We start from the raw sequence: 54,568 nt of genomic DNA on the forward strand, positions 1-54,568 counted from the left end.
TACACGCAACTCCTTTTTGTTTTGTTTAGTGGTATAAACAAAGTTTATCAAATAAGGAGCTTGCGTGCTTTTTTTATTGGTTGGAATTTTGCCAATACCCCAACAAATATTTTAGAGCCCAAAAAAAAAGCTCCAGGATGTGTTCAACCATCCCAGAGCTTCCTTATCATTTTGCTACTAATGTTGGTGCTGTTTCGTCAAGTTGGTTAACTTCTATGCCTTTGTAGTAGTACTTGACGATTTCCTTATAATTCTTGCCTTCCTTAGCCATTCCGTTTGCACCGTATTGACTCATGCCAATTCCATGTCCGAAACCTTTTGTTGTGAAAATTAAATGATCATTCTTTTGCTCAATGGAAAAGTCACTTGATTTTAATTTCAATTTTTCCCGGACTTTGCGACCTGTAAAGGTTTGATCTGCTACTTTCAATTTAGCTACACGGTTACTTTCTGTCCGGGTAATCTCCATTGCAAGTGGATTGTTATTTGGCAATTCAAGCCCAAGTTGTTTTTCCACTTCCTTGATACTGAATATTTTCTGGTCGAGAAATTTTGGTGAGTTTTTATCCCATGGACTTTTTACACTGCGTAAATAGGGAACTTTGTTTTCCCAATAATCCTCGGAATTCTCGGTGTATCCGTTACTTGTTGAAAAGAAAGCTATCTGGATTGGTGTATTATTATAGGTTAGAATTTCTCCTGTGGTTGCTGCGACTGCCTTTTTTATCTTATTTATTTTCCAGCTATAGTCACTTCCCCATTCTTTCCTAAGCTCCTTGTCATTATGATAAACCTGGTCATATATGGTGTCGGTAACATCTGATTTCTTTGAATCACCTTGCTGCATTAGGTGATTAACGATAAATGTTCTTGCAGCAAGCGCTTGTGCTTTTAATGCTTCAATTTCAAACTCCGCTGGCATTTCGGAAGCTACCACACGCGAAACATATGTCTCAAGTGGTACGTTTTCTACAGTATCGGAGTTAGCCCGTGCTACCGCGACAGAAAACGGTGAGTTACCCATTGTAACCTCAACTTGCTCAGGTGTATTATTTTCAACTGGCACATTCTTTTCCCCGTCTTTTGTAACAAACGGAACAACTACTAAAGTTGGAACGACTAGAATGATAGTGATCAAACTTGCGAAAAATAAGATGCTTGGAACTTTCCACGATGTGGTTGTCTTATTGAGGTTTATTGGTTTCTTTCTTTTCTGAAGTAATTGCAGTTTCAATGTTTCACTTTTGCGCTGTTTTTTCTTTTTCCAAGCTTTAGGAAGGTTTTTATTTTTTTTCATTGACTGCCTCCTTACCATTATGATTAGTATTGTGCGTATTGGGTATCATTTCTAGCATTCCTACTATTAAATTTATACAATTAGCAAAAACAATAGAACTAGATAATGAAAAAAAGCCTGTGCAAATTTATGACTGCACAGACTCCTCAACAACTCTACTATTTTTTTGGTTTTCTTTGAGTGACTCATCATACAGGTGGCAGGCCACATAATGATCTTGTTCCACTTCGCGCCATTGCGGAACTTTTGATGAACAGACTTCCATCGCCATTGGGCAGCGTGTGCGGAATACACAGCCGCTCGGCGGATTAATCGGGCTTGGCAATTCGCCTTCTAAGATAACTCGCTCCCTGCTGTCTTCAATGTCCGGATCTGGAATCGGGATAGCTGATAGTAAGGCCTGTGTATATGGATGCAGCGGGTTATCATAGAGTGCATCACTCGCTGTTAGTTCCACCATGTTTCCTAAATACATAACCCCGATGCGATCGGAAATTTGTTTAACCATTGATAAGTCGTGGGCAATGAATAGGAATGTGAGCCCTTTTTCTTCCTGCAGCCTTTTTAACAAGTTGACAACTTGTGCCTGGACGGAAACATCCAATGCTGAAATGGGTTCATCGGCAATCAGGAAATCCGGGTTGAGTGCCAGTGCACGCGCTATGCCAATCCGCTGACGCTGACCACCGCTAAATTCATGCGGATAACGGTTAGCGTGATCACGGTTCAACCCAACCTCTTCCAGCAGCTCATAAACACGGTCAAGCTGTTCGCTTTTATCTTTAAACATGCCATGCACTTCCATTGGTTCGGCAATTACTTCTTTAACTGTTGAGCGCGGGTTAAGTGATGCATATGGATCCTGGAAAATCATTTGCATGTTGCGATAGAATTTGAATCGTTCCTTTTCATCCATTTCATGAACGTTCTCTCCGTTATAAATAACATCGCCATCCGTTTTTTCATAAAGACCCATGATCGTGCGTCCAGTTGTTGATTTCCCGCAGCCGGATTCCCCAACTAGTCCGAACGTTTCTCCTTTGTTGACGTGAAACGTAACATTATTGACAGCCTGGAGGACTTTTCCTTTCCCCATATTAAAATATTTGTGCAGCTCGCTAACTTGTAAAATTTTCTCATCCATTGTTATTTCTCCTCTGCTTTCTGCCAGTACCTTGTGGCAGCACAAAGCTCTTTTTCATATTTAGTCCCTTTAAGAGCGATAATTTCGATGCCCTTTCCTGTTTGCGGGGAATGAAGCATTTTTCCATCGCCATAATAAAATCCGACATGATGCAATTTTCCTTTTCCTTCTTCATATGCAAAAAACATTAGATCCCCTGGTAACAGCTGATCGTATGGGACTTTTTCGCCTGCATCTGCCTGGTCATCGGCATCGCGCGGAATCTGATAACCATTTGCCTTATGCATCGCATAGGCAAATCCCGAACAATCATAGCCAAATGAGCTCATGCCACCCAAAAATAATCAAGACCAACATAGCGTTCCCCATTTTTTACAAGCTTGTCGCCTTCCTGTTTTTCCAGCCCTTTATTTGAAGGAAAAATGGTTACGGATTTTTTTGGCAAAAAGCCGGCTCCGTGCGGTGTATTGACCTTAAACCGGTCACCGCCCACATCAATTACAGGCAAGGTAGTCATGAAACTGAGCTTCAGGACGTTGTTGCCATTTTCAGATTCAAGCCAAACTTTATCATCGACGACAGCTGCCGTCTTTTCGCTTTGCCAATCCTGTTTATTTACTTGGATAAGCTGTCTCATAGGAACCCAGCCAGGATATCCGCGTATATCTTTTTTAGACGGCTGAGTAGGTATGACAACATGTGCCCAGTCATCCTTTGTTTCAGTGATTATAACTGCCTCACCATACAGTAATTGCGTTTGCACACGATTCTCATCACATAGTGCTACATTTGTTTGATAGGTTAAACTATCAATCCACTTATCAATATTAGTTGGGTTTGTGATACCCGGGGTGTCTATCGTACGTGCAGATATTGGTGACGTCCACACTGTAGCCACTTGTACCGCCGTTACCCAAAATTGATCAAACGTTTGATTAATCATTATTTGCTCCCCTTTTTGCTGCTAATTGACCGTTTTACTCGACGATAAATCTATCATTAACTTTATTAATTCCTAAACCTGTTCTGTTTCCAAGTTCAATATCACTTTCATTATAAGTAATGCCGCCTTCTATTAAGTCTTCTGCAAGCATTAATGGTGCATCAAAATCATACCGATTCACATTGGGCTGGCTTGCAGCAAAGTGAGCCGCAGCAGTAATTCCGATTTTTGTTTCAATCATACTGCCAACCATGCATTCAACGCCGTAAATATGAGCAAGTTTAGCGATCCGTACTGCTTCGTGAATGCCACCTGCTTTCATAAGCTTAATGTTAATTAAATCGGCTGCACCCAATTCCAGCACACGCTTTGCATCATAGGCGGAAAAAACACTCTCATCAGCCATTATTGGGGTTTCTGTATTTTCCGTTACGTACTTCAATCCTTCGATATCATAGGCTTTAACCGGTTGCTCAACCAATTCAATATCAAGGCCGAGTTCCTCCATTTTCCCAATCGCACGAACGGCTTCTTTTGCATGCCAGCCTTGGTTAGCATCAAGGCGGATAAGTGCATTCGATCCGATACGTTTTCGAATTGCTTTGATCCGTTCAATATCAGTTGCAATTTTATCCTTGCCTACTTTGACCTTCAATACGGAAAACCCGTTATGGATATATCGCTGTGCATCATCAGCCATTTCTTCAGGACTGTTTACACTGACAGTATAATCGGTTTCAATCGCGTTGGAATAACCACCAAGAAATTCTGACAGCGGCATGCGAGCTTGTTGGGCGATACAATCGTATATCGCCATATCAACAGCTGCTTTAGCACTTGTGTTTCCAACAGCACTCTTATAAAGCTTTTCAAAAACCTGCTCCCGGTTCCGTAATGATTCACCGAGTAATTGTGGTTTAAAAATTTTCGTAATCGCATAATTAATACTGGGCAGGCTATCCCCTGTTATAACATGTGTCGGCGGTGCTTCACCATAGCCAACGACCCCATTATCACAGGTTAATTTAACGACAATAGATTCCGCAACCGTTACAGTTCGTAGCGCTGTCTTAAAAGGTGTATGCAATGGGATTGCTATTTGAAATGTTTCGATGTTTTGTATATTCATAGATTTGACTCCTCCAGTAGCTTACTTCACTCCTGCCTCGACAGTAAGTAATTTCTTAGCTGTCGATAATTCTGCCGATGTGCCGAGTGGTACGGAAAAGTTCGGGAGGCAGTGACCAATTTTAAAGCCAGACATCACCGGACATGTAAGATCGGCAAAATAATCATGAAAAACCTGTTCCAATGAGAGCGAGGGTTTTTCTTTTTTCGGTTCGGCTTTGGCAAAATCCCCCACAATAATTCCCGCTGCATCCGTTAGTTTTCCTGCCAACTTTAACTGGTTCAGCATCGCATCAACCCGATATGGCTCCTCACCAATATCTTCGAGTAACAGCAATTTTCCTCTTGTATCAATCTCGTATGCTGTCCCTAATGTACTAACCAATAGTGAAAGGTTCCCACCAACCAGTGTACCAGTTGCTTCACCCGGGACGAGGACTTGCAATGAGGAGGTATCTTCCGTGTAGAATAGTTTCGCAGGTTTAAATAATTGTTGGAACATACTTCTAGATAACGCATCAAAATCAGGATCCGCAATATCAGATGCAAGCATTGGACCATGAAACGTCACAAGGCCTGTTGCCTGGCGAATCGTTGTATGTAAATAAGTAATGTCGCTATAACCCCAAATGATCTTCGGGTTTTGTTTGACTAGCTCATAATCAATAGCGTTAGCAATTCTCCCTGTACCATATCCGCCTCTTGCAAAAATAATTGCCTTAACACTTTTGTCAGCAATCATATCGTGAAAGTCAGCTAACCGCTGTTCATCCGTTCCCGCCAAATACCCGTGAACTCTATCAATATGTTTTCCCAGTTTGATGTTCAGTCCCATTTTTTCAAAAAAAGGAATAGCTTTTTCTAAGCGTTCCATATCAGTTGGACTTGCTGGTGCAATCACACCAATCGTATCACCATTAGATAAACGTTCTGGAAGAATCATCAGAATACCTCTTTCTATGGGGTAAAATTTAAAGTGGAAAGAAGGATTGGCTCGGCATGAGCCATTCCTCCTTAACACTTAATAGGATGTCGCTCGAGTTTGGGTGCTTGTCGCTCGAGTTCGGTGCTCCGTCGCTCGAGTTTGGCTGCTTCTTGCTCGAGTTAAGCCACTTCTCTCCCGAATTGCGATGCTCTCGCTCGAGTTGAGCTATTTCTCTCCCGAGTTCGGACGCTTCTCGCTCGAGTTAAGCTACTTCTCTCCCGACTTGCGACGCTCTCGCCCGAGTTGAGCTACTTCTCTCCCGACTTTGGACGCTCTCGCCCGAGTTAAGCTACTTCTCTCCCGAATTGCGACGCTCTCGCTCGAGTTAAGCTACTTCTCTCCCGAATTGCGACGCTCTCGCTCGAGTTGCAACTCCGTCGCGCGAGCACAGGACAATCTACTTCTTATCTGCCCATTTAAGTTCTACATAACCTACAGGGTGACGGACAATTCCAGTGACGTCATCTTTATAGATAAACACCTGGTTATAATAGTGAATTGGGAAAATAGGCATTTCTTCTGCTAGAAGTTTTTCTGCTTCATACATTAATTCCCAGCGTTTTTCTTCGTCTGTTTCTGTTTTAGCTTTTGAAATCAACTCATCGTATTTCTCGTTTGACCAGCCAGTACGGTTCATCGTTGAACCGGTTACGAAACTTTCCAGGAAGTTTACCGGATCACCATAGTCAAATATAAATGAGCTACGTGACAACTGGTGTTTCAGTCCTTTTTGATCTTCCAGGAATACGTTCCATTCGGTATTCTCCAGTGTTACTTCAACACCAAGGTTCTCGATGAACATATCCTGTAATGTTGCAGCAATCGCTTTGTGTGACTCACTTGTATTGTATGTTAATGTGACAGGTGGTAACTTGTCATACCCTTCTTCAGCCATACCTTCTTCAAGTAGTTTCTTAGCCTTTTCAGGGTCAAAGTTTACTAAATCGCCGTTTACTTCACGGAAGTCTTGGCCGCTTGGTCCTGTAAATCCAGGTGATACAAAGCCTGTTGCAGCCTTTTCTTTATTTTTCGTTACATAATCAACAATATTCTTCTGGTTGACGGCTAAAGCAAATGCTTTACGGATCTTAGCATTTTGGAACGGTTCTTTTGTAACATTAAAGCGGTAGAAATAAAGTCCAGCTTGTTCTTCGATAACAACATTGTCGTTATCCAACAACTGTTCAGCCATGTCTGACGGAATATTTGTCATATCAAGCTCATCGCTTTCAAACATTTGATACTCGGTATTTGTATCGTTAACCATTGCCCAGTGTACTTTATCTAATTTCACTGTTTCTTTATCCCAATACTGATCGTTTTTCACCATAACCAATTCGCTATCGTGTGCCCATGATTCCAGTTTGAATGGTCCGTTGGCAACAAATGTTTCTGCTTCTGAATACCATTCCGGGCTTTCTTTTGCTACTTCAGCATTAACTGGGAAGAATGCCGGATTCGAAATTACTTGTAAAAAGAAACCGGTTGGTGCTGTTAAAGTTACTTCAAATGTCTTTTCATCTACAGCTTTTACCATGACATCTTCTGCAGATCCTTCACCACTGTTATATGCCTCGCCACCTTCGATAAAGTAGCCCAGGAATGCAGCCGGTGAACCAGTTTCAGGATTCAAAAGCTGTTTCCACGCATAAACAAAATCTTCTGCTGTTACAGGATCTCCATTCGACCAATTAGCGTTCTCACGAAGGTGGAATGTGTATGTTTTTCCGCCATTAGATTTCTCCCAGTCCTCAGCCATTGCTGGTTGTGGCTTGTCATCCTTGCCTAGACGTGTCAGACCTTCCATCAGGTTGTTCAAGACATTCCATGACACAGAATCAAAACCAACTGGTGGATTTAATGAAGTAGGTTCCTCTCCATTGTTCATGTACAATACTTTTTCGTCACTTTCTGCCCCTTCGCTGGTACCTTCTTCTCCATTACTTTCATTGCCTTCATTGCTTGAATCATCACTGCCGGTACTCGTTGTACACGCTGCTAATGCGATAATCGTTAATACAGAAATAAATAATAAAAACCATTTCTTCATAAGTAGTAACTCCCCTTTTGTTTTTATTTTGTTGCTGTACTTGCTAAAAGCTGTTTAGCCCGTTCATCCTGAAGCCAGCAGTCCACCTTGTGTGAGTCGCTGAGTTCTGTCTGAGCCGGGTAAACTTTATCACACACCTCCATTGCAAATGGACATCTTGCTGTAAATGGACATCCGTTTGGGGGTGAGAATAAATCTGGTGGTGTCCCGTCAATCGGGATTAACTTCTCGCCTTGTAAATCAAGACGTGGTACTGATTTTAACAGCCCTTTTGTGTAAGGATGTTCCGGGTTGTAAAAAATCTCTCTTCTGCTGCCAACTTCAATTATTTTTCCAGCATACATAACGGCAATCCGGTCGGCAATTTTGGCAACTACCCCTAGATCATGGGTGATCAGAATAATCGAGACACCCGTTTTCTTCTGAATTCTATCAAACAGCTCGAGAATTTGTGCCTGAATCGTTACGTCAAGTGCTGTTGTTGGTTCGTCTGCTATAAGCAGATCAGGTTCACAAATAAGTGCCATTGCAATAACGATTCGCTGCCGCATGCCACCACTGAATTGGTGGGGATATTGCTTTAATCGTTCTTTTGGATTTGGAATCCCTACTAAGTCCATCATCTCGATTGCTTTTGCCTTGGCATCAGTTCCTGACGTATTATAATGCTGCTGTAACCCTTCTACAAGCTGCGTTCCTATTGTTAACGTTGGGTTCAATGCTGTCATCGGGTCCTGAAAGATCATCGATATATCAAAGCCGCGAATGGAACGCATTTCTTTTTCAGTTAGATTTGTTAAATCCTTCCCATTAAATGTTATCGTCCCGTTTGAAATTTTTCCCGGTGGGTCAGGTATCAGCCGCATGATTGCATTTGATGTAACGCTTTTTCCACAGCCTGATTCTCCAACGATTGCTAGTGTTTCTCCTTTATTTAAGTGAAAATTCACCCCCCGTACAGCTTTGACTGTTCCTCCATATGTAGAGAACGTTACGTGAAGATCGTTTACTTCGAGTATTTTTTCCATCTGTGTCACCTACTTCCTCAGCTTCGGATCAAGTGCATCCTGAAGCCCGTCGCCTAATACGTTAAATGCAAACATTGTAAATGAGATAAAGAACGCTGGGAAAAATAATGTCCACCAGTTACCGGATAATATTGCGCCTAAAGAGTCGTTTGCCATGACACCCCTGCTTGCAAACGGGGTTTGAATCCCTAAACCAAGAAAGCTTAAGAACGCTTCTGCGAAAATTGCGGTTGGAACGGTTAGTGTCATTTGTACAATAATCGGCCCCATCGTATTTGGCAGCAAATTTTTCCGAATAATTCGTTTTGTCTTTGTCCCAAATGATTTTGATGCGAGCACAAATTCATAGTTTTTAATTTGCAGAATTTGCCCCCGAACAATTCGGGCCATGCCAACCCATCCAGTTATCGTCAGTGCAAGGATAATCGTTGTTAGACTTGGTCCTAAAACCACTAACAGCAAAATAACTACTAATAAGTATGGAAGCCCATATAATATCTCGATAATACGCATCATAATGTTATCTGTACGACCGCCTTTATAGCCAGATACTCCGCCATAGATTACCCCGACAAAAAAGTCAATGAGCGCTGCCATTAAGCCGACAAATAATGAGATTCTTGCCCCATACCATGTACGTGTGAATACATCTCTTCCAAGTGAGTCAGTGCCAAACCAATGCGTTCCGTTTGGTGGCTGGAATTGATTCGGCAAATTCTGCTCCCGTACCGAAAATGGTGAGAGCATGGGACCGATTACTGCCATGATTCCTAGTAAAATAAGAAAAATGAGCCCGGCCATTGCTATTTTATTTTTTCGAAGTCGTTTCCAGGCATCCTGCCAGTAGGAGAGTGATGGCCTGGAGACAGTTTCTGCTGCCCCGTGATCTTTTTCCTTCCACTTAAACCAGTCATCTGGTACGTCAGCAGGAGAATAGTTTTTTGGCTCATCTGCTAGATTCATATTATTCTCCTCCCTTTTTGTGCATTTTGATTCTAGGGTCGAGTATTCCATAAGCAATATCTACTAAAAATAGTGTGAAGATAAGGAATGCACTATAGAAAACGGTTGTCCCCATAATTACCGGGTAGTCCCGCTGATTAATACTCTCGATAAAATATTTTCCCATACCAGGGATCGCATAGATTTTTTCAATAACGAATGTTCCCGTCAAAATACCCGCAAGCAAGGTCCCCATTATTGTCACAACAGGCATGAGTGAATTTTTCAACGCATGTTTAACAACGATTTTCCATGGTGACAACCCTTTTGCACGAGCCATTTTAATGTAGTCCTGTGTCAGCACCTCAATCATCGTTGAACGTGTAAGGCGGGCAATAATTGCCATCGGGCCTGTTGCTAAAGCAAGAACAGGCAATATCATATGACGTGGACTTGCCCAGGTCGCAGCTGGCAGTATCCCCAACCACACCGCAAACGATTGAATGAATAATGTCGCCAGCACAAAGTTAGGAATTGAGATCCCGAGAACTGCTATACTCATTGCCAGATAATCAATTATTCCATTGTGGCGTAATGCAGCGAGAATCCCTAAGAGAATTCCGGAAATAACAGCAACTAAAATCGTCACCATACCAAGCTCAAATGACACAGGGAACCCCCGTCCCAAGAGATCATTTACCGTTTCAGTCGGCTGTTTAATCGATGGACCGAAATCCAAGGTAACGATTGATTTTAAATAAAGCATGTATTGTATGTAATATGGCTCATCCAGGTTATAGTGGGCTTTCAGATTCTCCTGAACAACTTCATTCGTGCCTCGTTCTTCGTTTAAAGGTGAGCCTGGAATGGTTATCATCAGGACAAAAGTAAGCGTAACAATAATCCATAACGTCACTGCCATTATGGCAAATCGTTTTAAAATATATCGTAGCATCTGTTTACACTCCTATGAAAAAGTTGTATGCATAGCGAGCTCTGTCATTACCAGCATAGCTTGATACGCTTCCAGAATATCTTTTGCCTGATAGCTAACAATCGTAGTTCCTGAAGCTATTTCTGTTCCCGGCATTAAATTTGCCCACTCAGCCTGACCATGATTATTAAACTCTATTTCCAAGGTTGGATTTTCAGGCGGGGTTAATGGCTTAACGTTATGCCGATTTTCCAACGCCTGGTTCACTTTACCTGTTAATAAATCTCCAGCCTTTTTCGGTGTTAGGCTTTTGACCGATGACCGGGATATAGTCTCTTTTACTGCTGCTGTTGTGATATTCGGAATCAGTTTCTCAGCTTCTTTAGCCGCCTGATCATCACCAGCAACCATCAAAATTGGCACGCCATAATGACCAGCAAGATAGGCATTTAACCCAAGTTCCCCGATTGGCTTATCATCGATATAAAAATTTCGCACCGCATGAACCATGGCATGTGACATCACACCATATTTACCTGCACGAGCATGGTACCCGATAAACATTGCTCCAGCATAGCTGTCATCCAGTCCCTGCATCATGGAATATGGTTTCACTTCTCCGGTTATCAATGATGCATCAGGATGCAGTTCTTCTATTAGTATATTATTCATTTTAGAGTGACTATCATTTATTAGAATGTCATCACAGCCAAATTTGTACGCAGCATCAACGACATAATTCGTCTCATCTGTCATAATCTTACGCCCGCGCTCATAGTTATGTTCTTTATAGTCCACATATGTATAATCCGGAAGACCTGTAATTCCTTCCATATCTACTGAAACATATAACTTCATGATGTAAGCTCCTTTTTTGAGTTCGTAATTTTCTTTCAATTTTACCATAGTAAGACTAAAATACAATGATGAATTTGCAGGAAATTATTGAAGGAAGCATTTTTTCATGAGTAAATATACCTAAGAATTTCCATAGAAAAAAGCAGATGCCGAAAAACGAAACATCTGCTTTCAATTTCATATTCTATTAATTCAATTTATACTTGCTTAAGAAAGCTCAGCAATAATCGATTCCGTTTGTTCATCTACTTGTACAAAGGGGTTAACTACATCACCATTTTCATCAACACGTTCAATATCCGCACCTAATGCAGCTAATTTACCAGCAAAATCAACATAGCCACGATCAAGATGCTTTAATTCTGTTATACGTGTGAATCCTTCTGCACATAGTCCTGCCAATATAAGTGCTGCAGCCGCACGTAAATCAGACGCAGCTACTTCTGCACCCTGCAGATCAGATGGCCCTTCAATAATAACACTGCGACCCTCTATTTTCATTCTGGCATTCATGCGTCGGAATTCCTCCACATGCATAAAACGGTTCTCAAATACTGTCTCCGTGATAACACTTGTGCCATATGCATTAAGCATTAATGACATCATCTGAGACTGCATATCAGTCGGAAATCCTGGATGTGGTAATGTTTTAATGTCAGTAGACTTTAACTTATCAGGTCCAATAACACGAATTCCACTACCTTCCTCCAGAACGGTTACATCCATTTCCTGCAGTTTGGAAATAACTGAACGTAAATGTTCACTCTCAGCATTTTCAATTAATACATTCCCTCCCGTTATAGCTGCCGCGACCATAAATGTACCAGCTTCTACACGGTCTGGAATAATTCCATGCTCCGTACCATAGAGCTTTTCAACACCTTCAATACGGATTGTTTCCGTACCTGCGCCTATAACTTTTGCGCCCATTTTGTTAAGGAAATTAGCTAAATCAACAATTTCTGGTTCTTTCGCACAATTTTCTATAATGGTTTTACCGTCAGCAAGCGCTGCGGCCATAATAATGTTTTCTGTAGCACCAACACTCGGCATATCCAAATAAATCTTTGCACCGTGAAGACGTCCTTCTGTTTCAACTTCCACAAATCCGTTCCCAACGTGTACATTAGCACCCATTGCCTCAAAGCCTTTTAAATGTAAATCTATAGGTCGTGATCCAATTGCACAGCCACCCGGCATAGCAACCTTCGCATGACCATAACGAGCCAGTAATGGCCCAAGAACAAGCACGGATGCACGCATTTTACGTACATATTCGAATGGAGCTTCTGTTTTTAAAGGTTTTGTAGCATCAACATAAATTGAATTATTTTCAAAATGTACATTAGCATTCATATTTCGTAAAACTTCATTAATCGTATACACATCAGCTAGGTTAGGAACGTCGGTGATAACACTTTCACCTTCGCTTGCAAGAATACTCGCAGTAATTACTGGTAACACTGCATTTTTGGCACCTTCCACTTTAACAGTACCATTTAGTTGATTCCCGCCTCTTACTATGATTTTTTCCATATTCTAAATCTCCTTATGTTCCGTTTTCACTATATTAATATTCAGTAATCAGGATAGGTGTTCCTACCGTAAGTTTTGTTTTCCCATTTTCAATCTCTTTAAACGCAAATTGTAAGTTCATAGGCTTATCCATTATAGTGACTTTTTGATCCCATAATGGTGTATACCCATAAACAACTTTCTTTAACAATGAATTTTCTACTGTATCAGTCTGTTCACTTATATTCTGTAAATTCAACTTCTCTTTCGCTCGTTTAACAAAATAAACACTTCCAAGTTTATCACTAAATGTAGTTGTAATACAAGCGAATTTTGTAGAATCTTCACTAAAAAAATCATTTTGTATCGATTCAACTCTAATTAAATAGTCTTTTTTGATAGTTTTATCCCAAGACTTTCCTTCGATTACCACAATAAACTGCGCCTGATACTTATCGTCTTTTGGAATGACAATATTATAGGTTTCGGTAAAGCTCCTATTTTTATGAATGTACCCAAAAGAATATTTTATACTGTTTTCATCCTCTTCGCCAGTGACCTTTTGACTATTTTTCGCTTCAAGCTTTCCTAATAGCATATTTATTTTATCTTTGCTCATTTGTTCTTTCATTGTTACTTCCCAATTCCCAACTTCCATGTTGCTTTCCGTCAACATAGCTGCAAGTGATGTCATTTCTTCCTGTTGATTTGGACTAGCTGCAGCACCAGTTGTTATCAGTAATAATATAATTGACATAAGTACAATTTTCTTCATAAAAAAATCCCCCTTGCAAAACTATATAAATAGTATGAACAGGGGAATTACTTAAAATACCTTGAAAATCTAGTATTTTATCGACATGATATTCAAATAATAGATTTATTGATTTGTATGAATTGTATTGCTGATGTTTTAAAAAAGAAACATTAGATCCTGAGACCATTGCAGGAAGTCCAAAAAGAACCTGCTTACTCCGGCCCCAATCACTATCGTAATAAACATGATCAGAACTCTCGCTTCTGTTTCACGGCCTTTCCTGATTAAAGGATCAAAGTTAACCGTTGTAATGACTCTCCAAGTAATATAAATAAAGATTAAATGCGATATCATACTGATCAATGCTGTTAGTCCAATTGAAGACATATTTTCACACCTTGCTTTTATTGATTTTACTGCTTTACTGCTCGTTAAGCTACTTGTAACTTTGCCATGTATGGCGCTTGATGTCAATTAATTGACTGTTTGAGGGCAATGTATCAGATTGTGACCATTTATTGCATTTCCCGGGAAATATCGACATAATATTTTGGGAAATGGGTTTCTTTTAAATAGTGGCCTTGGGATGGGGCATTTACTTGCCGGGTGTGCAGTATTTTATTTGTTTGTATTGAAATACTGTAATTTGGATTGGCACTCCGAGTTGATATTCTGTAATTTCGGTTGATATATCGTATTCCAGGTTGATATATATCTAATTGAACTGTTAGCGGTGCCTATACAACAAAAAAATCTCTCATAACATTGTTACAAGAGATTTTTCTTTATTTATTACCGACCGATTTCCAGTCGATTCATTGCTCGTTTGAGTGCTAATTCTGCCCGTTGGAAGTCGACATCATCTTGCTTAGACTGGAGGCGTTTTTCAGCTCGTGCTTTTGATTCTTCGGCACGATCAACATTGATTTCAGAAGGTCTTTCAGCAGATTGAGCAAGAATTGTTACTTTATCTGGTCTTACCTCCAAAAATCCACCATTTACAGCTAATCGCTCCGTATCACTTTCGCGTTTCAATCGTACACCGCTAATTGTTAGAGGAGCAACCATAGGGATGTGCCCTGGTAATATACCAAGTTCCCCATTTTCTGCTTTACAGCTAACCATATCGAAACTATCTTCCAATACTGGACCATCAGGAGTAACAACACTCACAGTTAGTGTTTTCAATGTAACCCCTCCTCAGACAAGTGAATAGCTGGATGCGAATTTATACTTCCCATCCGCTATTTTGTCTTCGTTATTGTCTAGCTACGGTTTCTAGCGAATAGCGAGCATTTACTCGTCCTCATAATCGCTGTACAGTAGCCTTCGCTTTCCTTATTCCATATCTTTTGCTTTTTCAACAACGTCTTCGATGCGTCCAACCAGGCGGAATGCATCTTCTGGTAAGTCGTCGTGTTTTCCATCAAGAATTTCTCTGAATCCTTTAACTGTTTCGCTAACTGGTACATATGAACCTTTTTGACCAGTGAACTGTTCAGCTACGTGGAAGTTTTGAGATAAGAAGAACTGAATACGACGTGCGCGTGCTACAGTTTGCTTATCTTCGTCTGATAATTCATCCATACCAAGGATTGCAATAATATCCTGTAATTCTTTGTACTTCTGAATTGTTTGCTGTACTTCACGAGCTACTTCATAGTGGTCATTACCTACAACTTCAGGGTCTAATGCACGTGAAGTTGATGCTAATGGATCCACTGCTGGATAAATACCTTGCTCGGACAGTTTACGATCCAAGTTGGTTGTTGCATCCAAGTGAGCGAAAGTTGTCGCTGGTGCAGGGTCTGTGTAGTCATCGGCAGGTACATAAATAGCCTGGATTGATGTAACAGAACCTTTATCTGTAGATGTAATACGCTCTTGCAATTGTCCCATCTCTGTTGCAAGTGTTGGCTGGTAACCAACTGCAGATGGCATACGTCCTAGAAGTGCTGATACCTCTGAACCTGCCTGGGTAAAACGATAGATATTATCGATAAATAACAATACGTCCTGTTGTTTTTCATCACGGAAATATTCAGCCATTGTCAAGCCTGTTAGAGCAACACGCATACGTGCACCAGGTGGCTCGTTCATCTGACCAAATACCATTGCGGTTTTAGCAATAACGCCTGAATCCTTCATTTCATAGTAAAGGTCATTACCTTCACGTGTACGCTCACCAACACCGGCGAATACAGAAATACCACCGTGCTCTTGAGCGATGTTGTTGATTAACTCCTGAATCAGAACGGTTTTACCAACACCGGCACCACCGAACAACCCAATTTTACCACCTTTAATATATGGTGCTAATAAGTCAACAACCTTAATACCTGTTTCTAAAATCTCAGTTTCTGTAGCTAAGTTTTCAAACTCAGGTGCCTGACGGTGAATTGGATCACGTCTGGTGTCTTCTGCTAATGGTTCATCAAGATCAATTTTTTCTCCTAGAACATTAAATACCCGTCCTAATGTAACTTCACCAACTGGTGCTGTTATAGCACTGCCTTGGTCTTCTACTGCCATACCGCGCTTAACACCATCAGTCGATCCCATTGCAATGGTACGAACAGTATTATCGCCTTGATGAAGTGCAACTTCCAATGTAAGGTCGATGTCTACTCCACCTTCATCTGTTGCTTTTGAACGGACAACTAATGCATTATAAATATCCGGAAGCTGGTTGTCGTCAAATTTAACGTCAACAACAGGTCCCATGATCTGTGTAACATGTCCTTTGTTCATCGGTTTCCCTCCTATCTTACTTTCGAACTGGCTAAGAAGCTATTCTAGTGCTGCAACTCCACCAATTATCTCGGTGATTTCCTGTGTGATAGCTGCCTGGCGTGCACGGTTATATGACAGTGATAAGTCATCAATAATATCTTCTGCATTATCAGATGCACTGCTCATTGCAGTTCTCCGTGCAGCGTGTTCACTTGCTTTACCGTCTAACAATGCACCGTAAATTAAGCTTTCAGCGTATTGTGGTAAAAGAACCTTAAGAATCTGCTCCTGATCCGGTTCATATTCATACTGGCTGCCACTCACACCTGCATTACCGTCAATATCTGTAATAGGCAGTATTTTTTTCGAGGTAACTTCCTGAGAAATCACACTTACATAATGATTATAATAGATGTTTAATTCATCAATTTCTTCATCAGTAAACATCTGCACTGTTTCAGATGCAAGTTCTTTAATATCAGCAAAATCAGGTTGGTCTGCCAAACCGATTATACTTTTAGCAATCGGCATATCGCGTTTCTTGAAAAACTCATATCCGATACGTCCAATTGCAATTACTGTATATTCATCCGAAGAATTATGACGTTCATTTATTGTGCGAAACACGTTACGCAGTACGCTGCTGTTATATGCACCTGCCAAACCACGGTCTGATGTAATTACCACGTAACCAGTCTTTTTAACATCGCGTTTTTGCAGCATTGGATGTTGTGCATTTGTGCTTCCATTTGCAATGCTTCCGACTACTTCCTCCATTTTTTCACTATACGGAACGAAGGATTTAGCATTCTGTTCTGCTTTGTTTAACTTGGAGGCGGAGACCATCTCCATAGCTTTTGTGATCTGTTTCATCTTTGTTGTGGAACTAATACGATTTTTAATATCTCTAAGTGATGCCAAGCTTTTTCACCACCCTTTCATTATGGCCTGCAGGATAAGAAAACCTTCCTGCGTTACATCGCACAGAGAAAAAGGGGTTTCCTTTTTCAAGGATGCAAGTCAGTTCGACTTTGTTAGAAGTTGTAACGTTTTTAGCCGAACTTCCTTTTAATTCTGGGCAATTAACATACTATCAATTATTCACTAGGTAAGAATGTCTTTTTAAATGACTCAACTGCATCATTCATTTGATCTGCTTCTGGTAATTTACCAGTATCACGAATAGATGCCAGTAAATCTTTTCTATTTTCGTCTAACCATAGATGGAATTCACTTTCAAAACGTGTAACATCATCTACAGGAATATCATCCAGGAAGCCTTTTGTAAGTGCATAAATAATCATTACCTGTTTTTCAACAGCTATTGGTTTATTTAGCCCTTGCTTAAGTACTTCAACTGTACGTGCACCACGATCAAGCTTTGCTTTTGTTGCTTTATCAAGATCAGAGCCAAACTGTGCGAATGCTTCCAGCTCACGGAATGATGCAAGGTCAAGACGCAATGTACCTGCTACCTTTTTCATTGCTTTGATTTGTGCTGAACCACCAACACGGGATACAGATAAACCTGCGTTAATCGCTGGACGGACACCAGAGAAGAACAGGTCAGATTGTAAGAAAATCTGTCCATCGGTAATGGAGATTACGTTTGTTGGGATATATGCACCAATATCGCCCGCTTGTGTTTCAACAAATGGCAGTGCCGTTAACGAGCCGCCGCCTTTGTCATCATTTAATTTCGCAGCACGTTCCAGCAGGCGTGAATGTAAGTAGAAAACATCCCCAGGGAATGCTTCACGGCCTGGTGGGCGACGTAGTAATAGTGATAGCTCACGATATGCTGCAGCCTGTTTTGACAAGTCATCATAAACAACCAGTACATGCTTACCTTTATACATAAACTCTTCGCCCATTGAAACACCTGTATATGGTGCTAAGTAAAGTAATGGCGCAGGGTCTGATGCACCTGCAGTTACTACAATTGTGTTTTCCAATGCACCATGGCGACGGAATGTTTCTACAGTACCTCTAACAGTTGATTCTTTTTGACCGATTGCAACATAAATACAGATCATATCCTGATCTTTTTGGTTAATAATGGTATCAACCGCTACAGTCGTTTTACCTGTTTGACGGTCTCCAATAATAAGCTCACGTTGCCCACGACCAATTGGTACAAGTGCGTCGATTGCTTTTATACCTGTCTGTAGTGGTTCATCAACTGATTTACGATCCATTACACCTGGTGCTGCAGATTCAATCGGACGTGATTTAGTTGTTTCAGCTGGGCCTTTTCCGTCTATTGTTTGGCCTAGAGGATTAACAACGCGTCCAAGTAGCTCCTCACCAACTGGTACTTGCATAATTCTGCCTGTGCGGCGTACTTCATCGCCTTCTTTAATATCTGTATATGGGCCTAAAATAACGATACCAACATTGCTCTCTTCAAGGTTTTGCGACATGCCCATTACACCGTTTGAAAATTCAACAAGCTCACCAGCCATGACATCGTCAAGACCATGAGCACGAGCGATACCGTCTCCGACTTCAATAACCGTGCCGACATCACTAACTTCAATTTCCGAGTCAAAATTCTCAATTTGCTGTTTAATCAGACTACTGATTTCTTCAGCTTTGATGCTCATACCATTTCACCCCTATCTTCATTAGTTTGCAGTTACAATATTCCGTTCGATACGTTTTAGCTTACCACTAATTGTTCCATCATAAATCGTATTGCCAATGCGCAATTTGACTCCGCCGACAATCGATGGATCAACTATGTTATTTAGCTTAATTGCCTGCTTATTAAAACGCTTGGCAAATGTTGCTTCAAGCTCTTTTTTTTCAGCGTCTGTTAGTTCACGAACTGAATATACTGTTGCTTCTGCAATTCCTTTTGCATCATTAACCGATTGGATAAAATGGTCAATAATGTCTGGAACAATCTCAATACGCTGACGTTCTGCAAGTAATTGTAATGTATGAACAACATCGCTTGAGAAATCATGAAACACTTCGTTGATAAATTGTTTCTTTTTCGCATTATTAACACGTGGATGCGTAAGGAATGTTATAAGCTTTTTATTTGTTTCAAATACTTCTTTTAGAACACGAAGTTCTTCTACTAACTGTTCTATTTTACCTTGTTCATTTCCGAGCTGAAAAAGAGCATCTGCATAACGATTGGCAACTACTGCTTCACTCATTACTCTTCTCCTGCCTCTTTAATATATTCGTTGATTAATTTTTCTTGATCCTGTGCACTAATCTCTTTTTCAATAACTTTACTTGCTATCAGTACTGATAACGAAGCAACTTTATCTTGAAGCGCCTGAAGTGCTTTTTCTTTTTCATTCTCGATTTCTTCCTGTGCTGACTTCTTAATTCGTTCTGCTTCTTCACGAGCAGATTGAACGATATCTTCTTCCTGTTTGACACCAGCACTTTTCGCATTTTCAATAATTTGTTGAGCCTCTTGCTTGGTTTGCTTTAATTGAGCGGCAGCTTCCTGTGAAGCACGTTCAGCTTCAGCACGGCTTTTCTCAGCAGATTCGATCTCGCCAGCCACGTATTCTTCTCGTTTTTGCATCATTCCCATAACTGGTCCCCACGCATATTTGCGCAGTAACACAAGAAGAATGATAAAGAAGAATAGTTGTACTAGCATATCCCCCACATGGAGTCCACCAATTGCTGCATTTATTGTAGAAATCCCAGCTAATGATTGCACAGAATTCACTCCTTTCGCCTTACTTAGTGGGTATTACATTTTGGTCAAAGTATTTAGACGAAGGTTCTTTCAAAGATCAACTTCGCCATTTTGTTGCATTATCAATCGTTATTACATTACCATAAGTGCGATAACTACTGCGATGATAGGCATAGCCTCAACTAGACCAACACCAATAAACATTGTAGTTTGCAATTGACCTTTTAGTTCTGGTTGACGAGCGATTCCTTCTACTGTACGTCCTACGATTAAACCATTACCAATACCAGCACCTACTGCGGCTAGTCCTACTGCGATTGCAGCTGCTATAAGATTCATAATAATATCCTCCTCTAGATATGTGTTTTACTTATTACCCAGTTTCATCATATTTTTTAAAACCGGTTAATTTAACAATGTAGTTAAAAACTTAGTGCTCGGCATTTACTTTGTGTGACATGTAGACTAATGTCAACATTGTAAAGATAAACGCCTGGATACCACCAATAAAAATACTAAATCCTTGCCATGCCAACATAGGTATTGCACCACCAATAAAACCAATTGCACCTGATGTCAATAACCCTGCCAGCAATCCTAGCAAAACCTCTCCAGCATAAATATTACCAAATAGACGAAGACCCAATGTTAAAGTGTTTGCGAATTCCTCGAGTATTTTAATTGGTAAGAATGCAGGGAATGGTTTCAAAAAGTCTTTTCCGTATTCTTTTGCGCCACGCATTTTGATTCCATAATAATGGGTTAAAATGATGACCATTCCTGATAGTGTTAACGTTACTCCCGGGTCTGAAGTTGGTGATTTCCACCATAGTTCGTGCCCGAATACTGCCATTGTAATAACACCTAACAGGTTACTTACAAAAATGTAAGTGATAAGCGTCAACCCTAGAGGCAAGAAGATCTTACCGGTTTTCCAATCCATCATGTCATTGATCATCCCTTTAATAAAGTCAATGATCCATTCCATAAAGTTTTGGGCACCACTTGGCTTCATTTGCAGGCTTCTGGCTCCCAGTACGCTTAGAACGAAAACAATTAATGATGTGATTGCAATCATCAGGACATTGGATATATTAAAATCCAGCCATGAGATTCCAAATACATCTAATGCTAATGGTGCTTCATGCTCCACTTTCTTCACCCCTCCTCCAAGCACTACTCCTTAGATTTGGACATGACAAAATCTATCAAAATAACAAGATAAGATGTCATTAATCCAATCAGAACAGCAATAGTGTGAAAATAATCTTCATAACGAAGTGCGACAACTACCGCTAGTGCAACTGCAGTAAGACGCGATAATGTACCAATACCTCTTACGGATCGTTTTTCTTCTACAGCATCTGCAAGGTTGTTGATTTTCCTTTGTAATAACCATAAGTTGTAAAAACTGATTAAACTTCCCAAAAGAAGTCCGAGGAAGATACGTGGATACGGTGTAAAACCAGCACCAAGTACCAAAATTGCGAGAAGGTAGAACATATACTTTCGTTGGCGAGTTATCATTGTGTCATAATTCGACATAACCTAACCCTTTTCCTGTGAATTTGAGCATAGTAGGTTGTTCATAAAAATACGATCTCCTTTTGTGGAAAAGAGTCCCCTCGCCGATATCCGAAAAAAATATTGGAAAATCCTCATGGTTTCTGCTACCTATCAAATAAACAGCAGAAGTGAGGTAAATCACTGCTGTAGTGGAAAAAATTTCATATAATTAAATAATATTCTATCTATTGAAGAACATAGATATATCAGCTTACATGAAACCCTTACCATTCCACACTAAGTTAGTTTACATTAGGCGTACAGCATTGTCAATTAGTATGTGATCTAAAATACAACCTGATCAGTAACCAATAATTTGCGTCATTTTGCCGGAAGCTAACAGATCGTTAAATAGTCATTCTTAGTAATAGTATAAATGAAATTCCCCCCCAATTTAATGACGATTCTGTGAACAGTTTTTTGTCGAATTTGATTATTGTATATAAATCATGGTTTGATAACTTTCAAGTCCGCCATTTTCCAGATGGACAGTAATAACTGCCAGATATTTTCCAGACTCTCCTAATTCTGATTCATTCAAATAACCTTCATTCATACCGACTCTGACATCATTGTTTTGCAGGAATAACCTATCAAAAATCAGTGTTTCGGGATTGTATAACTTTACTTCGACTCTTTTTGCAGGGTCTGTTATGTAAAGCTGATAGACAAACTGATTGTCGGAAAAAGGTTTTAATGAAAAATCAAATCCCATCGCTTTTGGATAATCAGCCGTTTCATTAACAAACAGATATGGTAAATGATAGTTTTCGTCACCCTGTGTTAATGTCAGCCATCCCTGATGCAGTCCTTTATTTAATAATGTACTGTTAATGCTCAGTTCAACTGGAACCTTCTTTGTTTCACCTTTTGGAATTGTAAATGTCTGTGGCAGCTTCCAGCTAAGTCCTTTTTGCTGCTTGGGTATGGTAAATGCATAAGATTGCGCCTTTTTCGAGTTATTTTCGATGGTGAGCTTAATCGTTTTTGTTTCTTTATAATCCATTACTTTTTCGAATGAAAGCAGTGGGTTATGGATAATGGTCGGTGTATTGATTGCTTCTTGTGGCTGAATTTTACCCATTCCCTGAACATTTGGATCAAAAGGCATTGATTGATTCGTATTAATTCTGGTTGCGGTCGTTTTCAATGCACCGGTGAGTTGTTCAATTGTCCAGTCTGGATGAGCTTCTTTAAGCAGTGCCATCGCACCTGTTACGTGTGGTGCTGCCATACTCGTTCCCTGCAGTTCCTGGTATCCACCTGGAACTGTGCTTAAAATATTAGTACCTGGCGCAATAACTTCTGGCTTCAAATCCCAGTTAACGGTAACAGGTCCGCGCGAACTAAAATCAGCGATAGCCTGTTTAGTCTCTTCATATTGTGTCTCCATATATACTGCCTTGTTCTTCGTGTATTGTTCCAGCCATTCACCATCCTGTTTCGATATTGCTGCAACAGGGATTTCGATTGGCTCCTCCGTATTCTCAACTGATCCCTGAAATATCCCTGGCTCATTATTGGAAATAAGTACGGCAATTGCTCCAGCATCCTGTGCCATCTTTGCTTTTTTGTAGAAAGGAAGTTTGCCGCGTTTGGTAACAGCTATTTTACCTTTGACATTATTGCTGTTAAGTGGCGCGATCTGATAGTCTGTTGTGAACTTCCAAGGTATTGATCCTGCCATTTGCATTAGTTTAATTTTTTTATCTTCCAATGTTTCAAACAAATATGGTACTGTTTGCGAATTAGCTAACGCTCCAACAGAAAGCGCATTTTTCGCGGTGGCAGGTGACCCTACTGTCCAGTTGCCTGGGCCATTATTTCCATTAGCAATAACGACAGCGACACCAAGTTCAACAGCTCGGTTTACAGCAACACTCGTTGGAAAATCAGGACCATTCACCGTATTGCCAAGAGACAGGTTAATGATATCTGCTCCATCATCCACTGCCTGTTCCAATGCAGCAATCACTTGTACAGACGTACCACGCCCACCTGGACCAAGAGCACGATACGCATATAAATCGGCTTGTGGAGCAACTCCTTTCAGTTCACCGTTAGCTGCAATTATTCCCGCGACATGTGTCCCATGAAGCGTCGGCATACCTTGCGATTGAACTGTTTCCATTGGATCATCATCAAGATCAACCAGGTCAAAACCGGCCACATAATTTTGAGCAAGATCTGGGTGCTCATAGTCAATTCCTGTGTCAACTACGGCAACCTGTACACCTTCTCCCGTATAGGTTGTGTCATTAAGGGAGGCAGGAAGAACTGCATTTTCCGTGTTCTCTTTAAGCGGTTCGTATTGTGTCCGATATGTTGTTACGGGATGAATGGCCTTAATAAATTCCAGCGACTCCATTTTTTCCAGCTTTTTTGGGGTTGCCTGAAGTGCTAGACCATTGAAAAGTGTCTCATATGTTTCAATAACTTTTATGTAAGGATGATACACTTCAATGTATTTTTTATGTTCAGATGGATCACCTTCAACTTCAATGATAACGGATGCGGTATTATCTTCTATTGCGTAGGCGGATAGAGGCAATATGGTAACGGAAATTAAAAGTATAGTTAGGAATAAACGCATGGCGGATGATCTCCTTTTGTAAGTGGAAGGTATCCACTTATTATGGGAGAAAAGTGGAGGATTCATGCATATGATGTTAGGTATTTCTTGTGTAATCTTGGAGAAAAAATAGATTCTTACCTGCCGTTATAATAGTGCGTTATAAATTAAAGGTACCGAGTTGTAGTAATTAGTGTGGCTCCCTAACCGGGCAGTTGTAATATACTCGCGCACCTAGGCACACCACGAGCCTCCGACGCATAGGACGTGCTAGTGCAGAAGTTGCCACAGGACGTGGCGTACTTAGTCTGCCTCGATCGCGAGTATCGCTCTCTGTGGGGGCTCTTAGGATCGCTGTCCCACTGAAAGCCAAGTTTATTAAAGTTGCTGATCAGATAGAAACTTCGAAACAGTAGCTGAGTGCTTGACATCGCTTCGGAAATACATTCCGCTTTCCGCGGACAACGCTTCAGCTTCCTCGGAAGCAAAAGCCGCTTCCTGCGGGGTCTTCAGCTGTTGCTTTTCCCGCAGGAGTCTCCATGTATTTCCTCCGCTAGGTTTTGCTCACTTTATCCTATAAATTAATCAATGCTTATTGTGATATTGCTTCTTAGCCATAGGAAACACTTTAGACTCTAATCAGGAAACCTCTTCCAGTGGAGGCAGAATTCGCAGACTCCTATGGGAACAGCACGTTCCGAAGACCCCGGAGGAAGCGATTAAATGATGGCCGACTAAAACCGTCCTTTGCGGACAACGTCGGCATACCCCTTGCCGGGGCAAGGAGGCTGAGGTCGTGCCCATGGAAAGCGAAGTATTCTGCCGGAACGAATTCAAGCACTCAGCCATCATTAGAACAAACGAAAATCTTTACTAATCCACATCTTATATCTAATCAGCACAAACCTTTTTGAAAGTAGTTATGCCTGCAACAAAAAAATCCGAACTGATTCGAATTCTATCTCAGAATTTTCGAATCACAGTTCGGATTATACTTTGACTAGTACACTTTTTCCCAGCCTATTATTACTTAGCGATTAAAATATCCCGCTATCGCGTCGGCTATTTTTCGCGATGCTTCTCCGTCGCCATACGGATTGGAAGCTTTAGTCATTTCCAGATGAGCCTCGTTATCACTCAGTAATTCGTTAGCCAAGTCAAAGATAGTATTTTCATCAGTTCCTGCCAGTTTTAAAGTTCCGGCGTCTATACCTTCCGGACGTTCAGTTGTATCACGCAGAACAAGAACAGGTACTCCCAGGGATGGTGCTTCTTCCTGGACTCCTCCTGAATCGGTCATAATTAAATGGGACCTGGCGGCAAAATTATGAAAATCAACAACACCTAGTGGCTCAATCAATTGAATACGACCGTCATCACCTAAAATATCATTTGCGGTTTGCTGAACGACTGGATTCAGGTGAACCGGATAGACAACCTGAACATCGTCATGCGTTTCGACAAGTCGTTTTATAGCTCGGAACATTTGCTCCATATTGTTACCGAGATTTTCCCTGCGATGTGCTGTCATAAGAACTAACCGCTTGTCACCAAGTGCGTCGATTATCGGGCTCGAATAGGATTCATCAACCGTTGTTTTCAATGCATCTATTGCTGTATTTCCGGTAACAAAAATCCGGTTAGACGGTTTATTTTCCTCCAACAGGTTTTGCATTGATTTATCAGTTGGTGCAAAATGCAAATCTGCCATAACACCGGTCAGCTGTCGATTCATTTCCTCTGGGTAAGGTGAATATTTATCCCAGGTGCGCAAGCCTGCCTCAACATGTCCAACCGCAATCTGATTGTAGTAACCAGCAAGGGAAGCAGCAAATGTTGTAGTCGTGTCACCATGGACAAGTACAATATCTGGCTTGGTATCTTTCATAACCTCGTCCAAGCCCTCTAGTGCTCGTGTTGTGATTTGTGCCAATGACTGTTTTTGTTTCATAATATTTAAATCGAAATCAGGAGTTATTCCGAAAATATCAAGCACTTGATCGAGCATTTCCCGGTGCTGAGCCGTGACAGTTACAATTGGCTCAAATTCATCTGGACGTTTTTTCAATTCAAGAACAAGCGGTGCCATTTTAATCGCTTCCGGCCTTGTTCCAAATATTGTCATGACTTTTATCCGTCTACTCATAATACTTCCACCTTAAACTTATTTTGTACCAAAAAGCCTGTCGCCAGCATCGCCAAGGCCTGGTCGTATATAGCCTTTATCGTCTAACTTTTCATCAAGCGCTCCAAGGTAAATATCAACATCCGGATGCTCTTCTTTAATTACTTCCACGCCTTCAGGTGCAGCAATCAGACACATCAGACGGATTTGCTTAGCTCCTCGCTTTTTCAGGGAATGAATTGCATCATTTGCCGATCCACCCGTAGCAAGCATTGGATCGATTACGATTAATTCACGCTCTTCAATATCTGATGGAAGTTTAATGTAATACTCGACCGGCTTCAGGGTTTCCGGATCGCGGTATAAACCAACATGGCCTACTTTTGCTGCTGGAATCAGCTTCAATACGCCGTCAACCATTCCAAGACCAGCACGAAGAATTGGAATAAGCCCAATTTTTTTACCAGCTAAAACTTTTGTTTGTGTTTCCATCACTGGTGTATTGATTGTTTTTTCCTGCAGTGGCAAATTTCTTGTGATTTCAAAAGCCATTAACATTGCAACCTCGTCAACAAGCTCACGAAATTCTTTTGTTCCTGTAGACTTCTCTCTTATGTACGTTAACTTATGTTGAATTAACGGATGATCCAGTACGTGTACATTTCCCATTTTGCCGATCACTCCTTATTAATTATTGCATCTTTAAAATTGTACTGAAAAACGGACAAGCTTTCAAGTGAACCGTAAAAATAACTTTTTTAACCAGTTTCTTTAAAAATATTGTTAGAGAACTTGGCATTTATTAAAGGGATTCTTATGAAAGCGTATTTTACTTCTTTAACCCCTTATACTCTCTTATCTGCCAAAAAGGATGCTCCTCAAAAAGGAACACCCTAATTAATTATGCGTATAGTGGAAATTTGCCAGTTAACGCTTTAACGCGATCTGCAGCTTCACTTAATTTAACTTCATCTTCATGATTTCTTAGCGTAAATGAAATTATTGATGCGATTTCTTTCATTTCTGCCTCAGCAAAACCACGTGTTGTCACAGCAGCAGTACCAATTCGGACGCCGCTAGTTACGAATGGACTTTCCGTATCAAATGGAATTGTGTTTTTATTCGTTGTAATACCAATTTCATCCAGTACTTTTTCAGCTACCTTACCCGTAAGTTCCAGTGGCGTAACGTCAAGCAGTAGTAAATGATTGTCTGTTCCTCCTGATACAATGCGAACTCCTTCATTTGTCAAAGCTTCACCCAAAGTTTTTGCATTTTCAATGATCTGTGTAGAGTATGTTTTAAAATCATCTGATAACGCTTCGTTAAATGATGTTGCTTTTGCAGCAATCACATGCATTAACGGGCCACCCTGCATGCCAGGGAATACGGATTTATCTATTTTTTTCGCGTATTCTTCTTTACAGAGAATCATTCCACCCCGTGGGCCACGTAATGTTTTATGTGTTGTAGTTGTGACGAAGTCTGCATGCGGTACAGGATTAGAGTGGAGGCCTGAAGCTACAAGACCGGCGATGTGCGCCATATCAACCATGAGATATGCACCTACAGCATCGGCAATTTCACGGAATTTGCCAAAATCAATTTCACGTGAATAGGCACTGGCACCCGCAACAATCAACTTCGGCTGTACTTCTTTTGCCTGTTCTAAAACTGCATCATAATCAAGTTGCTCTGTTTCCTTATCGACACCATAGTCAACGAAATTATAAAGCTTGCCACTGAAATTTACTGGGCTTCCATGTGTTAGGTGACCACCATGGTTCAAGTTCATCCCAAGAACCGTATCACCTGGTTCCAATGCGGTAAAATAAACAGCCATATTTGCTTGCGCACCTGAATGCGGCTGAACGTTGGCATGTTCTGCATCAAACAATTCCTTCGCGCGATCACGTGCCAGATTTTCCACGACATCAACATGCTCACAGCCACCATAATAGCGTTTACCCGGGTAACCTTCTGCATATTTGTTCGTCAGTACGGAACCCATTGCCTCCATAACTGCTTCCGATACGAAGTTCTCAGATGCGATTAGTTCAATTTTTTCATGCTGGCGCGTTTTTTCTGCTTGTATTGCATTGTATAGTTCATTATCTGCTTGTTTAACATGATCCATTTTACTTCCCCCTTGTGTAAATTAAGTGCAACGATTATTTAAATCTATATCTTCATATACTGCTCGCTTACCGCCAATTAATTTTGGCCGTGTACGTGCAGTGGTCACCCGTGCATCACCCACCATCCGTTGTCGAAATCGGAGTGGAACTGCTACCTGTCTTAAGTGCATGCCGATCATTGTTTCACCGATATCCATCCCACTGTTTGCCTGGACAGTTTCGACAACTACTGGTTCAACCAAATTCTTATAAGCAAACGTTGCCATTGATCCACCTGCTTTTCGCACCGGAATAACGGAAACCTCATCTAGGTGCTGCTGTTGCATTGTTTCTTTTTCCATAACCAAGGACCGATTCAGATGTTCACAGCATTGAAAAATGAGCTGAATACCAGTTTGCTCCTTTAGCCTTGTTAACGCTTTAAAAATAACTGAAGCAATTTCTTCACTTCCTGACGTGCCTATTTGTGAGCCAGCTACTTCACTTGTTGAACAGCCAACTACAAATAGTTCGCCCTGATTAAGATGTCCGCTGTCAATCCATTCTGTAACAACAGCTTCCACATCACGCTCGACTTTCTTTATTAAATCTGCCATCATAATTCACCATCCTGTATAAGGAGACTTTATTTATCTTCGTATGATGTGATTTTTCCAATACGATTTGCGTGACGCCCGCCGTCAAATTCAGTTTCCAGCCATGTTTTGGCGATTTCTCGGCCAAGACCTGGGCCAATTACACGCTCGCCCATTGCAAGCACATTGGAATCATTGTGCTGTCGAGTTAATTTTGCACTATAAACATCGTGTGTCAGTGCACATCTTATACCTTTTACTTTATTTGCTGAAATCGACATGCCGATCCCTGTTCCGCAAATAAAGATACCACGGTCAAATTCACCACTGGCAACACGTTCAGCGGCAGGTAAAGAATAGTCTGGATAATCAACTGATGTCTCGCAAGAACAACCAGTATCCTCGTATTCAATGTTCATTTCGTCCAACAGGTTTTTCACTTCATTACGAATTGTCATACCCGCATGGTCTGCTGTTAGAATAACTTTCATCGCTCATCTCTCCTTCTCAGTTGAAAATATCCTGCTTTTATTATGCATCAAATCGTTTCATTTTTTAAGTGTTAGGGTCGTTTATTTTTTTATGCAGTAAATCAATATGCTTTTCCATTTCTTCTAATGTCGCTTGATATGTTTTAAAATCGCCTCCGAACGGATCGGAAATATCATAATTAATTAAGTTAGCTTCCAGTTTCTGAATGTGCTCAATGTCATCCTGTAAGTGTTTTGTAAGCTCTTCTTCCAAGCGATGATTTTTAAGCTCATGCTGATTTTTGTGAATAAACTGGGATCGTTTCTCTTCATAGTCAGCATAGGCCTTCTTAAGTTCATTCCATACTTTTTTATCCGATTCTGATACGTACTCTTTTAGCGTGAAATATTTGTCCTGAAAATTAGGGTACTGCAATATTAGGGATTGTTTATGCTGCGTCGTCATGGTGATCACTAAATCTGACGAATGCAAAAGCTTATCTGTAACAGGCTGCGATTTAGTGTCCAAAGTGATTCCACGCTCAAGCAAGGCTTGTATTGCATAGTTATTCGGACGTTGATTTTCCCCTGCAAAAATCCCCGCCGACTGCACCTGAATATCAGGCATCTTATGTTTAATTAACGCTTCTGCCATTGGGCTCCGGCACGTATTTCCTGTACACACGAACAATATCTTCATATGGATACCTCCGATTATCTAAATCCACATTCAAACTATACCATAGAATAAAGGAGATTGTCAGACACTTTAAAAGGATATTCTTTTTAGAAAAAAATAATTAACTTCTAGTCTTGCGAGAATTTAATTCCATGAAAAAAGGTCTCCTTCAGTAGCAGGAAACCCAGTAAACCAATTTTTATCCAAATAGAATATTGAGACCGAAACTGCAAAGGATACTGCCACCTAAAATTTCACTGTACACACCTAGCAATCCGTGTACCTTTTTTCCTAAAATCATTCCCGCCCAGGTTAAAACGGTGCTGACAACACCAAACAGCATTAGTGCTATCATTGTTTTTACTTCAGACATGCCTAGACTCAATCCTACCGAAAAACTATCAAGGCTAACACTAATGGCAAAAAATAATAAACCAATTCCTACTGGTTGTACAATTTTTTTTGTATCATGATTAAATGCTGAGAATACCATTTGTGCACCAATTCCAACTAGCAACAAACCTCCAGCAAGTGTTGTAAACTGCCCGATTTGTGTGGAGATTGCTTGTCCCAGCATGATACCAATAAATGGCATTATGATATGAAATAACCCGATTATGATTCCAATTAATGCAATACGCTTTAACCGAATCTTTTGCATTCCCATGCCTAAACTAACTGAAAATGCATCCATTCCTAACGCAAGTGCCATAAATAAAAGCGATACTACTTCCCCAATCTGATAAACCGACATCCTCCATCCCCCTCGGATATGCTATTAAACTATATGCATGTCCAAGTGAAAATATGTGATGTTAATCTTTCAGATAAGCTGAGGATGCTTTTTTCAGGCGATTCATAACTGCCTCACCGATACTTGTTTCTGGAAACGTTTCGCAAATAATTAAATCTATATCTCCATCCTTGAATTCACGTAAGGCATCATAAAGGGTGGCCGCAATTTCCTCTAAGTCGACGCCAAGCGGTATAATTCGATCAGCTGTTAGTTTTTGCGATGTGGAAGTACTTGCCATCACGCCTACACGACTATGTTGAGCTCGTTCGTCATTTATTATTTCCTGCATTTTTTCAGGTGAACCATCTACTAACCACAATGGTACTTCTGGTGCATAATGCCGATATTTCATTCCAGGAGCTTTTGGCTTCTCGGATGTATTTGCCAGTGCAGGATCAATTATAACCTTACCAACTACCCGTTCAAGCTGTTCTTTTGTTAAACCACCTGGCCTTAAGATGATCGGTATTTCCTGTGTACAGTCAATCACTGTCGATTCAACACCAACTCCAGTTGGCCCACCATCAACTAATCCGGCAATTTTCCCATTTAAGTCTGCCCATACATGGTCAGCCGTTGTTGGACTTGGCTTTCCGGAAACATTTGCACTCGGAGCGGCGATTGGTATACCGCATTCTTTTAGTAACTTGTTCGCAACCGGATGATCTGGTATTCGAACACCAATTGTGGATAACCCTGCTGTTACATTAAATGCGCACGTTCCATTACTTGGCAGGACAAACGTTACCGGGCCAGGAGTGAATGCATCAATCAACTTTTCTGCAGTTGGTGATAGTGAGCTTACCAAATTGCCTAATTGCTGTTTTGTGGCAACATGGGCGATTAACGGATTGTCTTCAGGCCTTCCCTTTGCTTTGAAAATTCCTGATACAGCAGTTTCATTTGTTGCATCTGCCCCTAATCCATAGACCGTTTCAGTTGGAAAAGCTACTGTTTTACCACCTTTTAATAGGGTGGCCGCTTCTTTGATTGCCATTTTATTTGTTTGTACATTCCATCGTTTTGTTTGAACCATCGCTGAGCCTCTTTTCTAACGTTAATTTTAGTCGATGGTGGTTTTTTTGGCAAAAAAAATAGCCTGTTGGAGATTTTTCCACAGACTATCCACAAATTATGCCTTATTAACGGGGGATTGTTAATAAGTTATATATTAAATCCACAGTTTTTAAACACCTTATACACAAGAATTTGTGCATAAGTGTGGATATGTGATTAAGATACGTTATAAGTCCACCAACTGCCTTTGTCGATTGGACGTTTATCCACGAAAACATTCTCTTTTTGTGGATAAAACTGTAATGCTTCCAGTAAAACATCGACCATTGGCTGGTGGCTGTGGACAAATACCTTCTTCGCTTGTTTTTCTTTTGCCATTGCTAGAATAGCTTCCAGCAATATAGGTAACGATTTCGCGTAGTCTTTCGTAATATAAAGCTGTTTTAGCCAATATATACCTTCCTCAATGGAATCTAATATAAAGCATCCTTCGATATTATCCTCAATTTCCACGACATAACCTTTTTTCTTTAACAAATCCTGTTCCACGTTGTCATTGCTGTTTAGAAAGTTTTCCAGTTTCTCCTGAGATGTTTGGTTCGCTGCGATTAGCTTCATTTTTTTCACCTCTATGATTTTTGATAGTTTTAACTTAAGCTTACGTATAAGCCGCGTTTTCTAATATTCTATGCAAAAACTATGAAGTCTATGACCAACCAAACCATTCAAAGAGAAAAAATTTCACTTCAGCTTGTTCATCCTTTTCAGTTTCCTCTCTGTCAGCTACCTCTTTGTCAGTACTTGCACTGGCTACACTCGTTCCATTAGAAAAGTCCAAAAAACATAACGGAGGAAATAGAACACACCACCAATTAGCACCTTCACCTTGGCCGAGCGTTATCAAAACCGCTTCATACTCACCAGGTGGATATAGAAAATTTCCATATAACTTTGCCGGAAATGTGACATTCGTTCCATATTCTACCTTATACGATTGCTCTTTGTTTTCCTGTTTCAGTACTTCTGCTACAATTGCTTCAATTTTTGGGATGCGTTCTTCAATTAATTTTCTAGCTTTATTAATGTCCGTTATCTCTTTCACCCATTCGGAAATAACAGCGTTAACCTCGTCGCGGACCATACGTTTTAATTGCTGATCTTCCTCATTATCACTGTTTGCTAGAATGCGTAACCGGATCGCCTCATCCGGTATAACTTTAATATTGGAATCGGAATTTGATTCATCACTTATTCCCTTAACAGGCATCGATAATATAATAATAAAAAATATAATTGCTGAAATTACTAGTTTCTTCATCGTTATAATCCCCCTCCATCTGATTTACAAACAGTATGGGCAGGGGAATATTTTTTTAAACTAGTAATCTATTATTTTTTTACACGAGAGCTTGGATAATTCGGTCTTTTTTGTTGATGTCTTTCATGACTTGCACGTTACTCGTTGGGAATTGTTCAGTTAAAAGATCCCGAACAGCTTCACCTTGGCCGTCACCAATTTCGAAAAAAACAGCAGCAGAATCATTTATGACACAAGGAATATTTGCGATGATTTGACGATATGCAGCTAACCCATTCTCATCAGCAAAAAGCGCAAGCTCCGGGTCAAATTTTTCCACCGTATCTGTGAGATTAGCTTTATCCTGAGGAGCAATATACGGCGGGTTTGAAACAATAATATCTGCCTTTTCCCCAATGAACGGTTCAAGGAAGTCACCTTGTAGGAATGTGACTTTTGCACCCAATTGTTTTGCATTTTGATTTGCAACAATAAGCGCATCCTCTGAAATATCGGTCGCATAAACAGTCGCTTTTGGAAGTTCGAGTGCCAGCGTTACAGCAATAACCCCACTGCCTGTTCCAATATCGACAATTGTGCATGATTCATTTACTGATGTTTGAATAACTTGCTGGACAAGCTCTTCCGTTTCTGGCCTAGGGATAAGGGTATACTCGTTCACACGAAATTTCCTGCCGTAAAATTCTTCATGACCAATAATATGCTGGATTGGAACACCGGTTTCTGCGTGCTTTTCAATAGCATCCTGAAACTGCGCTTCGACTTTTTTTGGAACTGGATCACGCATCATCGTAAAGAATTCCGATCTGGATACTACAAGAAAATGCTGCAGTAACAACTCAGCGACTCTTGGTTCACGGTTATGTTTTTTTAAAAAAAGAGAAGCCCACTGAAGGACTTCATGTTGTTTGGATTCTTTTTCCATTTTATTCACCAATTTGTTCTAGTTTTTTGGTTTGTTCTTCAACTAACATTGCATCAATAAAGTCATCTAACTTACCTTCTAATACCTGATCAAGCTTCTGAATTGTTAAACCGATGCGGTGATCGGTAACACGAGTTTGCGGGAAATTATACGTACGAATACGTTCCGAACGATCTCCTGTACCAACTGCTGATTTTCTGTGCTCATCATATTCAGCTTGTGCCTCACGCTGAAATTTATCATAAATACGCGCCCGCAATACTTTCATCGCTTTTTCCTTGTTTTTAATCTGTGATTTTTCATCCTGACATGATACCACAACACCTGTTGGTTCATGAGTCAGACGAACAGCGGACATTGTAGTGTTAACACTTTGCCCACCAGGACCACTTGATGCGAATGTATCTACACGAATATCTTTTTCATGAATATCAACTTCAACATCTTCTGTCTCAGGCAGTACAGCTACTGTCGCCGTTGATGTATGAATCCGGCCACCAGACTCTGTTTCAGGAACACGCTGAACGCGGTGTGCACCATTTTCATATTTCAACTTGGAGTATGCTCCAGTACCATTGATCATAAAAATAATCTCTTTATACCCGCCAACTCCTGTAGAGCTTGCCTCAATGACATCGATTTTCCATCCTTGCATCTCGGCATACTTGGAATACATACGGTAAAGATCACCAGCAAATAGCGCTGCTTCATCACCACCGGCAGCACCACGAACTTCCATAATAACGTTTTTATCATCATTCGGGTCTTTTGGCAGAAGGAGAATTTTCAGCTTCTCTTCCAGCGATTCTGTGTCTTCTTTTAATTCCTCAATTTCCATTTTAACCATATCATCCATCTCATCATCAAGATCATCTTCAAGCATAGCTTTTGCATCATCCAACTGCGACATCTTATCCTTATATTCACGGTATACCTGAATGATTTCCTCAAGACCTGCTTGTTCCTTCGAATACTCCCGCAATTTGTTCGTATCACTTATAATATCCGGATCACTAAGTAGTTCATTTAATTTATTATAACGATTTTCCAATGATTGTATACGTTCTAACATCACGGTCACCTCTTTCTGATTAACAGTATAATTATAGTATACTCCCGTGTGGAGGTCAAAGTTTACTTTTGTTCTGGTGTCTTTCTGTGCTTTGCAGAGTGTCTTTTTAATTTGGGGTGCTGGGGTTCGGTTGCGTGGGTGCGCGGTTGCGGGTTTATGCGGTTGTGCGGTTGTGCGATTCAGTCTTCGTACGAATTATTCAGTCTTTATTGGGACAATGTGGCGTTTATTCAATTTTCGTTGCAGCTTATTCAGTATTCGTTGTACCTGATTCAGTACTCGTTAGCGCTAATTCAGTTTTCGAGCAGAAATATCTTATTTTAATTCTAATCGATAAGACCGTGATTTTGTGTTACCAGTATAACTGTATCCGCTGTTCAACAACAAATTTTTCATTACCTCAGGAGAGTCTACCATCAGAAATTCCCTCGCCTCCCTGTTCCTTATGTTTTCACCAAACAATAAATAATAATCATTCAATGCTGGTATATGTGCATTTGCTGAAAAGTGATTACAATGCCTGCAATGCCACTTACGATTTAGTCTTTCCATTGGTACCGATGAGCACTGTGGGCAAAATACTCCTTTAATCAGTTCACTTCTTTTGACACTAAAGTTGTTAAGAACATTAGTATCATAAGGTGTATGATCAGCTAGTAGTTTAGAAGATAGTTGTTGAAGCATGTCCATATCAAAAATGGGGTCCCTGAATTGTCGGTTTAATTCTTTTATTTTATGAAAAAGTAAATTGCTATGAATAACTTCTTTTGGTACAGGATTGTTAGAGGACAATGGTTTAATTATTGTACTTGGGGAACTATAAACAACGAAGTATAATAGCGGAATTTGTGGGAAATTCTGCTGATTTAGCCATAACCGTAATCTGTGGCGCTGTAGTTCAACTTGAGGAATTGGATTAGGCAGACCTTCCTCTTTACCGTCGTCTCCTACGCGAATCACTTGATTCTCTCCGTCAAAATATAATGTGCCATACCAATTTTTGACCTCAACAATTAATAAATAGTTTCTGCTTGGAATAAGAGTGTCAATTTCAAAGTGACTTTGTAAGCTCGGAACACGGAGGTTATGCAGAATTAAGTAATCTTCAGGAGTAAGAAACGAAAGAGGATAGCTGATTTCACGTTCCCCCTTTATACCACTCTTGTTTTTCACAATTTCATCCTGAATCTTACTTTTTTCTCGGTGGTAATCTTCTGTCCTCCTGCCCAGTGCCTCTAACTTCAAACTGTAGATGTTCATTTCATGTGGTTTAATAATCATTTGCCCACAACCTTTCAAGTTATATATAAACTTAATATACACTGTTATATATAACTTGTGGTCCTTTTTATGAAAATAGTATTTTACCAGAATGTTTATATTAGAAATTAAAAATTCACTCTAAATGCAGCAGTGACTTTTATATTTTGATCGCAAAGTTCAGCTAGTTTAATGATTTTCTGTTACTAATATTGGTCAGTTAGGGTGCAATATTGGGAATTTTTTCTTGAATTCAGTTTTTTTGCAAGTAATTCAGTCTTTTATTATGTTTATTCAGTTTTCAAGCTAAAAGCAAGACGAACACAAAAATCTTCCTACCTTGGTGGGACACTGCGACGAGATTCAGTCTTCACATGAATTATTCAGTCTAATTTGTGCAACATTGCCGTTTATTCAGTTTTCAACACTGCTGTTTCAGTTTTGGTTACGCTTGATTCAGTATTCACTAGCAATTATTCAGTTTTCAGGCCAAAATCAGGCTGATTTCAGATGATGGTGATTTTCTGCCTCAGCAGAAATTCTTCCTACCCTGGGGACCACTGCGACGAGATTCAGTCTTCACATGAATTATTCAGTCTAATTCGGGGCAGATTGCTGTTTATTCAGTTTTCAACACTACTGATTCAGTTTTCGTTACGCTTGATTCAGTACTCACTAGCAATTATTCAGTTTTCAGGCCAAAATTAGGCCAAATCCAGAAGATGGTGATTTTCTGCCTCAGCAGAAAATCTTCCTATCTTGGCGGGGGAGGCACTGCGACGAGATTCAGTCTTCACCTGGATTATTCAGTCTAATTCGGGGCAGATTGCCGTTTATTCAGTTTTCAGCCTTGCTGTTTCAGTTTTCGTTGCAGCCTATTCAGTACTCACTAGCAATTATTCAGTTTTCAGGCCAAAATTAGGCTGATTTCAGAAGATGGTGATTTTCTGCCTCAGCAGAAAATCTTCCTATCTTGGTGGGACACTGCGACGAGATTCAGTCTTCACATGAATTATTCAGTCTAATTCGGGGCAGATTGCTGTTTATTCAGTTTTCAACACTGCTGTTTCAGTTTTCGTTACGCTTGATTCAGTACTCACTAGCAATTATTCAGTTTTCAGGCCAAAATCAGCCCCAACCACCTCTAACCAAAAACAAAAAAAGAGCGCGAATGCACTCTTTTACTTGGACAGTTTTGATAGGGTTTTTACTGCTTCATTTCTGGGTTTGTTTGGGACTTCATGGTGATGACGGCATCTTGGTTCATAGGATTCAGATGCTCCTACCATTATTACCGGGTCATCATATGATGCTGGTCTCCCATCAATTAAGCGTTGTGTACGACTTGCTGGTGATCCGCAAACTGGGCAGATTGCATTAAGCTTAGACACTGATTCGCTCAGCGCCATTAATTTTGGCATAGGTCCAAACGGTTCCCCGCGAAAATCTGTGTCCAGACCTGCTATAACTACACGAATGCCTTTATTTGCCAATTCATCAGCAACAGCTGTAATATTTTCATCAAAAAATTGGACTTCATCAATACCAATCACATCTACTTCATTATCAATATCTTCCAGAATTTCATCTGAGTTTTTGACAGGGCGGGCAATAGCCGATGTGCCGTTATGGGTTACAACTGAATCATCTGCAAAGCGATCATCAATCGCTGGCTTAAATACGCGTACAGATAAGTTGCCATATGTTGCACGGCGTACGCGGCGTATAAGTTCTTCTGATTTACCGGAAAACATACTACCACAGATTACTTCTACCCAGCCGCTTTGTTTCATAATGTACATATGCGGGATCTCCCTTCAACGTATATGTATTTATATTATAGTTTAACACTAATTTCGACAAATATTGATAGGACCTTTAGCATTTATCAGCTAAGTTTTCTAATATTAGGTTATCCTATCCCACATACTAAGTCGTTTGTTTAAAAATGAAAGTAAAAAAACAGGCAAAGGTAAGACATTTTGCCTGTTTCTACTTTTGACTGAGCTATCCAGCCTTTTATCAATCCAGCTTCAGGACTGGGATACAAAGCACGCTATGTGCAAAATATATTTTTCCCCAGTTCATTCAGCCTTTTAGTTCATATTATATTTTTTCTTGAATCGGTCTACACGTCCGCCAACTTTGTCAGCTTTTTGTTTACCTGTGTAGAACGGGTGTGAATCTGAACTGATTTCAACACGGATCAATGGATATGTGTTACCATCTTCCCACTCAATAGTTTCTTCTGAGTCTTGTGTTGAGCCACTCATGAATTTAAAATCTGAGCTTGTATCAAGAAACACAACTTTTCTGTATTCTGGATGAATATCTTTTTTCATGTCTTTCCACTCCTTTTTGCCCTGAATCCTTTGGAACAGAGTTTATTGCAAGAGCCGTCATAGGCACAATACCTTATCTAAACTCACATAAAAAAATTATAACAGTCTATAGGATTGATTGCAATAGCTAAAAACTTCCCAAGGGTAGAAAACTTGGCCCCTTTTAAGGTAGATTTCTCAACTGTCGGTTTACTTCTTAATTCCTTTGCGGCTCATTTCTTCTTCCATTTGCTGAAAAAATTCCATATTATTCTTCGACGATCTTAACCGTTTCAGGAAGCGATCGAGAAAGTTATGTGAATCCTGCATCGTTTTTCGGATAGCCCAAATTTTATCCAAGTGTTCTTTGGAGACGAGCAATTCTTCTTTTCGTGTGCCTGATTTTAAAATATCGATTGCCGGGAATATCCGACGCTCAGCCAGACTGCGGTCAAGATGAAGTTCCATGTTACCTGTTCCTTTAAATTCTTCATAAATAACATCGTCCATCCGTGAACCTGTATCAACTAGAGCAGTTGCCAGAATCGTGAAACTTCCGCCCTCTTCAATGTTACGTGCCGCTCCAAAGAACCGTTTAGGACGATGGAATGCAGCAGGATCTATACCACCTGAGAGTGTTCTGCCACTCGGGGGAATAACAAGATTGTATGCACGTGCCAAACGGGTAATACTATCCATTAATACAATTACATCACGTTTATGCTCAACTAATCGCATTGCTCGTTCCAAGACAAGCTCAGATACCTTAATATGACTTTCTGGACCTTCATCAAATGTTGAACTAACTACATCGACATCAGCATGTACGGAACGTTCGATATCCGTAACTTCTTCAGGACGCTCGTCCACTAGCAGAATAATCAGTTTTGCATCCGGATGATTTGCTGAGATACTATTTGCTATTTCTTTTAATAGTACAGTTTTACCAGCCTTTGGCGGTGCAACAATTAAACCTCGCTGTCCAAAGCCAACTGGAGTCATCAGATCTATAATTCGGGTAGAAAGGCTTTTCGTGTTTTTTTCCAACTGCATAAACCGATCAGGATATAGTGCTGTTAAAGCAGGAAAATGCACACGTTCCTTTGAAGTTTCAGGATCTTCGCCATTAACCGCATCTACATGCAAAAGTCCATAATAGCGTTCATTTTCTTTTGGAGGGCGTACCTTTCCAGATACTTTATCCCCATTTCTTAAATCAAAGCGGCGAATCTGGGATGCAGATATATATATGTCTTCTGCACTTGCAGAGTAATTGATTGGTCGTAAGAAACCGAACCCTTCTGATGTAATAATCTCAAGTACCCCGTCCATAAATAAGTAGCCATCTTTTTCAGCTTGAGCCTTAAGTATAGCAAAAATAAGTTCTTTTTTTGTCAGTTTCGAATAATAAGAAACCTTGTGCTCTCGTGCTAGAGCATATACATCCTTCAATGTTAACGTCTCTAGGTGAGAGATTGATAATTCAGCCATTTAATCACCACGCCTATTCATTTTTACATTTTAAAATTTAAACAAAAGTATGAAGTTCAGATAAGAAAGTATAAATCCTTTTTTACTGCATAAGTGCAACTAAGGCTTCTGCCAGTAAAGCTTGGCAAAAAGTCAATTTTTTCTATGAGTTAGTTACTCGGGTTTATTAGTTATATGGTCTGTTCTAACAGAAATGAAGAGTTGTCGGAAGCTAGAATAGAAGTTTGTTTTTATAAATTATATTAACCATTCTTTACTAGTATTAAACATCTACCATAATACCTGTTTGTATCATAACATTCAACTCTATTTTTATATTCTTGCCAGTTGGATGATTAATAGAGAAGGAAGCCGAGAATAATATGGCTCCCTTCAATAATAATTTATTATGGTTCCATTACGAGGTTTGGTTTTTTCTTCAGGCTGTGATCACCATCGATAAAGCGGACTGTTCCGCTTTTAGCGCGCATAACTACTGTTTGTGTAGTTGCTTTGACACCTTTAAACTGGACACCCTGTAACAATTCACCGTCAGTAACTCCTGTCGCAGCAAAGATTGCATCATCACCGCCACAGAAATCATCCATGTAAAATACTTTATCTGTGTCAGCTATACCCATTTCTTTACAACGTTTTCTTTCTTCATCGTTTGAAGGGACAAGCTTCCCTTGCATTTCACCACCCAGACACTTCAGGGCAACTGCAGCAAGTACACCTTCAGGGGCTCCACCTATCCCAAATAAAATATCTACACCTGTATCATCAAATGCCGTATTCATTGCACCCGCGACATCGCCATCTGGAAGTAACTTGATGCGTGCACCTGCAGCGCGTATTTCTTCAATTAACTCCACATGACGTGGGCGATCCAAAACGACTGCCACAAGGTCTTCCATATTTTTGTTTTTTGCCTTGGCAACAGCTTTTAAGTTATCAAGTGTTGATGCATTTATATCCACTTTGCCTACTGATTCTGGACCGACAGCTAATTTTTGCATGTACATGTCTGGTGCATGCAAAAGTTTCTTATGATCAGCAATTGCAATAACTGCTAGTGCATTCCATGTACCCTGGGCAACAATGTTTGTTCCTTCCAGCGGATCAACAGCAATATCCACACTAGGGCCAGATCCAGTACCAAGCTTCTCACCAATATAAAGCATTGGCGCTTCATCCATTTCCCCTTCACCGATTACAACTGTACCCTGCATCGGGATTGTATCAAAAACGTCCCGCATAGCAGTTGTTGCAGCATCATCTGCCTCTTCCTTTTTGCCTCGTCCCATCCAACGAGCTGATGATAGGGCAGCTGCTTCTGTGACGCGTACGATTTCCATTGTTAAACTTCTTTCCATGATATCTCTCTCCCTTTAAATGTAATACCCTCATCCCAAGAAGATATTAAATATGGAGATAACAACGCAGAATTAGAGCATCTGTTTTTTTCTCTCTACGTCCAGCTCCAGCTCCCAACGACTAGTGGACTTCCTTCTCCTCCTTACGATAAGTCAACAGCGAATCGCATGCGCTCTTCGTGTTTCCTTTATCTCATACGGAAGGAATGATCGACTAATACCGCCGCTATGCGCGGCAACATCGATCCACCCGCGATGCGCGGGCGCAGTCCATACGTCGCTAATCGGGCGCTTTGGACTACGAATTTTGAAATTGCTCTATTTCCTGTTGTGTCATTTCTTCCCGCCATACATTTGCACCGAGGTCGATTAGTTTCTCTGTAATTTTCTCGTATCCTCGATCAATATGTTCCAGGCCGGTAATTTCGGTGATTCCATTTGCCATTAGTCCGGCGATAATCAGTGATGCACCCGCACGTAAATCGGTTGCTTTTACGCGTGCACCTTCTAATTGCACTGGTCCTGAGACAATGACAGAACCACCCTCAACTTTTATTATAGCATTCATTCGCCGTAATTCATCAATATGTTTTAATCTTGCTGAATAAATTGTATCTGTAACAACACCTGTATTAACTGCTTTAGTTAATAACGTTGTAAAAGGCTGCTGTAAATCGGTAGGAAAGCCTGGGTAGACTAGTGTTTTAACATCAACGCTCTTGAGTGGCTTTTTCGGTGCAATGTATAGTTGCTCGTCTTTTTCTTCCACTACCACGCCCATTTCACGTAACTTAGCTAATACAGACTCCAGATGCTGTGATATCACATTGTCGATAATTACTTCTTTACCCTGAGCTGCAGCTGCGATTGCATAGGTTCCAGCTTCAATTCGATCAGGAATAATGGTATGGCGGCATCCGTGCAGATTCTCAACACCTTCAATTCGGATAACATCTGTTCCGACACCTTTAATTTTCGCCCCCATATTTGTCAGCAACGTTGCTACATCAATTATCTCTGGTTCTTTGGCTGCATTTTCAATGACTGTTTTACCTTTTGCCTTAACAGCAGCAAGCATAATATTAATTGTTGCGCCAACACTAACGACGTCCAGATATATTCGTGCACCTCTTAGTTCATTGGCTCTGATGTAAATTGCACCTTGTTCATTGGTAACCTCGGCTCCAAGTGCCTCGAAGCCTTTGATGTGCTGATCAATTGGACGAGGGCCTAAGTGACAGCCACCCGGCAAACCGATAACTGCCTGGTTAAACTTCCCTAACATCGCACCCATGAAATAGTAGGACGCTCGGAGTTTTTTCACTTTTCCATTTGGCAGTGGCATTGATACCATATTTTCTGGATTAATATGCACTGTCTGCCCATCCCAGCTTACTTTGCCACCAATTTCTTCAAGCAAGTCACCAAGGGTGTATACATCTGAAATTTCTGGTAGCCCTTCAATCATTACATGAGAATCAGCTAAAAGTGCAGCAGGTAATAACGCGACAGCACTATTTTTGGCCCCGTTGATTCGGACCTTCCCGTTTAATAAGTTTCCGCCTTCCACTAGCATTTTCTGCATTTGTGGCACCTCACTTTTTGACGTACAGAATGTACTAATTCCGGAGTGGCCATAATTATAGCCCCTTTTGCCGGTTGAGGTTATTCAAAAAGTTAATTTTGAAAAACATATTTCCTGTTTGTTTACTTTTATTTCCTTTATGTTGCACAATTTTTCCAATTCTATGCGCTTATTTTTGGTTATTCCAATCAGACAGGAATTTTTCAATACCTTGTTCTGTTAATGGATGCTTAACAAGCTGACCTAGAACTTTATATGGAATTGTTGCTATGTGCGCTCCATTTAGTGAAGCATCAATAACATGTAATGGGTTCCTGATTGATGCGGCAATGATTTCTGTGCTTATATCATGAAGATCAAATATTTCAAAAATCGTTGAAATTAACGTCATTCCATCATGACCAATATCATCTAAACGACCAAGAAATGGCGATACATATGATGCACCTGCTCGTGCAGCAAGTAACGCTTGATTGGCATTAAAAATTAATGTAACGTTCGTTTTGATATTCAGATCACTGAATGCCTTTACAGCTTTGAGTCCTTCCAATGTCATCGGAACTTTAACGGTTATATTTGGTGCAATTGCCGCAAGTTCTTTACCTTCTTTAATCATGCCTTCAGCGTCCTCAGCAATAACCTCAGCACTTACTGAACCTGACACTTCATCTGTAATTTCTTTTAATCGATCATGAAAAGAAATACCTTCTTTTGCTACTAGACTTGGGTTCGTGGTCACGCCTGCTAAGATACCAAGTTCATTTGCGGAACGGACCTCTTCTATATTTGCTGTGTCGATAAAAAATTTCATCGTTTATGTCCCTCACTTTCATACAATTGTCTTTCTACTAACATTATGCTTAGATTGCTCGTACTATTTTGCCTGTTTGGAAGAACCAAATTCACGCATTTTTCCAATAACCGTTTCCTTAATTGCGTCACGGCTTGGGCCAAGATACTTACGTGGATCGTATAGATCAGGTTTTTCATTTAATACTTCACGAACTTTCTTCGCTTGAGCAATCTGACTCTCTGTATTTACATTAATTTTTGCTGAACCTAAGGAAATTGCACGTTTAATATCTTTTGTTGGGATTCCCGTACCACCATGCAATACAAGTGGAATATTCGTCAGGTTCATGACTTCCTCCATGCGGTCAAATCCGAGGTTTGGTTCACCTTTATAAGGACCATGTACGGAACCAAGAGCTGGTGCAAAGCAATCAACATTTGTTTCGTTTACAAGTCTTTCGCACTCTGCAGGGATTGCATATGCAGCTTCTGCATCTTCAACAATTATGTCATCTTCCTGCCCGCCAACACGACCAAGTTCTGCCTCAACAGATACGCCATGAATATGTGCCAGTTCAACCACTTTTTTAGTTAATGCAATATTATCATCTAATGGTTGTGAAGACGCATCAATCATTACAGATGTAAACCCTGCCTGAATTGCTTTTGCGCATGCTTCAAAGCTTGAACCATGATCAAGATGGATAGCAACAGGAACAGTTGTACCGTACTCTTCCATGAGTGCTTTAACCATTGAAACCACCACTTTGAATCCGTCCATGTATTTTCCGGCGCCTTCAGAAACACCAAGAATAACCGGTGACTTTTCTTCTTCAGCAGCCTGCAGAATAGCTTGGGCATATTCCATATTATTTAAATTGAATTGTCCAACTGCATAGCCATTTTCCTTGCCCTTTTCGAGCATATCTTTCATTGATACTAATGGCATTCTATATCCTCCTTAGATGACTATGTCTGTCTCTATTAAATTAAACTACAATATAAGAATACCAACAACATCATCAACTCGCAAGAACAAAAGCGAAAGTGCCTATCCAGCTGTATCCCGCATAACAAATAGCAGCTAATGGTATCAGTCAGCTGCACAATTGCTATCTATTTATACCTTTGGTTACGTCATCCAATTAAACCTTTTGTAAAGTTACTGACATCCTGAACATTAAATGGCTTTGCTAGGACTTTTTTTACCAACTCGAATTGTTGAGATTCCTCCAAAATTTCTTCCGATAAACCACTCATTAAAATAACAGGTATTTCAACTTTATCATGTTCCAACTTCTGGATTACCTGCACACCGTCCACAACAGGCAACTTATAATCCAGCATCAGCAAGTCGAATGAGCTATTGTATAATATATCCAATGCTTCCTTCCCGGTTTTTGCCATCGTTACATGATACCCGTCATTTGTGAATATCTCCTGTAAAAGTAAGCGAATACCTGGTTGGTCATCAACCACTAATATTTCCTTTTTCATAAAGATAACCTTCTCCCACCTCGAACATAAATTTATCTCTACTCACATATTTCTACATGGATAGTGAAAATTCCTTCTTTTTAAAGAACATATTTTTTATGTCATATTGATGGAAAGTCACTTATAATTAAAAAGACCCACATAAACAACGAATATACGTTCTCTATATAGGTCTTTTATATTGTTTCATCGTTAAATTATTTATTAACCACTGCACCAATGAAGCCATGAAATAATGCTTGCGACCTAGTTGGACGTGATTTAAATTCCGGGTGAAATTGACACGCCACAAACCATGGATGGTCGGTAACCTCAATTGTTTCGACCAATCTGTCATCAGGGCTTGTTCCAGAAAAAATGAATCCATTTTCCTTCATTTGCTCCCGATATTCATTATTAAATTCATAACGGTGGCGATGACGTTCATAAACAATATCCGCCCCATCATAAGCTGCTTTCGTTTTTGTGTTATCTGTTAATTTACAAGGATAAATGCCTAGTCTTAATGTACCGCCAAAATCAGATATATTTTTCTGTTCAGGTAATAAATCGATAATCGGATACGGCGTTTTTGGATTGATTTCTGCTGAATGTGCACCCTTCAATCCGAGTACGTTACGGGCAAATTCTACAGTAGCAAGCTGCATTCCAAGACAGATACCGAAAAATGGTATTTTATTTTCACGTGCATAGCGAATTGCTTCAATTTTTCCTTCTATTCCACGATCACCAAAACCACCAGGTACTAAAATACCGTCGACATGCTTCAGCTCATTTTTAATTGTTTCTTCATCGAGCTTTTCAGCGTTAATCCAGTTAATTTCAATGTCCGTATCATAGTAAAAACCTGCATGCTTTAACGATTCGACAACTGAAAGGTATGCATCAGGGAGCTCAACGTACTTTCCGACAAGTCCGATTGTAACCGTTCCGGAAAGATTTCTTACCTTGTTGACCAGTTGTTTCCACTCACTCATATCTGCCGGCTGACATTCCAATCCGAAATGATCACATGTCAGCTGATCCAGTTGCTGCTCCTGCAATGAGATAGGAACCTGGTATAATGTATCTGCATCAGGCATTTCAATAACTGCATTTTCGTTGATATCACAAAATAATGCAATTTTCTCTTTCATATCCTTGCTGATTGGCAGTTCTGTACGCAATACAATTGTGTCTGGCTGAATGCCTAATGAACGTAATTCCTTCACACTGTGCTGGGTCGGCTTTGTTTTCATTTCCCCCGCAGCTTTAATGTACGGTACTAACGTACAATGAATATACATGACATGTTCTTTCCCGATGTCACTCTTAATTTGACGGATTGCTTCCAAAAATGGCAAGGATTCAATATCCCCAACTGTTCCGCCAATCTCCGTGATAACAACATCTGCTTTTGTAGCTTGTCCCGCGCGAAAAACCTGCTCTTTAATTTCATTTGTTATATGGGGAATAACCTGTACCGTTCCACCCAGATAATCGCCGCGACGTTCTTTTTTTATAACACTGGAATATACTTTTCCAGTTGTTATGTTACTGTATTTATTTAAATTGATATCAATAAACCGTTCATAATGGCCTAAGTCAAGATCAGTTTCTGCGCCATCTTCTGTAACGAAAACCTCACCATGCTGGTATGGGCTCATCGTTCCCGGGTCAACATTAATGTACGGATCAAACTTTTGAATGGTTACTTTTAAACCTCTGTTCTTTAACAACCGACCTAATGAAGCTGCTGTTATTCCTTTTCCTAGTGAAGAAACAACACCACCTGTTACAAAAATATACTTCGTCACTATTCATCCCTCTTCTTTCTTTATAAATTATTAGATTTATATTTTGCCTGCCTGATTAAAAACCTTTCTAAACTATGTTCTGCTTAAATAACAAGGGTTAAACATTAGAAATGCTTGTCTTACCGCCAAGACATAGGCGAAATGCCTCTATCTGCACTTATACAGTAAAAATGTATTTATGGTTTTGTATGAAAATACTTCTCCAGCTGATTACATATACATTCTCATAATAAATGGCGGACGAAACGGTATTCTCTAGCGGACACAGGAGACGCTATTTCTATAAAAAAGTGAACTTCTCGAACTTATTCGGAAACAGAAGCCCTTATTTTACCTAGATCATGGTTAATAGAGGACATTTGTGCCAAATAAGGTTCCTGGTGTCCGCAAACACTTCCATTATCGTGCATTTGTGCTAAATAAGTGCTCTGGTGTCCGCAAACACTTCCATTATCGTGCATTTGTGCTAAATAAGTGCTCTGGTGTCCGCAAAACCTCAAATTGCCAATGTGAAAACTCTAGTGGCTGTGCATTCGACAGCCATGTTGATTTCTACTTTGGCATTCGCAAACTCTTAAGCGAAATGCCTGATATTATATAAAAGAACAAAAGCCAATTATCCACAGCACTTAAATTTTATAATTTCCTATAAAATAAAAAAAGCGCCTCCCCTATTAATCAAGGGAAACGCTTTATGACTTCGAATTTAAAGAGCCCAATAAAAATTGTACTCATATGGGCTAAAAAAGTCAAGCGGGCCTTTTATTATTTTTGTCGTAGTTGATACAAAACGTGAGATTGGAATATCCAATTATATTACTTAGTGTATCTCTCTGAACACCAGCTGGAATACACTCACGCACCTAGAGATCGCCAGCCGTCTCTAAGGGGTGCGAAGTGCATATCCAGAACGGTGTTCATAACACTCAAATATTTCGCAAGTTGTTACCATTATATCAACTGCGAGCAATAAAACGTACGAAAAAAGCTTTATTTTTTATCGTCTTTGTCTTCTTCGTCGTCGTCAAACTCGTCATCATCTTCATCAAACTCATCATCATCGAATTCATCGTCTGATTCATCATCAAAGCTTTCATCGAAAAGATCATCACTATCTTCGTCATCGTCGCCCGCTTCTTTAAAGTCACCTGTTAGCACTTCTATATCATCGGCGGGAATATCCTTTTCTTCTTCCTCTTTCGGTTCTTCTGTTTTAGCTTTTTTCTTTTTTGGCTTTGGTTTAGCTTTAGTTTTTTTCTTTTTCTTAGGTGCTGCCGCTACTTCCTCATCTGTTTCTTCGACTATATACCAGCGTTTCAGACCCCAGCTACTTGTGTGTAGGGCCATAAACCGGCCGTCAACTGTCAGATTAGTATGGAATTGTGCTATGTTATCCGATTTTTGCTTTTCTGTAAATCCTTTTAGCTTCGCAACTTCATCGTAAACTTCATAGAAATCCTGGGCCTTTTTCTTGTCTGTTAAGATTAAATGTGCCAATTCGATCATTGGTTTTCTTTCAAGTTCTTCGCGGCTATATTTTTTCAGGCTCACGATACCGCACTCCCTTTTTCATGTATTAGTGAACTAAATATAATAAGTATTTAAAACTTGTACTCTAAAGTATTAAGGGTCTAACAAAGCAATATACTTTTTTAAAAGAATCCTTTAACGATAAGCCAAGTTTTCTAACAAACTCTATTTAATATGCTCTCCATAAATCATACCATACATTATAAACAAATCTCACCTTAATATGCTAGTATAAACTACAAAAAAGTTGAGAAAAAGAGATAATTTCCTCAACTTTGATGTAGGTTCCTCCTTAATTGGTTAAATTGTGAACTTCAGCCGGAAAGTTGTGAACTTAAGCCGAAAGTGTGACAGTTTGAGCCGGTTTCCTGTGAACTTCAGCCAAATGTGTGTCCGTTTGAGCCAAATACCTGTTTTTGCATCGGTACGTTAATCCGGCAATGCGCCGCCTTTTGATCTAGCTCTGGTGCCTAGACACTCGAGTATAAGCAGTTCGCCTCCGTGTGGATAGCGCCCACACTGCGGCGCTCTGCTTATGCTTGTCGTGTCTTTCAAGGCACCTGCGCTTTTCGCACTTACATATTCCGTCTGTATTGTCCGCCTACTTCGTATAGGGCGTTGGTTATTTGGCCAAGGCTTGCTACTTTTACTGTTTCCATTAGCTCAACGAAAATATTTCCGCCTGAGGCTGCAACTTCTTTTAAGCTTGATAATGCCGCTTCAGTTTGGCCTTCATTAGCAGCCTGGAAATTGTGCAGTTCGCTGATTTGATGTTCCTTTTCCTCTTTGGATGCTCGCGCAAGTTCCATTGAATCTATTTTTTCCTCTGAAGGAGGATTCGGATTCAAGTACGTGTTTACCCCAACAAGCGGAAGATCACCGGAATGTTTTTTACCTTCATAGTATAGGGATTCTTCCTGGATTTTGCCACGTTGATATTGACGTTCCATTGCGCCTAATACGCCGCCACGGTCATTCATTTTTTCAAATTCCTGCAAAACAGCCTCTTCAACTAAGTCTGTCAGCTCTTCAACGATAAATGACCCTTGCATTGAATTCTCATTTTTCGTTAAACCGAATTCTTTATTAATAATCATTTGAATAGCCATTGCCCGACGAACAGAATCTTCTGTCGGTGTAGTGATGGCTTCATCAAAAGCATTGGTATGCAAGGAATTCGTATTATCCTGAATTGCCAGTAATGCTTGCAATGTTGTTCGGATATCGTTAAAATCAATTTCCTGTGCGTGCAGGGAACGGCCAGATGTTTGAATATGGTATTTCAGCTTCTGAGCCCGCTCATTCGCTCCATATTTATCACGCATTGTAACTGCCCAAATACGGCGTGCAACACGTCCAATTACGGTGTACTCCGGATCCAATCCATTTGAAAAGAAGAATGACAGATTCTGCGCAAATTTGTTTACGTCCATCCCACGGCTCAAATAGTATTCCACGTACGTGAAGCCATTTGCCAATGTGAAAGCAAGCTGTGTAATCGGGTTAGCTCCAGCTTCTGCAATATGATAGCCGGAAATCGAAACAGAGTAATAGTTGCGAACTTCTTTATCAATAAAGTATTGCTGGATATCACCCATCATACGCAGTGCGAACTCTGTTGAGAAGATACATGTATTTTGTCCCTGGTCCTCTTTCAGGATATCCGCCTGGACTGTTCCGCGTACAACAGACACTGTGTCATCCCTTAACTTCTCATACTCTTCCTTGTTTGGTTCGCGGCCATTTTCCTCTTTAAATTTTGTAACTTGCTGGTCAATTGCTGTATTGAAAAACATTGCCAAAATAATCGGAGCAGGGCCATTGATTGTCATGGATACCGAAGTTTTTGGATCTATTAAATCAAAACCATCATACAGCTTTTTCATGTCTTCAAGCGTACATATACTTACGCCACTTTCGCCGACTTTTCCATATATATCAGGACGTGGTGCAGGATCTTCACCGTACAATGTCACCGAATCAAATGCAGTTGACAGGCGTTTTGCTTCCTCGCCTTTTGATAAATAGTGGAAGCGACGATTTGTTCGCTCAGGTGTGCCTTCTCCAGCAAACTGACGTGTAGGGTCTTCCCCTTTTCGTTTAAATGGAAAAACGCCGGCAGTAAATGGAAATGCTCCAGGAACATTTTCCTTCATCAGCCATTTCAAACGTTCTCCCCAGTCCGAGAACTTCGGAAATGCAACTTTAGGGATTTTTAACCCTGCTAGTGTCTCTGTTGTAATATCCATTTCAATTTCTTTATCCCGAATGGAGAATGTCAGTTTATCCTGGCTGTATCTTTCTTTTGTTTCATCCCATGCCTGAAGTGACTTTTTCGCAGTGGGATCAAGCTTTTCCTCGTATTGATCAAACGTTTGATCAATAACCTTTTTCGTGCTTTCATCCTCTACTGCTTCTTTCGCACCTTCAAGCTGGAAAAGTTTCCGCGCAATATCACTTTGTTTTTCCGCATGTTGATGATAGTTACGTACGTGCGTTGAAATCTCACGTAAATAATGGCGGCGTTCATTGGTGATGATCATGTTTTGTTTTTCCGCGATAATATTACGTTCAAAACTGATTTCATCGTTCCAGTCATGTTTTTCATTTAATGTATCGATAAGAGATGCGAATAATGCATTCGTCCCTGCATCATTAAATTGACTGGCAATTGTACCAAAAACAGGGAACTTTTCTTTATCTCCATGAAAAAGCATATGACTGCGTTCATATTGCTTGCGTACCTGATTCAATGCGTCTTCAGAACCCTTTTGCTCAAACTTATTAATTACAATGAAATCTGCAAAATCAATCATGTCAATTTTTTCAAGCTGTGATGGCGCTCCAAATTCTGCTGTCATGACATACATGGATAAGTCCGTTACATCCGTAATCGCAGCGTCACCCTGCCCGATACCGCTTGTTTCAATAATAACGAAGTCATACCCTGAAGCACGGACAACATCGATTACGTCTTGGATTGCCTTAGAAAGTTCACTTCTGGAGTCACGTGTCGCAAGCGATCGCATATAAACACGATCGGTAAAAATTGCGTTCATCCGGATTCGGTCACCAAGTAATGCGCCACCTGTTTTCTTTTTCGTCGGATCAATTGAAATGATCGCAACTTTTTTATCAGGAACTTCATTGATGAAGCGGCGGATCAGTTCATCGGTTAGTGAACTCTTCCCTGCGCCACCTGTACCGGTAATACCAAGTACTGGGGCATTATTTGATTCGGATTGCAATGACTTCAGAACTTGCTGCTTTTCTTCATCACTCTCCTGATTACTTTCCATATAGGTAATGTACCGGGCAATCGCCTGACGCTCACCAGTTAGCAGTTTTTCTTTGTCTTTTTTCAGATCGATTGGTGGAAGGAAATCACATTCTTCCAGCATTAGGTTAATCATACCCTGGAGCCCATATTTACGGCCATCCTCCGGTGAGAATATCCATGACACTCCGTACTCATGCAACTCTTTAATTTCACGTGGTATAATTGTTCCCCCACCACCACCGTAAACTTTGATATGTGTGGCACCAAGTTCATTTAGTAAATCAATCATATATTTAAAATATTCAACATGACCACCCTGATAGGATGACATCGCAATTCCTTGTGCATCTTCCTGAATGGCTGCATAAACAACTTCTTCTACTGAACGATTATGCCCAAGATGAATAACCTCTGCTCCACTCGCCTGAAGAATTCGTCGCATAATATTAATTGATGCATCATGTCCATCATATAAACTTGATGCTGTTACAAAACGGACCGGATTTGTCGGTTTATACAGTTCTGGTTGTTCCATCATCATCAAGCCTCCTTATCTCTTACTATTGTTCTGTCAATTGCCAGTGATTCCATTAAATAATGGATTTGTCGATCAATGTATTCTTGAAGGGTAAATTGTTTTTGCAGGACCCAGCGTCTGAACCCCCACATATGTCCCTGTATGAAAATATTATTCGCCACTAACTCGGCGTCCTGCTTCGAAATTTCATGTGGCAGACAAGTAACGATTACTTTCTCAAGCATACCAACCATGTCCCGCTCTTTTTGCAGTACATATTCTTTGGTATCCTTTTTTAGCGATTTCACTTCCTGATACATGATAACGACTTCTTCCTGCATTTCATCCATTAAGTAAAAATAAGATTCTACAACTTTCTCCAGGTTGGTAATAGATGGATTTTCCAAATCAATAGCAGCTTCAAGTCGTTGATGAACTTGCTCATAAATGGCATCACATACAAGAAACAGCACATCTTCTTTCGTCCGAATGTACTCGTAAAGTGTACCAATACTGAAGCCAGACTCTTTTGCTATTTCTCGCGTTGTCGTTCGATGAAATCCTTTTTCTTTAAATAGGGTGATTGCACCTTTAATCATCTGATTGCGACGCTTTTCGACGAGTTCACTATTTTTTACAGAAGAAAGGATTTGGTTCTGGTTCTGAGTCATTTAATGTCCCCCTTCCATTTATCAAATAAGTCCTTCGCCAATTGATATGGATCACTGTTCGCCTCAATAGTTATGTCTGTTTCTTCGATATACGATTTAACATCACGCCATATTTCTTCGCGGACCAGTTCATATACTTCCAATTCCTGCTGCTGTTTTCGGCGTTTTAATCCTTCGTCGGTGCTGTATAAGTATTCATGATGCTGTTCTATTTTTTTCCATAATTTATCGATGCCTTTATTTTCCGTTGTAATCGTTTTAACGATAGACGGTTCATGGTCACCTTTGGTTGTCATCATCACAAGCTCTTTCAGGAGTGCTTTCAGTTTCCCCACTCCCTGGAGGTCTGCTTTATTAATGACAAACAAATCAGCAATCTCCATGATCCCCGCTTTGAAAATCTGCAGGACATCACCACTGTTTGGTGTTAAAACAAGCGCCGTTGTATCAACGAGTTTCATAATATCAAGCTCGGATTGACCGACACCAACCGTTTCCACCATCACAACATCGAACCCATAAGCATCACAAATTCGCACCGCATCCTTTGTTGCCCTGGCTAGGCCACCAAGACTCCCACGTGTTGCCATACTGCGGATATAAACACCATCATCAGTGAAATGTTCATTCATCCGCACCCGATCACCAAGTAATGCACCACCACTGAACGGACTTGTCGGATCAACCGCGATAATTGCTACCGTTTTTCCTTCGTTACGGATATGGGTGATTAAACGGTTCACCAACGAACTTTTCCCGGCACCAGGAGACCCTGTAATACCAACGTAGCGCGCATGTTTTTTTATCGAAAATACATCACTTAGCATGGCAAGTTTATCAGGATGGTCATTTTCAACCATCGTGATAGCCCGTGCCAATGCGCGTATATCCTTTTCTTTCATCCGTTCTACAAGGTTGTGCATGTCGTGGCATCCTTTCAGCTGGCCTGAAATTGTGGTGCGGTCGCTCGACTTTGTGGTGTGCTCGCTCGACTTTGTGGTGTGCTCGCTCGAATTGCGGATCGACCGCTCAAAGTCGTTGTACTGTCGCTCGAAATTGTGAACTTGAGCCGTATTTTGTGAACTTGAGCGGAATTTGTGACAACTTTGGTCTTCTGTCAAGAAAATGGACACTTCACTTTGGTGAACTATTCATTCAAAACTACTACCGCGCTTCGCTTGGTGTGACCGTAGAAATGAAAAGTCTAAGACAATGACTTTTCATTTCTACGGC

General features: G+C 40.3%; 51 protein-coding genes. 1 reads left to right on the forward strand and 50 read right to left on the reverse strand.

All coding sequences use genetic code 11. From position 1 onward, the window contains the following. Nucleotides 1-210, forward strand: a 210-nt coding sequence (locus ACE1TG_RS17735; RefSeq protein WP_375053742.1) for a hypothetical protein, incomplete at its 5' end; no start/stop codon positions are given. On the opposite strand, the gene spoIID is transcribed toward ACE1TG_RS17735, so the two are convergent. From spoIID to meaB, 50 genes are all read right to left on the reverse strand, one after another. Further along, nucleotides 167-1,297 (reverse strand): stage II sporulation protein D, encoded by a 1,131-nt coding sequence (spoIID, locus tag ACE1TG_RS17740; RefSeq protein ID WP_375053743.1) that lies wholly within the window; start codon nt 1,295-1,297, stop codon nt 167-169. The two genes, ACE1TG_RS17735 and spoIID, sit on opposite strands and share 44 nt — an antisense overlap. Nucleotides 1,298-1,424: 127 nt before the next feature. After that, a complete protein-coding gene (locus ACE1TG_RS17745) occupies nt 1,425-2,441 on the reverse strand; it encodes an ABC transporter ATP-binding protein (protein WP_375053744.1) in 1,017 nt (338 codons plus the stop codon). A gap of 2 nt (nt 2,442-2,443) precedes the next feature. Then, complete coding sequence (locus ACE1TG_RS17750; protein ID WP_375053745.1) at nt 2,444-2,770, reverse strand: C40 family peptidase; 327 nt, start codon at nt 2,768-2,770, stop codon at nt 2,444-2,446. Next, a complete protein-coding gene (locus ACE1TG_RS17755) occupies nt 2,767-3,384 on the reverse strand; it encodes a hypothetical protein (protein WP_375053746.1) in 618 nt (205 codons plus the stop codon). The genes ACE1TG_RS17750 and ACE1TG_RS17755 overlap by 4 nt, the downstream gene beginning before the upstream one ends. A gap of 34 nt (nt 3,385-3,418) precedes the next feature. After that, nucleotides 3,419-4,513 carry a mandelate racemase/muconate lactonizing enzyme family protein gene (locus ACE1TG_RS17760; protein ID WP_375053747.1) on the reverse strand — a complete coding sequence of 365 codons (1,095 nt, stop codon included), beginning with the start codon at nt 4,511-4,513 and terminating at the stop codon, nt 3,419-3,421. 21 nt (nt 4,514-4,534) lie between these two features. Further along, nucleotides 4,535-5,455 carry a S66 peptidase family protein gene (locus ACE1TG_RS17765; protein ID WP_375053748.1) on the reverse strand — a complete coding sequence of 307 codons (921 nt, stop codon included), beginning with the start codon at nt 5,453-5,455 and terminating at the stop codon, nt 4,535-4,537. A 439-nt stretch (nt 5,456-5,894) separates the two neighbouring features. After that, nucleotides 5,895-7,547 carry a peptide ABC transporter substrate-binding protein gene (locus tag ACE1TG_RS17770; protein ID WP_375053749.1) on the reverse strand — a complete coding sequence of 551 codons (1,653 nt, stop codon included), beginning with the start codon at nt 7,545-7,547 and terminating at the stop codon, nt 5,895-5,897. Between the two features lie 23 nt (nt 7,548-7,570). Next, nucleotides 7,571-8,575, reverse strand: coding sequence for an ABC transporter ATP-binding protein (locus ACE1TG_RS17775; protein WP_375053750.1), 1,005 nt, complete (start codon nt 8,573-8,575; stop codon nt 7,571-7,573). A gap of 9 nt (nt 8,576-8,584) precedes the next feature. Next, the gene (locus ACE1TG_RS17780) at nt 8,585-9,538 is read right to left on the reverse strand and encodes an ABC transporter permease (RefSeq protein WP_375053751.1); all 954 of its coding nucleotides are present in this window, start codon (nt 9,536-9,538) and stop codon (nt 8,585-8,587) included. 1 nt (nt 9,539) lies between these two features. Beyond that, entirely contained in the window at nt 9,540-10,472 is a 933-nt protein-coding gene (locus tag ACE1TG_RS17785; protein WP_375053752.1) for an ABC transporter permease, read from the reverse strand. Between the two features lie 12 nt (nt 10,473-10,484). Then, a complete protein-coding gene (locus ACE1TG_RS17790; RefSeq protein WP_375053753.1) occupies nt 10,485-11,309 on the reverse strand; it encodes a M55 family metallopeptidase in 825 nt (274 codons plus the stop codon). 207 nt (nt 11,310-11,516) lie between these two features. After that, nucleotides 11,517-12,845: a UDP-N-acetylglucosamine 1-carboxyvinyltransferase gene (murA, locus tag ACE1TG_RS17795; RefSeq protein ID WP_375053754.1), complete on the reverse strand. Its 1,329-nt coding sequence runs from the start codon at nt 12,843-12,845 to the stop codon at nt 11,517-11,519. A gap of 34 nt (nt 12,846-12,879) precedes the next feature. Beyond that, nucleotides 12,880-13,599: a YwmB family TATA-box binding protein gene (locus tag ACE1TG_RS17800; protein ID WP_375053755.1), complete on the reverse strand. Its 720-nt coding sequence runs from the start codon at nt 13,597-13,599 to the stop codon at nt 12,880-12,882. A 138-nt stretch (nt 13,600-13,737) separates the two neighbouring features. Beyond that, entirely contained in the window at nt 13,738-13,968 is a 231-nt protein-coding gene (locus ACE1TG_RS17805) for a DUF1146 family protein (protein ID WP_375053756.1), read from the reverse strand. Between the two features lie 405 nt (nt 13,969-14,373). Then, nucleotides 14,374-14,769, reverse strand: a complete 396-nt coding sequence (locus tag ACE1TG_RS17810; protein WP_375053757.1) for a F0F1 ATP synthase subunit epsilon — start codon at nt 14,767-14,769, stop codon at nt 14,374-14,376. 150 nt (nt 14,770-14,919) lie between these two features. Next, complete coding sequence (gene atpD / locus ACE1TG_RS17815) at nt 14,920-16,332, reverse strand: F0F1 ATP synthase subunit beta (RefSeq protein WP_375053758.1); 1,413 nt, start codon at nt 16,330-16,332, stop codon at nt 14,920-14,922. Between the two features lie 39 nt (nt 16,333-16,371). Beyond that, nucleotides 16,372-17,235: an ATP synthase F1 subunit gamma gene (gene atpG, locus ACE1TG_RS17820; RefSeq protein ID WP_375053759.1), complete on the reverse strand. Its 864-nt coding sequence runs from the start codon at nt 17,233-17,235 to the stop codon at nt 16,372-16,374. A 176-nt stretch (nt 17,236-17,411) separates the two neighbouring features. Then, complete coding sequence (atpA, locus tag ACE1TG_RS17825; protein WP_375053760.1) at nt 17,412-18,920, reverse strand: F0F1 ATP synthase subunit alpha; 1,509 nt, start codon at nt 18,918-18,920, stop codon at nt 17,412-17,414. Between the two features lie 21 nt (nt 18,921-18,941). Beyond that, nucleotides 18,942-19,484, reverse strand: a complete 543-nt coding sequence (locus ACE1TG_RS17830) for a F0F1 ATP synthase subunit delta (RefSeq protein WP_375053761.1) — start codon at nt 19,482-19,484, stop codon at nt 18,942-18,944. Beyond that, entirely contained in the window at nt 19,484-19,945 is a 462-nt protein-coding gene (gene atpF, locus ACE1TG_RS17835) for a F0F1 ATP synthase subunit B (protein ID WP_375053788.1), read from the reverse strand. Before atpF ends, ACE1TG_RS17830 begins: the two co-directional genes overlap by 1 nt. 174 nt (nt 19,946-20,119) lie before the next feature. Beyond that, nucleotides 20,120-20,326 carry a F0F1 ATP synthase subunit C gene (atpE, locus tag ACE1TG_RS17840; RefSeq protein ID WP_375053762.1) on the reverse strand — a complete coding sequence of 69 codons (207 nt, stop codon included), beginning with the start codon at nt 20,324-20,326 and terminating at the stop codon, nt 20,120-20,122. A gap of 91 nt (nt 20,327-20,417) precedes the next feature. Further along, nucleotides 20,418-21,140 carry a F0F1 ATP synthase subunit A gene (atpB, locus tag ACE1TG_RS17845; protein WP_375053789.1) on the reverse strand — a complete coding sequence of 241 codons (723 nt, stop codon included), beginning with the start codon at nt 21,138-21,140 and terminating at the stop codon, nt 20,418-20,420. A 23-nt stretch (nt 21,141-21,163) separates the two neighbouring features. Continuing rightward, nucleotides 21,164-21,532: an ATP synthase subunit I gene (locus ACE1TG_RS17850; RefSeq protein WP_375053763.1), complete on the reverse strand. Its 369-nt coding sequence runs from the start codon at nt 21,530-21,532 to the stop codon at nt 21,164-21,166. 454 nt (nt 21,533-21,986) lie between these two features. Next, nucleotides 21,987-24,146, reverse strand: a complete 2,160-nt coding sequence (locus ACE1TG_RS17855) for a S8 family serine peptidase (protein WP_375053764.1) — start codon at nt 24,144-24,146, stop codon at nt 21,987-21,989. 1,009 nt (nt 24,147-25,155) lie between these two features. Beyond that, a complete protein-coding gene (gene wecB / locus ACE1TG_RS17860) occupies nt 25,156-26,271 on the reverse strand; it encodes a non-hydrolyzing UDP-N-acetylglucosamine 2-epimerase (protein ID WP_375053765.1) in 1,116 nt (371 codons plus the stop codon). Nucleotides 26,272-26,289: 18 nt separating this feature from the next. Then, nucleotides 26,290-26,919 carry a uracil phosphoribosyltransferase gene (gene upp / locus ACE1TG_RS17865; RefSeq protein WP_375053766.1) on the reverse strand — a complete coding sequence of 210 codons (630 nt, stop codon included), beginning with the start codon at nt 26,917-26,919 and terminating at the stop codon, nt 26,290-26,292. Nucleotides 26,920-27,151: 232 nt separating this feature from the next. Beyond that, nucleotides 27,152-28,387 carry a serine hydroxymethyltransferase gene (locus ACE1TG_RS17870; RefSeq protein ID WP_375053767.1) on the reverse strand — a complete coding sequence of 412 codons (1,236 nt, stop codon included), beginning with the start codon at nt 28,385-28,387 and terminating at the stop codon, nt 27,152-27,154. A 21-nt stretch (nt 28,388-28,408) separates the two neighbouring features. Continuing rightward, on the reverse strand, nt 28,409-28,984 hold the full coding sequence (locus ACE1TG_RS17875; protein ID WP_375053790.1) for a TIGR01440 family protein: 576 nt from the start codon (nt 28,982-28,984) through the stop codon (nt 28,409-28,411). Nucleotides 28,985-29,013: 29 nt separating this feature from the next. Continuing rightward, nucleotides 29,014-29,454, reverse strand: coding sequence for a ribose 5-phosphate isomerase B (rpiB, locus tag ACE1TG_RS17880; protein ID WP_375053768.1), 441 nt, complete (start codon nt 29,452-29,454; stop codon nt 29,014-29,016). 64 nt (nt 29,455-29,518) lie between these two features. Continuing rightward, nucleotides 29,519-30,133 carry a low molecular weight protein arginine phosphatase gene (locus ACE1TG_RS17885; protein WP_375053769.1) on the reverse strand — a complete coding sequence of 205 codons (615 nt, stop codon included), beginning with the start codon at nt 30,131-30,133 and terminating at the stop codon, nt 29,519-29,521. Nucleotides 30,134-30,311: 178 nt separating this feature from the next. After that, complete coding sequence (locus tag ACE1TG_RS17890; RefSeq protein ID WP_375053770.1) at nt 30,312-30,866, reverse strand: manganese efflux pump MntP; 555 nt, start codon at nt 30,864-30,866, stop codon at nt 30,312-30,314. A gap of 61 nt (nt 30,867-30,927) precedes the next feature. Then, the gene (locus ACE1TG_RS17895) at nt 30,928-31,944 is read right to left on the reverse strand and encodes an L-threonylcarbamoyladenylate synthase (protein WP_375053771.1); all 1,017 of its coding nucleotides are present in this window, start codon (nt 31,942-31,944) and stop codon (nt 30,928-30,930) included. A gap of 197 nt (nt 31,945-32,141) precedes the next feature. Beyond that, the gene (locus ACE1TG_RS17900; RefSeq protein WP_375053772.1) at nt 32,142-32,543 is read right to left on the reverse strand and encodes a GNAT family N-acetyltransferase; all 402 of its coding nucleotides are present in this window, start codon (nt 32,541-32,543) and stop codon (nt 32,142-32,144) included. Nucleotides 32,544-32,631: 88 nt separating this feature from the next. After that, on the reverse strand, nt 32,632-33,243 hold the full coding sequence (spoIIR, locus tag ACE1TG_RS17905) for a stage II sporulation protein R (RefSeq protein ID WP_375053773.1): 612 nt from the start codon (nt 33,241-33,243) through the stop codon (nt 32,632-32,634). A gap of 79 nt (nt 33,244-33,322) precedes the next feature. Further along, complete coding sequence (gene prmC / locus ACE1TG_RS17910; protein WP_375053791.1) at nt 33,323-34,168, reverse strand: peptide chain release factor N(5)-glutamine methyltransferase; 846 nt, start codon at nt 34,166-34,168, stop codon at nt 33,323-33,325. 1 nt (nt 34,169) lies between these two features. Next, nucleotides 34,170-35,240 (reverse strand): peptide chain release factor 1, encoded by a 1,071-nt coding sequence (prfA, locus tag ACE1TG_RS17915; RefSeq protein ID WP_375053774.1) that lies wholly within the window; start codon nt 35,238-35,240, stop codon nt 34,170-34,172. A gap of 315 nt (nt 35,241-35,555) precedes the next feature. Next, entirely contained in the window at nt 35,556-36,521 is a 966-nt protein-coding gene (locus ACE1TG_RS17920) for a nuclease-related domain-containing protein (RefSeq protein WP_375053775.1), read from the reverse strand. 1,160 nt (nt 36,522-37,681) lie between these two features. Further along, nucleotides 37,682-38,302: a thymidine kinase gene (locus ACE1TG_RS17925; protein WP_375053776.1), complete on the reverse strand. Its 621-nt coding sequence runs from the start codon at nt 38,300-38,302 to the stop codon at nt 37,682-37,684. 294 nt (nt 38,303-38,596) lie between these two features. After that, complete coding sequence (locus ACE1TG_RS17930; RefSeq protein ID WP_375053777.1) at nt 38,597-38,842, reverse strand: type B 50S ribosomal protein L31; 246 nt, start codon at nt 38,840-38,842, stop codon at nt 38,597-38,599. Nucleotides 38,843-39,031: 189 nt separating this feature from the next. Continuing rightward, nucleotides 39,032-40,312: a transcription termination factor Rho gene (gene rho / locus ACE1TG_RS17935; RefSeq protein ID WP_375053778.1), complete on the reverse strand. Its 1,281-nt coding sequence runs from the start codon at nt 40,310-40,312 to the stop codon at nt 39,032-39,034. Between the two features lie 386 nt (nt 40,313-40,698). After that, on the reverse strand, nt 40,699-41,667 hold the full coding sequence (gene glpX, locus ACE1TG_RS17940) for a class II fructose-bisphosphatase (RefSeq protein ID WP_375053779.1): 969 nt from the start codon (nt 41,665-41,667) through the stop codon (nt 40,699-40,701). A 298-nt stretch (nt 41,668-41,965) separates the two neighbouring features. After that, nucleotides 41,966-43,252, reverse strand: coding sequence for a UDP-N-acetylglucosamine 1-carboxyvinyltransferase (locus ACE1TG_RS17945; RefSeq protein ID WP_375053780.1), 1,287 nt, complete (start codon nt 43,250-43,252; stop codon nt 41,966-41,968). A 169-nt stretch (nt 43,253-43,421) separates the two neighbouring features. After that, entirely contained in the window at nt 43,422-44,063 is a 642-nt protein-coding gene (gene fsa / locus ACE1TG_RS17950) for a fructose-6-phosphate aldolase (protein ID WP_375053781.1), read from the reverse strand. 63 nt (nt 44,064-44,126) lie between these two features. Beyond that, the gene (gene fba, locus ACE1TG_RS17955; protein WP_375053782.1) at nt 44,127-44,993 is read right to left on the reverse strand and encodes a class II fructose-1,6-bisphosphate aldolase; all 867 of its coding nucleotides are present in this window, start codon (nt 44,991-44,993) and stop codon (nt 44,127-44,129) included. Between the two features lie 188 nt (nt 44,994-45,181). Further along, entirely contained in the window at nt 45,182-45,541 is a 360-nt protein-coding gene (locus ACE1TG_RS17960) for a response regulator (protein WP_375053783.1), read from the reverse strand. A gap of 197 nt (nt 45,542-45,738) precedes the next feature. Then, nucleotides 45,739-47,337, reverse strand: coding sequence for a CTP synthase (locus ACE1TG_RS17965; RefSeq protein ID WP_375053784.1), 1,599 nt, complete (start codon nt 47,335-47,337; stop codon nt 45,739-45,741). Between the two features lie 990 nt (nt 47,338-48,327). Continuing rightward, nucleotides 48,328-48,888, reverse strand: a complete 561-nt coding sequence (rpoE, locus tag ACE1TG_RS17970; RefSeq protein WP_375053785.1) for a DNA-directed RNA polymerase subunit delta — start codon at nt 48,886-48,888, stop codon at nt 48,328-48,330. Nucleotides 48,889-49,442: 554 nt separating this feature from the next. Further along, nucleotides 49,443-52,682: a fused isobutyryl-CoA mutase/GTPase IcmF gene (icmF, locus tag ACE1TG_RS17975; RefSeq protein ID WP_375053792.1), complete on the reverse strand. Its 3,240-nt coding sequence runs from the start codon at nt 52,680-52,682 to the stop codon at nt 49,443-49,445. Between the two features lie 5 nt (nt 52,683-52,687). Then, nucleotides 52,688-53,335, reverse strand: coding sequence for a TetR/AcrR family transcriptional regulator (locus ACE1TG_RS17980; protein ID WP_375053786.1), 648 nt, complete (start codon nt 53,333-53,335; stop codon nt 52,688-52,690). Further along, complete coding sequence (gene meaB / locus ACE1TG_RS17985; protein ID WP_375053787.1) at nt 53,332-54,258, reverse strand: methylmalonyl Co-A mutase-associated GTPase MeaB; 927 nt, start codon at nt 54,256-54,258, stop codon at nt 53,332-53,334. The genes ACE1TG_RS17980 and meaB overlap by 4 nt, the downstream gene beginning before the upstream one ends. Between the last annotated feature and the right edge of the window lie 310 nt (nt 54,259-54,568).

This window comes from Virgibacillus sp. JSM 102003, assembly GCF_041949995.1.
Classification (GTDB): Bacteria; Bacillota; Bacilli; order Bacillales; family Amphibacillaceae; genus Lentibacillus.

Coding starts and splice junctions, on each gene's coding strand:
- spoIID (WP_375053743.1), bottom strand. CDS start 1,297: ATGAAAAAAAATAAAAACCTTCCTAAAGCTTGGAAAAAGAAAAAACAG.
- ACE1TG_RS17745 (WP_375053744.1), bottom strand. CDS start 2,441: ATGGATGAGAAAATTTTACAAGTTAGCGAGCTGCACAAATATTTTAAT.
- ACE1TG_RS17750 (WP_375053745.1), bottom strand. CDS start 2,770: ATGAGCTCATTTGGCTATGATTGTTCGGGATTTGCCTATGCGATGCAT.
- ACE1TG_RS17755 (WP_375053746.1), bottom strand. CDS start 3,384: ATGATTAATCAAACGTTTGATCAATTTTGGGTAACGGCGGTACAAGTG.
- ACE1TG_RS17760 (WP_375053747.1), bottom strand. CDS start 4,513: ATGAATATACAAAACATCGAAACATTTCAAATAGCAATCCCATTGCAT.
- ACE1TG_RS17765 (WP_375053748.1), bottom strand. CDS start 5,455: ATGATTCTTCCAGAACGTTTATCTAATGGTGATACGATTGGTGTGATT.
- ACE1TG_RS17770 (WP_375053749.1), bottom strand. CDS start 7,547: ATGAAGAAATGGTTTTTATTATTTATTTCTGTATTAACGATTATCGCA.
- ACE1TG_RS17775 (WP_375053750.1), bottom strand. CDS start 8,575: ATGGAAAAAATACTCGAAGTAAACGATCTTCACGTAACGTTCTCTACA.
- ACE1TG_RS17780 (WP_375053751.1), bottom strand. CDS start 9,538: ATGAATCTAGCAGATGAGCCAAAAAACTATTCTCCTGCTGACGTACCA.
- ACE1TG_RS17785 (WP_375053752.1), bottom strand. CDS start 10,472: ATGCTACGATATATTTTAAAACGATTTGCCATAATGGCAGTGACGTTA.
- ACE1TG_RS17790 (WP_375053753.1), bottom strand. CDS start 11,309: ATGAAGTTATATGTTTCAGTAGATATGGAAGGAATTACAGGTCTTCCG.
- murA (WP_375053754.1), bottom strand. CDS start 12,845: ATGGAAAAAATCATAGTAAGAGGCGGGAATCAACTAAATGGTACTGTT.
- ACE1TG_RS17800 (WP_375053755.1), bottom strand. CDS start 13,599: ATGAAGAAAATTGTACTTATGTCAATTATATTATTACTGATAACAACT.
- ACE1TG_RS17805 (WP_375053756.1), bottom strand. CDS start 13,968: ATGTCTTCAATTGGACTAACAGCATTGATCAGTATGATATCGCATTTA.
- atpD (WP_375053758.1), bottom strand. CDS start 16,332: ATGAACAAAGGACATGTTACACAGATCATGGGACCTGTTGTTGACGTT.
- atpA (WP_375053760.1), bottom strand. CDS start 18,920: ATGAGCATCAAAGCTGAAGAAATCAGTAGTCTGATTAAACAGCAAATT.
- ACE1TG_RS17830 (WP_375053761.1), bottom strand. CDS start 19,484: ATGAGTGAAGCAGTAGTTGCCAATCGTTATGCAGATGCTCTTTTTCAG.
- atpF (WP_375053788.1), bottom strand. CDS start 19,945: ATGCTAGTACAACTATTCTTCTTTATCATTCTTCTTGTGTTACTGCGC.
- atpE (WP_375053762.1), bottom strand. CDS start 20,326: ATGAATCTTATAGCAGCTGCAATCGCAGTAGGACTAGCCGCAGTAGGT.
- ACE1TG_RS17850 (WP_375053763.1), bottom strand. CDS start 21,532: ATGTCGAATTATGACACAATGATAACTCGCCAACGAAAGTATATGTTC.
- ACE1TG_RS17855 (WP_375053764.1), bottom strand. CDS start 24,146: ATGCGTTTATTCCTAACTATACTTTTAATTTCCGTTACCATATTGCCT.
- wecB (WP_375053765.1), bottom strand. CDS start 26,271: ATGAGTAGACGGATAAAAGTCATGACAATATTTGGAACAAGGCCGGAA.
- upp (WP_375053766.1), bottom strand. CDS start 26,919: ATGGGAAATGTACACGTACTGGATCATCCGTTAATTCAACATAAGTTA.
- ACE1TG_RS17870 (WP_375053767.1), bottom strand. CDS start 28,387: ATGGATCATGTTAAACAAGCAGATAATGAACTATACAATGCAATACAA.
- ACE1TG_RS17875 (WP_375053790.1), bottom strand. CDS start 28,984: ATGGCAGATTTAATAAAGAAAGTCGAGCGTGATGTGGAAGCTGTTGTT.
- rpiB (WP_375053768.1), bottom strand. CDS start 29,454: ATGAAAGTTATTCTAACAGCAGACCATGCGGGTATGACAATTCGTAAT.
- ACE1TG_RS17885 (WP_375053769.1), bottom strand. CDS start 30,133: ATGAAGATATTGTTCGTGTGTACAGGAAATACGTGCCGGAGCCCAATG.
- ACE1TG_RS17890 (WP_375053770.1), bottom strand. CDS start 30,866: ATGTCGGTTTATCAGATTGGGGAAGTAGTATCGCTTTTATTTATGGCA.
- ACE1TG_RS17895 (WP_375053771.1), bottom strand. CDS start 31,944: ATGGTTCAAACAAAACGATGGAATGTACAAACAAATAAAATGGCAATC.
- ACE1TG_RS17900 (WP_375053772.1), bottom strand. CDS start 32,543: ATGAAGCTAATCGCAGCGAACCAAACATCTCAGGAGAAACTGGAAAAC.
- spoIIR (WP_375053773.1), bottom strand. CDS start 33,243: ATGAAGAAACTAGTAATTTCAGCAATTATATTTTTTATTATTATATTA.
- prmC (WP_375053791.1), bottom strand. CDS start 34,168: ATGGAAAAAGAATCCAAACAACATGAAGTCCTTCAGTGGGCTTCTCTT.
- prfA (WP_375053774.1), bottom strand. CDS start 35,240: ATGTTAGAACGTATACAATCATTGGAAAATCGTTATAATAAATTAAAT.
- ACE1TG_RS17920 (WP_375053775.1), bottom strand. CDS start 36,521: ATGATTATTAAACCACATGAAATGAACATCTACAGTTTGAAGTTAGAG.
- ACE1TG_RS17925 (WP_375053776.1), bottom strand. CDS start 38,302: ATGTACATTATGAAACAAAGCGGCTGGGTAGAAGTAATCTGTGGTAGT.
- ACE1TG_RS17930 (WP_375053777.1), bottom strand. CDS start 38,842: ATGAAAAAAGATATTCATCCAGAATACAGAAAAGTTGTGTTTCTTGAT.
- rho (WP_375053778.1), bottom strand. CDS start 40,312: ATGGCTGAATTATCAATCTCTCACCTAGAGACGTTAACATTGAAGGAT.
- glpX (WP_375053779.1), bottom strand. CDS start 41,667: ATGGAAAGAAGTTTAACAATGGAAATCGTACGCGTCACAGAAGCAGCT.
- ACE1TG_RS17945 (WP_375053780.1), bottom strand. CDS start 43,252: ATGCAGAAAATGCTAGTGGAAGGCGGAAACTTATTAAACGGGAAGGTC.
- fsa (WP_375053781.1), bottom strand. CDS start 44,063: ATGAAATTTTTTATCGACACAGCAAATATAGAAGAGGTCCGTTCCGCA.
- fba (WP_375053782.1), bottom strand. CDS start 44,993: ATGCCATTAGTATCAATGAAAGATATGCTCGAAAAGGGCAAGGAAAAT.
- ACE1TG_RS17960 (WP_375053783.1), bottom strand. CDS start 45,541: ATGAAAAAGGAAATATTAGTGGTTGATGACCAACCAGGTATTCGCTTA.
- icmF (WP_375053792.1), bottom strand. CDS start 52,682: ATGGAACAACCAGAACTGTATAAACCGACAAATCCGGTCCGTTTTGTA.
- ACE1TG_RS17980 (WP_375053786.1), bottom strand. CDS start 53,335: ATGACTCAGAACCAGAACCAAATCCTTTCTTCTGTAAAAAATAGTGAA.
- meaB (WP_375053787.1), bottom strand. CDS start 54,258: ATGCACAACCTTGTAGAACGGATGAAAGAAAAGGATATACGCGCATTG.